The sequence below is a fragment of the Brumimicrobium oceani genome (genome assembly GCF_003143775.1).
Classification (GTDB): domain Bacteria; phylum Bacteroidota; class Bacteroidia; order Flavobacteriales_D; family Crocinitomicaceae; genus Brumimicrobium; species Brumimicrobium oceani.
Map to the genome: position 1 here is coordinate 115,343 of NZ_QFRJ01000008.1, position 57,671 is coordinate 173,013.

Consider the following 57,671-nt stretch of genomic DNA (forward strand, 5'->3'; position numbering starts at 1 on the left):
TGTAGTACTTCCAGATTTTCAAGGCATAACTAATGGAAATGCTGTAAATTTAGATGGGGTAAATGATTATATTAATGCGCCTCTTCCTGCTATATTCAATAATATTGGGACAAATGATTTCACTATTGAAATGTGGGTGAATAGAGCAGCTGGTTCTTCTACAAGGAGAATGTTTTTTGCACAATTAGATTTGAATAATTTTACAAGTATAATGTTATCCTCGTCAGGTGAACTTTTTGTATATGTAATAGATAACGGCAATGTCTATAGCGTAAATTCTCAAAATAATATCCCGATAAATCAATGGACACATTTGGCTTTTAGGTGGAACGCAAGTTTAAATAAAATTACTGTTCTAATCAATGGTATTGAATTATTAAGTACGATTTCTGGAGGAACAAGTAGTTTTGGAAATGATAATACTATGACTATTGGTGCTAAAACGGATGGTTCACAGGTTTTTAAGGGTGCAATAGATGAGGTGCGTATCTGGAATGAAGAAAGAAGTACGGCGGCTATTGTCGCTTCTATGAATTCATGCGTTTCTGAAACAGTTCCAAATTTGGTTGCGTATTATCGTTTGGATGAAATTCCTGGAAGCACAACAGTAAATGATGAAACAGGAAACGGTTATTCAGGTGATTTAATGAATAGTAATACAAGTACTGCTTGGAATGAAGGAACTATTTCTTGTGATGGATATGCAACTAACGATTTCACAAATACAAATAATGCTTCTGGAGTTTATCCAATCGGAAATACTACAGTAACATGGACAGCAACTAATGCTTTAGGAGATTCAGTTACGTGTACACAAGATGTAACAGTGGTAGATAATGAGAATCCAACCATTACATGTCCTGCTGACATTACTATCAATACAGATGCAGGATTATGTACTTCTACATCTCCAATTGGAACAGCAACTGGAACAGATAATTGCGCAACGCCTACAATTACAAACAATGCGCCTGCGAGTTTCCCTATTGGAAACACAACTGTCACTTGGACTTCAACTGATGCAGCGGGAAACTTTGTAACGTGTGATCAAATTGTAACAGTGGTAGATAATGAAAACCCAACAATTACGTGTCCCGCAGATATTACAATAAATACAGATGCAGGATTATGTACTTCATCGTCTCCAATCGGCACAGCAACAGGAACGGATAATTGCGCAACACCTACAATTACCAATAATGCACCTGCAAGTTTCCCTATTGGTAACACAACTGTCACTTGGACTTCAACAGATGCAGCTGGTAACTTTGTAATCTGTGATCAAATCGTAACGGTGGAAGATAATGAAAACCCAACGATTACGTGTCCTGCAGATCTTACCATTAATACAGACGCTGGTTTATGTACTTCAACTTCTCCAATTGGAACAGCAACAGGAACGGATAATTGCGCAACACCTACAATTACCAATAATGCACCTGCGAGTTTCCCTATTGGAAACACAACCGTCACTTGGACTTCAACAGATGCATCGGGGAACTTTGTAACCTGTGATCAAATCGTAATGGTGGTGGATAATGAAAATCCAACGATTAGTTGTCCTGCAGATATTACAATAAATACAGATGCTGGTCTATGTACTTCTACATCTCCAATTGGCACAGCAACAGGAATGGATAATTGCGCAACACCTACAATTACCAATAATGCACCTGCAAGTTTCCCTATTGGTAACACAACTGTCACTTGGACTTCAACAGATGCAGCTGGTAACTTTGTAATCTGTGATCAAATCGTAACGGTGGAAGATAATGAAAACCCAACGATTACGTGTCCTTCAGATATTACTATCAATACAGATACGGGTTTATGTACTTCTACAACTTCTATCGGCACAGCAACAGGAACAGACAATTGCGGAACGCCTACAATTACCAACAATGCGCCTGTAAGTTTCCCAATCGGAAACACGACGGTGACTTGGACTTCAACAGATGCAGCGGGTAACTTTGTAACGTGTGATCAAATTGTAACAGTGGTAGATAATGAGAATCCAACAATCAGCTGCCCTGCTGACATCACTATTAACACAGATGCTGGTTTATGTACTTCTACATCTCCAATTGGGACAGCAACAGGAACGGATAATTGCGCAACACCTACAATTACCAATAATGCACCTGCGAGTTTCCCTATTGGAAACACAACCGTCACTTGGACTTCAACAGATGCAGCGGGTAACTTTGTAACTTGTGATCAAATCGTAACAGTTGTAGATAATGAAAATCCAACGATTACGTGTCCTTCAGATATTACTATCAATTCAGATGCAGGATTATGTACTTCTACATCTCCAATCGGCACAGCAACAGGAACCGATAATTGCGCAGCGCCTGCCATTACCAACAATGCGCCTGCAAGTTTTCCTATCGGAAATACAACTGTAACATGGACATCAACAGATGCTGCTGGTAACTTTGTAACGTGTGATCAAATCGTAACAGTTGTAGATAATGAAGATCCAACCATTACATGTCCTGCTAACATCACTATTAACACAGACGCTGGTTTATGTACTTCAACTTCTCCAATTGGAACAGCAACAGGGACGGATAATTGCGCAACACCTACAATTACCAACAATGCACCTGCAAGTTTCCCTATTGGTAACACAACTGTAACTTGGACATCAACAGACGCAGCGGGTAACTTTGTAACGTGTGATCAAATTGTAACAGTGGTAGATAATGAAAATCCAACCATTACATGTCCTGCTAACATCACTATTAACACAGACGCTGGTTTATGTACTTCTACATCTCCAATTGGGACAGCAACAGGAACGGATAATTGCGCAACACCTACAATTACCAATAATGCACCTGCGAGTTTCCCTATTGGAAACACAACCGTCACTTGGACATCAACAGATGCATCGGGTAACTTTGTAACGTGTGATCAAATCGTAACAGTTGTGGATAATGAAAATCCAACAATTAGTTGTCCTTCAGATATTACTATCAATACAGACGCTGGTTTATGTACTTCAACTTCTTCAATCGGCACAGCAACAGGAACAGATAATTGCGCAACACCTACAATTACCAACAATGCACCTGCAAGTTTCCCTATTGGTAACACAACTGTAACTTGGACATCAACAGACGCAGCGGGTAACTTTGTAACGTGTGATCAAATTGTAACAGTGGTAGATAATGAAAATCCAACCATTACATGTCCTGCTAACATCACTATTAACACAGACGCTGGTTTATGTACTTCTACATCTCCAATTGGGACAGCAACAGGAACGGATAATTGCGCAACACCTACAATTACCAATAATGCACCTGCGAGTTTCCCTATTGGAAACACAACCGTCACTTGGACATCAACAGATGCATCGGGTAACTTTGTAACGTGTGATCAAATCGTAACAGTTGTGGATAATGAAAATCCAACAATTAGTTGTCCTTCAGATATTACTATCAATACAGACGCTGGTTTATGTACTTCAACTTCTTCAATCGGCACAGCAACAGGAACAGATAATTGCGCAGCCCCTACAATTACCAACAATGCTCCTGCAAGTTTTCCTATTGGAAATACAACTGTAACATGGACATCAACAGATGGAGTTGGGAATTTTGTTACATGCACACAAGTAGTAACAGTTGTAGATAATGAAGATCCAACGATTAGTTGTCCGGGAAACATCATCGCTTATGCGGATGACAATTGCGATTTCATATTGGCAGATTACACGGCACTAGCTACTTCTAGCGATAATTGCACCTCCTTACCAATAATCACACAAAGTCCAATTGCAGGAAGTGTTTTGAATGGAGCAGGAATTCATGTTATCACATTAACTGCTACGGATGATTATGGAAATACTAGCGATTGTACATTTGAAGTAAATCTTATCGATACTATTTCTCCAATTGTAAACTGTCTTTCAAATCAAACGGAAATTTTAGATGAATTCTGTCAGTTTATTATGCCCGATTACAGTTTAATGACTGATTTATCAGATAATTGTTCAGATGAAATTTACGTTACCCAATTCCCAGAAGCAGGAACTGTTTACGATGGAGTTCAAAACTTACCTATCACTTTAACATTTGAGGATATTTCAGGAAATATCACAACATGCAATTTCGAAATAGAAGTAATTACAGATGGGATAAATCCTGGGTGTTTAGAGGATATATTTATTACAACTCTATTGACTCCAAATGGAGACGGAAGAAATGACACATGGATTGTTCGAGAATTGGATTTCATAAAAGATTGTACAGTCCAGATTTTTAACAGATGGGGTCAAAAAGTATATGAAACAGTTAATTATCAGAATGATTGGGGCGGTGAATATAAAGGTGAACAGTTGCCAGATGGGGCATATGTTTATGTGATTATCTGTAATGACGAAATCAAATATTCAGGTCCATTAACGATAATGAGTTCATCAAATTAATAATGAGTTACAATAGAAAAAATATGAAAACCATTACACTCACAGTCTTATTTGTACTTATTTCAATGTCATTTGTAAATGCTCAACAAATTTCCTTAAACAGTTTGTACAATATAAACAGATATCATGTTAACTCAGCCTATGCAGGGTTTGATGATGGAGTTTCCTCTTATTTAAGTCATCGAGCACAATGGGTTGGAATTCAATCTGCACCTTCTACAAGTTTTTTAAGTGTACAATCGAGTGTGCTGGAAAACGTTGGAATAGGAGGAATGATCATGTATGATAATACAGATTTAACCAATACTTTTTCAGGAGTTGGAACTTATGCTTACCGCATAAAATTAGGAGAAGAACATAACCTGAGATTTGGTTTATCTGCTGGTATTTATCAAACCACCCTTACACCAAGTGATGCTATTGTAGATGATCAATCGGATGAAGTTTTTGCAAATGGAAATTATTCTCAGCTTTCTTTTAAGAATGATGTTGGATTATATTATAACTATAGAAAATTAGAATTTGGATTTTCAATTCCACAGGTTTTTGAAACTGCAAAAATTGGTGAAATGGTTGTTAATCGTGCAAATGTTGAAATGAAAAGGCATATTGTTGCCTATTTAGGATATGAATTGCCAATTGGAACGAAATTGGACTTCCAGCCTTCTGTTCTTTATAGAGGTTTTGCAGCGAATAACAATCAATTTGATATTAATGCTCAAGTAACTTATGATAATCTAATTTCTATTGGAGCGGGATACAGAACAGATGTTGGTTTTATAGGACGATTTGGTTTAGAAATAAATGATTTATTTGAAATCGGCTATGCTTATGAATTTGGTGGAGCAAAATTACGTGCTTTCACAAGTGGAACGCATGAAGTTATGTTGGGGATTAAGTTCGGTGCAAAAGGTAAACGAAAAAGGGTAGAAACTCCATCTCCAAATAAGCAAGAAACAAATGCCATTGAATCAGAAAAGAGTTCAACTATTGAAAAAAAGGATACTGTTCAAGCGCCTGTTGTAAAAGATGAACCAATTATTGATGAAATAGATGTTGCAGAAGAACCGGTGCTCATTGAGGAGTCGATTGAAAAAGAAAGTTCGATTGATTTAAGTGTATTTGACTTTAAATTAAAATTTCCTTTAAATGCTACTGATTTAGATCCTTCCTTTGAAGATGAATTAGATAAAATTGTCGAAGTAATGCTCGAAAATCCTGAGTTAAACGTTACAGTTATTGGGCACTCATGTGATTTAGGAAGTATTCAAGTGAAAAAGAATATTGCTATTAAAAGAGCTACTATGGTTAAAGCTTACGTAGTGAAAAAGGGAGTAGAAGAAAATAGAGTTACAACAAAAGGAGAGGGTGATGCTCAACCAATTGTTCCAAACACCTCTGAAGAAAATAGAGCCAAAAATAGAAGGGTAGAATTTGTGGTGGATGAAGCACATAAGTAACTTTAATGTCCTTTTAAATTCAGTTGTTTTTTCAAGTTTCGATTCTATACGAAATTTATGCAGCAATAAATTTATGCTTTCTCACAAGATTAAATCTGTTTTAACAAAATAAACATCGTTAATTATTCGATAATCTTTCAATAATCTAATTATCGTTTATTGCAATTATCATTGTGTTCTAAAGGAATTTTATGGCATTTGTAGGGACGTTTTTGAAGAATACAACACGAGTAGGTTATAACTATGGTGTGAAAAGAAAAGCGAATAACATTGAACAATCTGTGGTTTTGACTGATCTTTTAAACAAAGCAAAGAAAACTAAATTTGGGGTAGATTACGATTTTAATAGATTGTTACAAGATGAAGATATATGTGATGCATTTCGAAAAAATGTTCCAATTTTCACCTATGAAACGTTTTATAACCCTTATATTATTGAGCAGCTTGAAGGAGGGACTAATATCGCTTGGCCAAGTAAAATCAATAACTTTGCACTTTCTTCAGGCACAACTACAGGTACTTCGAAAAGAATACCAGTGTCGGATCAAATGCTCAAACAATTTCAAAAAACTACCTTGGAACAATTAGTCCAACTTCACGAGTTAGATTTGCCTTCAAGTTTTTTTCAATCGACAGTTTTGACGGTAGGAGGGTCTACTAAGTTGAAGGAAATAAATAATTACTTTGAGGGAGATTTAAGCGGAATTTTACAAAAGAATAAACGTTTTCTGTATCGCTTGTTTTCAAAACCAGGAAGCAAAATTTCTCAAATGACCGATTGGAATTCAAAATTGGATGAGATTGTGAAAAACGCTAAAAAATGGGATGTTGGTGTTGTTGCTGGTGCTCCTTCTTGGGTTTTAATACTATTGGAAAGAATCGTTAAAACCTATAAAGTAGATAATATTCATCAAATATGGCCAAATTTTAGAATATTCCTTCACGGAGGAGTGTTTTTGGAAACCTATGAACATAGGATTAAGGCACTTTGTTCAAATAGTGTGTTCTTTAAAAATACTTATTTAGCGAGTGAGGGATTCTTCGCATATCAGAAAAGCCCAGCAAATAGTAGTATGACCCTTTTGACAAGTCATGGGGTTTATTACGAATTTATTGATGAAAAGTACTTTGGGCTTTTAAGAGCAGATGGAGATTTAAGTCAGTTCCCTACATATATGCTGAATGAGCTAAAGGAAAATGTAAGTTACGGTTTAGTGATTACTACTTCCTCTGGGCTTTGGAGATATTTTATGGGGGATATCATCAAATTTACCGATCTCGAAAAATTAGAATTAAAGATAGTTGGTCGTGTTAAACACACATTAAATATTGTTGGTGAACACCTTTCATTGGAAAACATGAATAAAGCAGTGCAAAGAACGAATGAAAAATTTAATATCTCATCTGAAGAGTATTGTGTTTTACCTGCAAAAAAAGACGATAGACATTGTTGGTATATAGGGTCTGATCACACTGTTGATGTTCAAAAATATTCCGTTTATCTCAACCAAATGCTTGAGGAAATAAATGACGATTATAAATCCGTACGAAAGTATTTATTGAAGGCACCTAGGGTAAAAATGATTCCGGTAGAAAGGTTTTATGAATATATGCAGTTAAAAGGCAAATTAGGAGCGCAGCATAAATTCCCAAGAGTTTTGAATAAAGTCCAAGCCTTAGAATGGGAGTCTTTTTTAATTCGAAAAATATAGTATTTCTCTATATAGGCACATCTACAATGTAAATGTTACTTTTAGGGTTGAAAATGATGTGGTCAATTTTAGAGTGAAAATTGAGTTCTAATTGTCTCCAAATTCAGCTGAAAATATGGTAAATCAACTATTTACATTTCTGTTTGTTCTAACAACGATTACCTCGATTGCTCAGGATTCTTTAAAATTACAAACTGTTGATCAATTCGGTGAAGCCGTATTTTTATCTTTTCAATCCTCAGATTTGGAGATGTTTGAATCTCTCTTAATGACTGATTCGAAATTCGAATTTATACTAAAAAAGATAGACGCCTCAGATAGTTTGAAACAGATTTTTAGAGCGCAAAGTAAAGGTGCTGTTTTGCATTTAAGTAGTCACTCTAAGGAAAACTTTAATGATATTTTATCGAGTGCTGACAAAATCAATTTTGATTGGGGAAAGGCTCAAATAGATGAAATTATTGAGGAGTCCAAAGTCAAGAATGGTATAGAACAATCCGACATTACTATTCGAATTAAATCAGGAGGAGATTCTTATGAAATGTTTCTCAGAGCTTGTCTAAAAAGCGATACTTGGTGTGTTGCAAATAAAGTTCGCCTACTCAAATTATAAAGCAGAATTCTTCTTTTTTTTCATGATAGAACTTTTCTTAACTTCGAAAACTATTTTGAGCCTCAGTTCTTAATTGAGCTTTAGAATGTTTTAAGAAAATAATTTCAACCAAGTATATTATGGAATTTAACAACAAGAAGTTAGAGAAAACATCAAAACTCATTAATTACCTCATTGCAATAGTGCTTTGTGGATTCTTAATTTCACTTTCTGGAAAATTGATTGATGATGTTGATGAATGGGAAGAGAGGCCAAATGTCGAAGAATTCCAGAACCATGATTTTTTAGAAGATAAAGAGGCTGAACTTCTAAAAATCGATGCTCAGATAGAAATAAAAGATCAAAAACGTTCAAGTATTCAAAACACCCTTAGGATCGTTAATGGCAATTATGCGAATGCTAAAAAATCATTTGATAATTGGTTAAAAGCAAGGAAAACGGTTGGTTCCCCAAATGAAGATAAAGAGGTTTTATCGCGTGCGAAGGAACTTGATGAATTTTACAAGACACAACAAGAATGGAAAATTGAGTTGAACAAAATTTCAAGTGAAATACAAACTCTATCCAACCAGAAAAACACGATTTATGAAAAAATAAATAAGGAAGAAAATCGAGCTTATAATGAACAGCAAAATGCAATTAGGACTTATGATTTAAAAGTTTTTCTCATCCGTTTATTGTTTATTCTGCCTATCCTTTTATTAGGAATATTATTCATTGTTAAATTCAGAAAACACAAATACTGGCCTTTATTTTTAGGATTTGTGCTCTTTTCGTTCTACGCTTTCTTTTTTGGACTAGTTCCTTACCTACCAAGCTATGGCGGATATATTCGTTATACCGTAGGAATAATTCTAAGTGTACTTTTTGGGATTTATGTCATAAATAAAATTAGAGCATTCATTGAGAGTAAAAAGAAAGAATTAGAGGTTTCAACAACAGAAAGAGCCAAAAAAGTTCAAATAGAAACAGCTGAAAAAGCGCTTGATGACCATATGTGCCCTTCCTGTGGTAAGGATTTTATTATAAAGAAGTGGGACAAATCTGCAGGGAAAAAAGATAAAACTTCGACGTATGGAATTGTAACTGATTTTTGTCGCTTTTGTGGTCTTGAATTATTCAAAAAATGTAATAAATGTGGTGAGGAAAATTTCGCTCATTTGCCATATTGCTCATGTTGTGGTGATAAAATGACTGATAGTAACTCAGAATAGGGTGTGAAGTCAAAACGCACTTAGCAAATTCAGGATTTCACAATTTAGTGACTAAATATTTTCACAAAAAACAACCCTAATACCTCGCCATACTATTAAAAACCACCTCCATTTTCTTTACCAATTGATAATTACTCAAGTCGTCATTATTTACTATTATCGCAAAAGCAATTTTTTTCCCACTACTACTGTCAACGTATCCAGCATAAGATTTAATGCGATTCATTGTTCCACTTTTTGCTTTTAACTTTCCTTGTGCTGCTTGTCCACGACAAACACTTCTTAATGTTCCGCTTAAACCAGCAACGGGTAAAGTCTCTTCGTAGGCTGTAAAGTTTTCGGATTTATGCATGTATTTCAATAATTTCACAAAATGCTCTGCACTAAAAGCATTCGTTCGGGACAATCCACTTCCGTCAGTTTGCATCATTTTTACACCTAATCTCGATTCCCAATAATTATTGACAAATTCAGCGCTTTTGTCCGTACTTTCTATTCCTGCTTTTTCAAAGGCAACTAAGCTCAAAAGTTGTTCGGCAAAAAAGTTTACACTTCTCATATTAGTCCAATAAGCAATATCAGAAACGGATTTTCCTTCATGCTCAAGTAGAATATCAAAATCACTATAGTTTAGTTCAACGTTTTCTTTTTTTTGCATCAAGGACCTCAAACCTTCCGCTGGATTTTCAATTGAAATGTCCTCCAGAATTAACGCCTTTTCGAATACCTGTGCAAGAAGTAATTCCGGATCAGGAATGCTTGCTTTTACTTCGAAATTTGACTTACTTCTCGGAATACTGCCAACAGCAAATCTTTGATACGAAAAGGGCGTTCCATAAATATACGCTTTGTCACTACTGGAGCTATGTGTAGTTACTTGATTTAAAAGTTGATAGTTTTTTATGGTTGGTGTCATCGAATCCAATTTGGTTGGACTATTCAAACTGGAAGGAGTGGAAAAATGCAATCTTGTCATATTATCAAACAGAGCGCATGCACTCGCTCCAGCTCCGTAGTAATTTCCCATGTCAGACCAAGACCAACCATTCGGTGCGCCATCATATCCAAAAGCAGAACCGTCGGCCAAAATTTTCCCATCGATTTTTTTAACTCCTTTTTCTTTCAATGCATTTATCCAATCTGCTAGGAATTTGCCCTGCTCCTCTTCTTCATAAAAGTACTTGCTTCCCAAGCTGGCGTCTCCAAATCCGCGAATAATTACATCGCCATTTAAAACTCCTGCGCTGTCTACCTTTCCTGTTAGATACAATTTTGTTTTAGGCTTAAAATCTTTTCCTAAAATTTCAAAAGCGGTAGCCGTTGTAAATAATTTCACTGTTGAAGCTGGAATAATCGCAGTTTTATGGTTGAAATGAGCAATAATACTATCGTTTTCTAAATCAAAAGCCATAAAACTAATACCAGCATTTTGGAGTGCAGAATGATCAGAAAATTGGTCAATGGCCGTTTGTACAACATTGTTTTGTTGTTGAGCAACAGATAAATTGATAAAAATTAAGCAGAAAATCCAAACAAAAGTTATCTTCATGGCGAGATTTTAATTTTTTATAAAAATCGATAAAATATTATGTGTGGCATAGTTGGATTGAAAAAATTTTCCGAACCCCCTAAAGATAGTGATATAAATGGTGTGAAAAATGCACTTTTAAGTCAAAAACATCGTGGACCAGATAATACCTCTTTAGAAGTTATGGGGAATTCTATTATGGGGCACAACCGATTGGCAATTATAGATTTAAACGAGAGGTCTAACCAGCCCTTTTATGACAAATCCGAACGTTATTCTATCGTTTTTAACGGAGAAATTTACAATTATCCGGAATTAAAGAATGATTTATTAAAAAAGGAATACATTTTTGAAACTTCTTCTGATACTGAGGTTTTGTTATACCACATTATAGAAAATGGCGTTGCTGGAATAAACGATTTACAAGGCTGTTTTGCTTTCGCGTTTTATGATCAGCTAGAAGATGAAATGCTTTTGGTGCGCGATCACATGGGAATAAATCCTTTGTTGTTTTCAATTCAGGAAGATGCGATTTTATTTGCTTCTGAATTAACAGCTTTCAAATACATGTTGAAAGAAACAAGCATCAATCAATCTGCCCTAAACGCATATTTTCAATTTACCTATGTGCCAGCACCAGACACGATGATTGAAGGGGTGCATAAATTATTGCCAGGACATTATTTGAAAATCAAAGGCGGAAGCGTAGACGTTTTAGAATATTACTCTGTAAGAAATGCCGAAAAAGTTGATATGCCTTATGAAAAGGCGGTGTTGGAAGTAAAGCGAAGAATTGAAAATGCGGTAATTAAAAGATTGAATGCAGATGTTCCCATTGGTGCATTTTTGAGCGGTGGAGTAGATAGTTCAATTGTTTCTCGCATGACAACCGATTTTAAAACTTCTGTCAATACTTTTTCTATTGGGTTTGTTGGAAATGACTTTTTCGATGAATCTCAATACGCTAAAAATGTAGCAGAACATATTGGGTCTTCCCATTTTCCAATTCAGCTAGAAAAAGAAAGTATTGTGGAGTCATTTCATGAAGTTTTGGCTGCTTACGATGAGCCTTTTGCCGACTCAAGCGCAGTGGCAATGTATTTTCTTTCACGTGAAGCTAAAAAACAAGTTACAGTTTGCTTGTCTGGAGATGGTGCAGATGAACTTTTCGCAGGATACAACAAACACAAAGCCTACATTCGCAGTAAAAAGCCAGGTATTTTATTGAAAGTAGCCTCAAAAGTAGCAGGTCAAATGTCGGGAGGAAATAGAAGAGGGAAAATTTCAAATCGCATTCGACAGATGAAAAAGTTTGGTGATTTGTTACAACAAAAATGGCCAGATTCTTATTGGATGCTCGCTCAGTTTATTTCTAAAAATCGAAGAGATAATTTACTTTTAAATAGTTCGCCATATAAAAGTAAAATAAAACCAGGGGAAGATAATTTACAGAGTTTTCTAATGACAGATCAACAATTTATTTTGCCCAACGACATGTTGAAAAAAGTAGATCTAATGAGCATGAATCACTCCGTAGAAGTGAGAACACCGTTTTTGGATAGAGAAGTTGTAGATTTTGTGAATGGCTTGCCCGACGAGTACAAATATGCCAATGGAGTTGGAAAACGCATTTTAAGAGACGCTTTTCGAGATGTTTTGCCTGATGAGGTGTTTTCTCGCTCCAAAAAAGGCTTTGAAATACCTTTACAAGATTGGATTGAAAGCGTTTGGGGAAATGTTGTTAACGAATCTTGGTTTTCAAAAGAATACATAGAAAATCAAAATGTGTTTTCCATTGATGGTGTAACCCAATTGAAACTTGATTTTGAAAAAGGCGAAGAAGAGGAAGCTACAGTTACAATGTGGGCATTTATAGTATTTCAAAATTGGTTTGAAAGATGGATGGAAAAATAGGCAAGAAAATAAAAGTAGTAAGGATAATTAACCGCTTCAATATTGGAGGCCCAACTTTTAATGCCACTTTTTTAACGAAATTTCTAGGAGATGAATTTGAAACCACTTTAATTGGTGGTGTTCCTGACGAAGGAGAAAAGGATTCACATCATATACTAGAACAATATGGAATAACGCCAATTATAATTCCAGAAATCCAACGGAGTTTAAATCCCAAAACTGATTTTAAAGCTTACCAAAAAATTAAACGACTACTTGAGGAAATTCAACCAGATATTGTCCATACCCATGCATCAAAGGCCGGATTTGTGGGAAGGGCAGCAGCTATTTCTTTAAAGATTCCTGTAATTCTTCATACTTTTCATGGTCACGTTTTTCATTCTTATTTCGGAAATGCGAAAACACAAATGTTTAAGCAAATCGAACGTTATTTGGCGAAAAAATCTACAGGAATAATTGCCATTAGTAAACTCCAAAAAGAAGAATTAAGTGAGGTTCATAAAATTGCTCCTGCAGAAAAAATAAAGGTCATTCCCTTGGGCTTCGACCTAGCGAAATTCTCTGAAAATAAAGTAACCAACCGTGCACTTATTCGAAGGGAATATAATTTACAGCCAGATGAAGTTGCCATTGCCATTGTTGGCCGATTGGCTCCAGTAAAAGATCATGATTATTTTTTAAATGTGATTGAAAATTTACTCAGTCAAACCAAACAAAAAATTCGTGTTTTTGTCGTTGGAGACGGAAGTAAAAAAGCACATATTGAAGAAAGAGTAGCAGAAATTCATCAAAAATATCCCAATACAATTGTGATGACTTCGTGGATTTTAGACATCGCAACCTTCAATCAAGGAATGGATATTATGTGTTTAACCTCTAAAAATGAAGGAACGCCGGTGAGTATAATTGAGGCACAAGCTTCGGGTATTCCTGTGATTTCGACAGATGTTGGAGGTGTCCGCGATATTCTTGAGGATGGAGAAGCCGGCTTTGTGATTAAAAGAAGGGATATTGAAACTTATACTGAGAAACTGCGTTTATTGGTTGAGGATTCATCCTTGCGAGAAAAGTTTTCTATTTTTGGGCAAGAAAACGTGAAGTATAAGTATAGTTATCATCGATTGGTAGACGATACAAGAAAATATTATAAATCACTATTAAAATAAATGAAGTTTTTAAAGTCGTTCGTTATCTCTGTAATGTTTTTGTCTCTTGTTGCATCCTGTAATGTGAACAGCCACGTTATGTTTAAAACTTCGGATGCAGAAGTGATAACAGATAACATTCCAATTGCTCCAGATGACGCCTATCGACTAGCGCCTGACGATAAAATTTCTTTTTCGCTTTACGTAGAAGATGGGAAAAAAGTAATTGATATGTCGGCAGGAATTGGAGCCAATGCAGGGAGTCAACAACTCAACTCGGTAGCGCTACAATATCTCGTTCGTCAAGATGGAACAGTTGAGATTCCTATGCTTGGTTTGGTCCAAGTTGGCGGTATGTCCATAATTGAGGTACAGGAAAAATTGAAAAAGCTTTATTCTGCAAATTATATCGATCCTTTTATACAGGTTCAAGTGATCAATAGGAGGGTAATTGTTTTTCCCGGAACAGGAGGAGATGCAAAGGTGATTTCGATAGTCAATGACAACACAACACTCATGGAGGCGTTAGCTTTGGCAGGTGGTATTACTGAACGTGGAAAGGCCAATGTGGTTAAAGTAATGCGGCAAACTACTGCGGGCCGAAAAATTTATCAAATTGATTTGAGTACATTAGAAGGATTGAAATATGCAGACATGATTGTTCAATCGAATGATTATATTTACGTGGAACCAACAAAACAATTGTCACGTGAATTCTTGAAAGAAGTAACACCAATCGTATCACTGATTTCTTCTGCGTTATTGGTGTTTTCAGTATTTACAACTGTCAAATAATGATAAATCAGAGAGGGAAAATATTTGTCAATACTACTTTTGATTTAAAAGTATTGAAGATTGTTATCAAACGAAATTGGTATTGGTGTGCGCTTATTTCTATTCTTTTGGTTGTCTCTGCTTTTATCTATGTGCGGTATACAAAGCCCGTTTATGAATCCAGTATGTTAATTCAATTAAACAGCGAGAATCAAGGGGCTGATGTTTTGGATTTTAAGGATATACGGAAAGAGGGAACGATTGCAAAGGAAATCGAATTACTGCGCTCGCAATTACTTTTTGAAAAGGCTGTTGCAGATCTTCCGTTAACCGTTTCCTTGTATGCTAAAGGAGAATTTTTAACAGAAACTTTATATAAGCAGGGCGTGGTAAGAATCATGCCTTTAATAATTAAGGATTCATCGTTGTTTGGAACTCCTATTTTCTTATCCTCAATGGAGGATAAAATAATCATGAACTTTAAATTTAATGGTGGTAATTACAACTATAAGTTTGCACCTAACTCATTGCTAAAAACCCCTTTCTTTGACATGCGGGTGATTGTCGATAATTGGAGTCAGTTTGTGCTTAATTCAACAAGCAATAAACTCTATTTTGAATTGAATGATAAGTCCACAATGTCGCGACGTTTAAGACCTGGACTTACCGTTACGCCCGTTGATGCGAACGCGAGAACTGTTCAAATTAGCTTTAGAAGTCATAGTCCGCTGCTTGCCAAAGAAATGATTCAATCTTTAACGGCTAACTTTTTTAAATATGACGAAAATATCAAAAAAGAAAGTGCGGATAATGTATTAGAGTTTATAGCGGTTCAGTTAGATTCGCTCACTCGCGAATTGAAAATGGCGAAAGACAGCATAATGGTCTACCAAAGAATGGAGAACATCACCAATCCTGAACAAATAGCTGCCAATACCTCACAAAAAATAGAGAAACTAAGAACAGAAATACGACAAGGTATGGAAGAGCTTAGGGTTTTGAATTCTGTTCAGGATAAATTAGAAGGAAACCCAAACAGTCTGGATGTCTACCGTTTAATTCCTGTGATTATAGGTAAGTCTTATGAATCAAGTTTAAACAGTCAAATTCAAGAACTCTACAATCTCATTGAAGAAAAGGAAGATTTGCTTTATCAAGTCACTCCCCAAAATGAAAACATCAAGAAATTGGAGATGAGAATTCAAATTCGAAAGGAAAATATTGATGAGGTGATAGACTTACTCTCGCAAAGAATAGAGGAGAAGTTAGCGATTATACGAGAAGATTTGGAGGAGTTTGAAGACAGCTACTTTCAGCTTCCTGAGAAACAAATGGAATTGTCTAGGCTGAATAATATCAAGGAATTAAATGAAAAATACTTCTCACTATTAACCGATAAGAAGGCGGTATATTCTATTTCTAATGCGGGTTATGCATCTGACAATAAGGTATTGAATGATGCATCGGCTTCAGGTTCACCAGTTTTTCCAAAAGTTGAGTTGATTTATGGAGTGAGCCTGTTTTTAGCCTTAAGTTTGTCTTTAGCTTTTTTATTCCTGAGGTATTTACTTTTCAATGAAATAAATCAATTGTCAGATTTAAAAGCAATTATACCGCGAAAAGTAGGTGTTTTAGGGTCTGTTCCGCAGAACAAAAACAAAGAAACTTACTCCCTGCTTGTCGTGGACAATAACCCACGTTCCATGATTAGTGAATCCTTCAGGGCTTTACGAACCAACTTGTCCTTCGTGAAAAATGACATTAGAACAATCACGGTTACATCAACGGTTTCTGGAGAAGGAAAAACATTTATTGTTTTAAATTTAGCTGGAATTATTGCGCTAACAGGTAAAAAAGTATTGGTTGTAGACCTTGATATGAGGAGACCAACTGTTCACCATGGTTTAGAGGCGACCAACGAGAAAGGAATGAGTAATCTATTGGCAAGGCTTTGCCATAAAGAAGAGGTTATTCAGCAAACGAGAATCCAAAATCTTAATTTTATTTCTGCGGGTCCTATTCCTCCCAATCCATCAGAACTACTTTTGGGTAGTCGATTGGATGAATTAATTGTTGAGTTTAAGAAGGAATATGATGTGGTAATATTCGATAATCCACCAATCGGTTTGGTCTCTGATGGGGTGCGCTTACTTACAAAGGTAGATGTTCCAATTTATGTTTTCAGATCTAATTATTCAAAAAGAAACTACGCTGATAAACTCCATGAAATATCAGCAATAGAAGAAATGAAGAATATTAATGTTGTACTGAATGCTGTAGACGCAAAGAAGAGCCTTTATGGATATGGATACGGTAATTACTACAACGAAGACTAGCGCATATTATACCAACCCATAAATAGTACATTTTGAAAATAATTGAAACGGGAATAAGAGATTTAATTGTAATTGAGGCAAATGTCTTTGGTGACGAAAGAGGATATTTCTATGAATCTTTCAATGAAAAAGTTTGGAAAGAAAAAGTCGGGAAGTTGCCCAACTTTGTGCAGGATAATGAATCAATGTCAAATAAGGGAGTGCTGCGTGGTTTGCACTTTCAACAACCGCCATTTTCACAAGGGAAACTAGTTCGTGTAGTGCAAGGGAGTGTGCTAGACGTAGCGGTAGACTTGCGAAAAGATTCCGAAACTTATGGTCAGCATTTTAAAATTAAGCTTTCTGGGGAGAATAAAAAACAACTTTTTGTGCCTGAAGGATTTGCTCATGGATTCTTAACCCTAGAAAATAACACCATTTTTAGCTACAAATGCACCAACTTCTACAACAAGGAAAGTGAAGGAGGTTTGCTATGGAATGATGACGATTTAGGAATAGATTGGGGGATTAATAAGCCAGTTTTGTCTGAAAAAGACAAATTTTATAAAAGTTTTAGTACTTTTGTGACACCTTTCGTCTAAATCAGAATTACTTAACAGAATGAAACTAAGTCTTATCACCGAGTACGCAGTATATTTAATTGGAGCATTTTTGTTTTCCTTTATCATTAATAAACTTGTTTTGAGGTTCGCAAAAAGCCTGGGAATAAGAAATAAAAATGATGTGGTCGTTAGGTGGAGTAACACCTCAAAACCATCTTTGGGAGGAATAAGTCTTTATTTCACCTTCATTGTGAGTGCTGTTTCTTATGCAGTGGTCACATCAAACAATAATATTTTTGATAATACAGAGTTTATTGGACTCATTTCTGCTGCAACATTGGCTTTTGGTATTGGAGTTGCAGATGATGCTTACAACACCAAGCCCTTGCTGAAGCTACTTGGACAGATCTTGTGTGGTGTTATTTTCGTTTATTCCAACAATGCAATTGATATTTTTCACCTCCCAATGGTTGATGGATTCATTACAGTTTTGTGGGTAGTTGCTGTGATGAATAGCTTGAATATGCTAGACAATATGGACGGTATTACAGGAACAGTTTCATTATTTATATTACTCACATGTTTTGGTGTATTTGGATTTTTAAATGATCCAGGAAATGTTCTTTGGTCAGTGCTCATTATTTCTCAAATTGGCGCTTTGATTGGCTTTCTTAGTTACAATATACATCCAGCAAAGATGTTCATGGGCGATACCGGAAGTCAATTTATTGCTCTTTTTGTCAGTTTTTTTGGTATAAAAGCACTCTGGAATTTACCTGCTAGCTTTGAGCTGCCTTCTTGGTCTGCTGTTTTTCTTATTCTGGCTGCATTTACCCCAGCGGTTGCAGATACCCTAACAGTAGTAATCAATAGAACGAAAAGAGGGGTTTCAGTTATGCTCGGTGGAAAAGACCACACCACTCACCACATGGTTTATAAAGGGTATTCTGAATTGAAAGTCTGGGTGATATTTCTATCAATTAGCATCATTTCTACGCTAGTTGCTTTCCTTATCGGATATTTCATTAGTGTTGGATATGTTATTCCTTCAATCGCAGGATTAGTCTTATTTCTCGCAGTATTCATTCCTCTTTATAGAAATACAGTTAAATACAAAGAACCAGTAAAAGGGGAGTAGATTTCTGCCTTTTCCCAGCTTGGTTCGAGTATAACTTTACTGTTGAAATTAGCATTTGTTAGAGATTTATAGGCACTAATCTTAAGTCTGTTAACAAGTGTTTATTTATCTTGGCTGCTTAAGTTTTGGTTAGGTTTAAATTGTCATAGAATCATTACTTTTGCACTAAAATTTCAATTCAACATGAGAAAGATTTTTCTTCTTGCATCAATCATGATTTTGTTCTTACTTTCTTGTAACAAGGAACCAAAAACACCTAGTGAAAAACCAGAGTTTGTCCAAGCGCAAATAGAAAATCACTTTGTTGTTCCTGAGGTTCCTAATTCAATATTTTTTGCGGGAGATTCTATATCATTTAAAGATTTGGACATAAAAGAACGAATGGACAATGAATTAGTGATCAATAATTTTTGGCATTCCAATACAATTATGATGATGAAACGCTCCAATCGTTGGCTTCCAATGATGAAAGAGATATTTAAAGAGGAAGGAGTTCCCACGGACTTGGTTTATATTTCTATTATCGAAAGTGGATTGCAAAATGTTACAAGTCCAAGTGGTGCAAAAGGATTTTGGCAATTTATGGAGCCAACTGCAAAAGAATATGGATTAATTGTTAACCATCAAATGGATGAGCGTTATCATGTTGAAAAAAGCACAAGAGCAGCTTGTCAGTACCTTAAAAATGCGCATAAAAAATTTAATTCTTGGATTTTGGCTGCTGCTTCCTATAATTTAGGAATGTATGGAATAAGCAGTAATCTTGAAAGACAAAAAGTGGATAACTTCTTTGATTTGTCGCTAAATCCTGAAACAGCGCGCTATATTTTTAGAATCTTGGCAGTGAAAATGGTGTTTGAAAATCCAGAAAAATATGGTTTCTACATCGACAAGGAAAGTTTATATCCAGAATATGTTACCAAAGATATTGTGATTGATACCTCAATTCCCAACCTTTATGAATGGTCTGTTCAACAGGGAATTTCCATTAAAATATTGCGCAAACTCAACCCGTGGATCAGAGGAAAAGATTTTGTTGTGAAAGAAGGTGAGGTTTTTACTTTTAAAATTCCAAAAAACAACGAACAACTTGGACTGTTCAAAGGTTAAACCTAAAGCGGTATTTCGCTTTGCGGATTCTTAAGGAATAAAAGTATAAATCCAAATTTTAAGCGGAATCATTAATAATTACGAGAGCATTAAATATGAATGAACAAATAGAAATTCTTGGAGCAAAAGAGCACAATCTAAAAAATATAGATTTAGTCATTCCGAGAGATAAGTTGGTTGTTTTTACCGGTTTAAGTGGTAGCGGAAAATCTTCTTTGGCTTTTGATACCATTTTTGCTGAGGGACAGCGCCGATACATAGAAACATTTTCTGCCTATGCAAGACAGTTTTTATCGGGGATGGACAGGCCTAATGTGGATAAAATAGATGGGCTTTCTCCAGTGATTTCTATTGAACAAAAAACAGTTTCAAAAAACCCAAGGTCTACCGTAGGAACCATTACAGAAGTATACGATTTTATGCGTTTACTTTTCGCCAGAATAGGAACAGCTTACTCTTTCATTTCTGGAGAGGAAATGGTGAAATATTCCGACGATCAGATTGTATCCTTAATTATTGATGATTTTGAAGGAGAAAAAGTAGTGTTCTTAGCGCCTTTAGTGAAAGGAAGAAAAGGTCATTACAGAGAGCTTTTCGAAAGAATGCTAAAAAAGGGTTTTACCAAAGTGAGGGTGGATGGACAACTCATTGATATGACACCAGGCATGAAGGTTGACCGTTACAAAGTGCATGATATTGAGTTGGTTGTTGATCGGGTGAAAGTAGATCGAAAGGATGAGAAAAGGATAAAAAAGGCGGTGGAAACCAGTATGGAAATTGGTGATAAATCGATGATGCTGATGAAGTATGATGCCAAAGAAGTAAGGCATTTCAGTCGAACTTTAATGTGTCCTTCTTCTGGAATAAGTTATCCAGATCCTGAACCTAATTTATTTTCCTTTAATTCACCTTATGGTGCTTGTCAAACTTGCAATGGTTTAGGTGAAATTTCTGTAATTGATTTAGATAAAATTATTCCAGACAAGAAATTATCGATTAAAAAAGGTGGTTTAGCACCATTAGGAACCTATAAAAGAACTTGGATTTTTGAAGAATTAGAAAGATTTCTTACAGATGAAGGTTTTACTCTAAATACGGCACTCGAAGAAATTCCAGATGATGTATTAACCGCAATTCTTTACGGACGAGAAGCCACAAGAAATAGTCAAGGAAAAAACGTTGCTTCTTTCGAAGGAATTATTGATTTTTTGACTAGGCATATCGAAGAGAAAACCTCGGCGAAAATTACCCGCTGGGCGCAATCCTTCATGAATAAAAAGAGGTGCCCTACTTGTGAAGGTTCAAGACTTAAAAAAGAAGCCCATTACTTCGAAATTGAAGGGCAGCACATTGGTCAGCTGGTTGAAATGGATATAGATGAATTAGCGCATTTCTTTGAAAAATTACCAAAGAAATTAAGTAAATCGGAAATGACCATTGGTAAGGAAATTTTAAAGGAAATCAATGATAGGCTTTCATTCATTTTATCTGTTGGATTAAATTATTTAACATTAAATCGCTCGGCTAGGACGCTTTCTGGGGGAGAAGGTCAACGTATTCGCTTGGCTACTCAAATTGGCTCGGAATTGATGAATGTACTTTATGTTCTAGATGAACCAAGTATTGGGTTGCACCAAAGAGACAACACAAGATTAATAGAGTCTTTGAAACATTTACGAGATTCAGGAAATTCGGTAATTGTGGTAGAACACGACCGCGAAATGATTGAAGCAGCAGACTTTATTGTGGATATTGGCCCTGGCGCTGGAGTACATGGAGGAGAGATTGTGAACGCTTGTTCTTGGGATGAATTGATGAAAAGTGACTCGCTCAGTGCCCAATATTTATCCAACAAAAAGAAAATTGAAAACCCCGAAAAACGAAGAAAAGGAAACGGTAAAAAATTGGTGCTTAAAGGTGCCACAGGAAATAATCTAAAGAATGTGGATTTAAAAATTCCATTGGGAACTTTTACCTGTGTTACCGGTGTTTCTGGAAGTGGAAAATCCTCTTTGGTGAATCACACCTTGTATCCAATTTTAAATGCACATATTTATAACGGAGTAAAAGACCCTTTGCCTTTCAAGAAGATTGAGGGAATAGAACACTTGGATAAGGTAATTGAGATAAACCAAGACCCTATTGGAAGAACACCAAGGTCCAACCCAGCGACTTATACTAAGGTTTTTGATGAGATCAGAACCTTGTTTGCTGGTTTGCCAGAAGCGCAAATTCGCGGATACAAGCCAGGACGTTTTTCATTTAATGTAAAAGGTGGAAGATGTGAAACTTGCAAGGGTGGAGGGCTAAAACAGATTGAAATGAATTTCTTACCCGATGTTTATGTGGAGTGTGAAACTTGTGGCGGAAAAAGATACAACAGAGAAACACTGGAGGTGCGTTACAAAGGAAAATCAATTTATGATGTTTTAGACATGACCATCGAAAAAGCGACAGTGTTTTTCGAGCCTATTCCAAAGATTCATCGTATATTGTCTACTTTGCTTTCCGTAGGGTTGGGATATATCAAACTCGGTCAACCCTCAACAACAGTTTCCGGAGGAGAAGCACAGCGAATAAAACTATCCACCGAACTTTCTAAAAAAAGTACAGGAAAAACAATTTACATTTTGGATGAGCCTTCAACAGGGTTACATTTTGAAGACATCAGAATGTTATTGGATGTATTGAATCGCTTGGTGGATGAAGGAAATACGGTGTTGGTCATCGAGCACAATTTAGACATTGTGAAAGTAGCAGATTACATTGTTGATGTTGGGCCTGAGGGAGGAAAAGAAGGCGGTAAAATTGTGGGAGAAGGAACCCCAGAGCAACTGGTGAAGAAAAGCAAAGATTCAATCACCGCAAAATATTTAAAAACAGAATTAGAAAGATAATAAATGAATGATATGAGTCATAAACCAGGAAAAGATTGGAATGAGATAAAGTCAAACGACAGTTGGGCAATTTTTAAAATAATGGCAGAATTTGTTCAAGGCTACGAAAAAATGGCACGAATAGGACCCAGTGTATCTGTATTTGGATCGGCGAGAACACAGGCGCACAATGAATACTATCAAAAAGCGGTGAACATTTCTAAAATGTTAGGCGAACGCGGTTATGGTGTGATTACTGGAGGAGGCCCTGGAATTATGGAGGCTGGAAATAAAGGTGCTCAAGAAGGTGGCGGACAATCTATTGGATTAAATATCGATTTGCCATTCGAGCAAAGTGGAAATCAATACATCGATCAAGATTCAAACTTGAAATTTGATTATTTCTTTGTTAGAAAAGTTGTTTTTGTAAAATATTCTCAGGCTTTTGTTGTCTTGCCAGGTGGTTTTGGAACAATGGACGAGTTGTTTGAAGCATTGACATTAATTCAGACCAAGAAAATAGAAAGAAAACCAATCGTCTTTTTAGGTACAGCATATTGGCAAGGATTGATCGATTGGATTAAAAACACGATGCTCGCAGAAGGTAACATTTCTGAAGGAGATTTAGATCTTTTTAAAGTGTGCGATGATGAGGAAGAAGCGGTGAAATACATAGACGATTTCTTTAAAACACATTCTTTGAAACCGAATTTCTAGTTTAGACGCTATAGGTTCAGCAGAATTAGATCATTAAGGGTTTATGCCCCTAGTCCAATGTCAGCCTTCGTAAATTTCTATTTCAACAAATTGGAATAGAAATTTGTGAAGGATTTTGTCAGTTCACCGGTTATTCACATTGTTGATGGATTTGATATATCTACTGGTAAAGTATAGTGTAGGCGTTAAATCCAAAAATTCAGCTCAAAAACCAGACAGGCTTAACTTATTCTAACATTTGCACGTTGAAATTGGTGCGACCTTTGCAAAACAGTAGAAAACAAGATTAAGGATTAAAGAAGAATTTTAAAATATCAGATATGAAGTTTAGAAGTGTATTGCCATTTGTTGCCGGTTTAGCAATTTTACAAGCCTGTTCAACACCAAAGAATGAAATAATGTGGGTTGGCGGATTCCAAACAGAATGTGACGCTGGTGCAGGAAAATCGAAATGTTTAAAAGTCTATAATGGTGAAGATCTTGAAAATCAAAAGTGGGAAAATATGTTCGCCAGTATTGAAGGGTTTGAATATGAAGCAGGCTACATGAAGAAAATTGAAGTGAATAAAGTAGCCCTGGATGCCGAAAAGGTACCTGCGGATGCTTCTTCAATTCAATACAAAATGGTTAAGGAATTGGAAAAGAAAGCGGATCCAAGAGTTCAGTTGAATGGAGATTGGGTGTTGACTTCAATAAATGGTGGAAATATCAACAGAATGATTGTTTTACCTACAATGAAAATCGAACTGAATACAATGTCTATTTCTGGAAACGGAGGATGTAATTTGTACTCAACACAAATCAGCGAATTAACAACACAGAATATTAAACTGGCAAGTGCACTAGGGACTTTGATGGCTTGCGCAAACGAAAACATTGAAGAGGAATATCAAGAAGCGCTTTCTAAAGTAGAAAAATATACATTGAAGGGTGAAGAATTGGAATTTCAGAATAAGGAAGGAAAAGTTATCTTGACCTACATTCGAGTTGATGAATCTCAAGCCAATCCTGCATTGGGAGGATCTTGGAAAAACATTTCTATTCTTGGAGAAGAGCTAACCGAGGGACAGAAAAATCCAGAAATCATTTTCGATTTAGATAAATTAATGATTGCTGGGACTGATGGATGCAATAATTTCAATGGTCCTATTGAAAATGCATCAAGTACTGAGCTGAAATTTGGTGCAATTGCAGGTACTAAAATGATGTGTCCAGAGATGGATATTCCAGATTCATTTCTATTGAATTTGAGTAGAGCTGTAACCTACAGCATTGATGGCGCTCACTTAGTTTTGTTTGACAAAGGCGGAAAAGAGTTATTAGTATTCAAGAAATAAAACCGAATATTTTAATCAGATTAAGGCGAATCCAACTGTTGGGTTCGCTTTTTTATTCTAATGCTTTGATTTCTATTTGGTTGTGGTAATTTTTTAACGCTGTGCTCAAATTGTTTCTTCACAGAATAGTAAATGAAGTCTAAAATAGCTATATTGGGGAATAGGTTTTGAGTATTCTATTTTCAGCAGCCTGTGAACAAAATTTATCTCCCCTACTTTTTAAATTCAAATAGTTGGAAAATAAAGGAATTTATCCCAACAATTTGTTTTAATCTTGCAATTCGAAATAATAATAAAAATGAAATTAAAGTTTAAACATTCTCTTTTAGTTATGCTATCCTTACTAAGTTTTGGATATGCAAATGCACAATCTCAAATCATCAAATTAGACAGTGAAAATGGTTCGTTCAAAAACTTTCCTATTTTGCCAGATAATGAAGTCTTTGCAATTGAAGGAGAAATTGATAAATCAATAAAATTGGTCGAAATAGCGATCAGCGAAGAGAAATCTGGGAAAGATCCCGTTCTGTATAGTTGGAACAGATCTTTGAATAATAATTCAGAAAGTTTTTCTGTGATTATCACTCAGCCTTTAAAAGCTGGTGCAACTTATGATTTTACCATCACCACTTTTAAATCTTTAGAAACAGAGGCCAAAAAGAAAATCTTAGGAAATATTTTGATCAGAAGTCATCACTTAATTCAAAGTGAAGTGATACTGAAGAAAAATGAAATTAGAGTAAACGACACCAAAGGATTAATTAAAGGATTAAATGAAATTGCTCATCAAGGAATAGCGCTTCAAAGATCAAGAAATGGAATTGAATTCAATGGATTATCAGGTTTAGTGGAAAGTGAGATTAAGAAATTAAATAAATTGAAAATCAAAAACCTGATGCGCAAGCGAAAGACAATAGAGAAAGATTCAATTTCAGTTGCTGCACTAAATAAGAAAATTGATTATTTAACGGAATTGATTCTAACGGAAATTAAACCATTCATTTCTTCTGAGTTGGTGGAGCAATACCGAAAATACGTAATTACTGAAGTGAAAACGAGAAAAGGAAACTTTACTTTACCAATTAATGGAGGGCTTTACGCTTGGAATCTGAATTCGAACATTAATAATGTAAGTTTTTCAAATACAGGCTTAACACCTGGAGTAGGGTTCACACTTCCTTTTAAAAGGTCTTTTAGTGTTAAAGGAAAATCGATCAGCTCATTAGGACTTTCTTTGGGTGTTTTAACCAATAAACTGGAAGATGGAAATGGAGATCGTTATGGAACACCTACAATAAATCTTCCTGTTTACGGTGCACTTGGAGTAAATATATTTAGAGTAATTAGGGTGAATGCCGGTGTTTTAATGGTGAGTAATCTTGATAACCCAACAAACAAATTAAAGTTCTTGCCAACATTTGGTATTGCTTTAGAATTAGACGCATGGATTGGAGTAAGAAAATAGGAATAACAATACTTTCTGTATTAATTTTAGCATCATGTTCTTCTAGGAAAAATTACGGTTCTGTATATTTTGCTAGAGGTGACGTTTTCAGCGATTCGTCAATTTATGACGGCACAACTGTGGGCGATTATATGGCTTTTTCAGATTCAATCAATGAATATGTTGGAAGCGTAATTCTTGATGATATTAATAAAGGCGATACAGATTATGCTCAAGAATCACTGGGTGCACTTATGGATTCCATAGTAGCAGTCGATTTTGTTTCAGCCGACACTTTGGAGTTTGATGTGGAAATCGAAATTGATACAGTTATTACCAAAGATGTTGTTCTTTCTGATTCTAATACAGTTCTTTTAGAAGAAACAGAAAATGATTCTATTCAAAATGAAACAATGCGCATTGCTGATTCTCTAATCGCTAATGAAATCATAATTTTACCTGATTCTGTTGTTGATATTCCCGCTTCCTATGACTCTTTGAATGTTGAGAAGTCTGCGGTGGTTAAGGACACAATTTTGAATATCGAATCAACAGATAGTTCATCAATAATTAAATCAGATTCTTTAACGAAAACCATTTCACCTTCTATTGAAGAGAGGGACGATCAAATTGATTCAACTTCAACGAAAATTATTTATACTGATACAATAGGCATCATCCGTGAAAAAGAAATTCAGAACAGCAATGATTCAAAAGAAATAGAGGGTAGGACAAGGGATAATAAAACTCCTAAAATCATTCCGGTAATAATTCCTACCAAACAAAAGGAAAAAGCCGATACATTAAAAAATAGTAAGATAGAATCTACAAAGACCATTGGGAAATCTGACGAGATAGAGATTATTGAAGTAGACGAAATCGAAAGCGTTAAATCAAAAGAAGATTCAATCCAAAATGTTCTAAACGAAGCAAAAGCACTAGAGGAATCTGATAGATTAGCTAAAGAAAAATCAAAAGCTGATTCAATTTCTAAAAGCAATGTTTTGTACTTAAAAGAACTAGATTCAATTAAGAAAATCAATGAAAGCTTGAGGAATGAATCTAAAACCAAACACTCAGCGATTGATACCTTAATTTACTCTGTCTTTTTTGCTTCAGGTGAAAAGGAGCTAAGTGAAGCAAACAAGAAAGTGCTTCAAGAATTAGTGAAGGATGCAGAAAACAAAAACTACGCTCTGCAATTATCGGGTTATGCCGATAAATCGGGTTCAGCAAGTTTTAACAAAATCCTAAGTGAACAAAGAGTAAAGAATGTCCTGAATTATTTAATCGCACAAGGATTAGACGATAGAAAAATTCATTTCCAGTCTTTCGGAGATAAATACTCACCGAATGCCAACGACCTAAACCGAAGAATCGTTTATTGTAGTTTGATTTTGATTAATTATTAAACGTCAATATTTATCTTGTAGTGTTCTGGTTATTATGGCGATAAAGGCTTTGTAATGATTGAAAGAAAATGATAAAAACCTCCATGTTCTTTAGGAACTGAACTTTACTTTCGGCCTCTTCAATTATTAATTATCATCTCCCCATCAAGTCAACTTCAAGTCAAGCCAAAATTCGTAATTAATTGATTCGTAATTCGTAATTATTTCCCAACCACCTGAACAAACCCAAGCTGTCGCGAGATTCCATCTCGTGACCTTGGTTTAAACTCTTTCTACTTCCTCACATCCATAAACCCTTGCTTCACCACCTCACATTCCGTTAATTCACAATCCACAAAATCCCCGTCTATCTTAAACGAAATCTTATAAAAATAAGTTCCATCATTAACAATTTCCCCACTCTTAGTTTCACCATTCCATAACTTATGTTCTCCTTTTGTTAAATCTCCCGCATTTTCAAAAACAAGATTTCCCCAGCGGTTTAATATACTCAACTTGTAACTCACAGGAAGATTCACTTTAACATTGAAATAATCATTTACACCATCATTGTTAGGCGTAAAAACATTAGGAAGAGAAGCAACCAAGCTATCAAAGATGAAAACCGTAAAAGAAACAGTATCTGCGCAAATACTATCTGTTTTCCATGCAATAAGTTCTATTTCATAAGTTCCTGATGTGTCTGTCCAAAAACCAGAAAATTGATTTCCTTGGTAATCTCCATTGAGCGACCAACTGTAGTCTGTGGCATTGACTGAATTGTTATGTAAATTAATCTGAATAGGAGCCGTACCACTTATTGGGTTGGTTGCAAAAGCTGCTTTGGTGTCTATTACTGGGACAACAGTAACAACTGTATCTGTGCTACACCCAAATTTATCAATATAAAAAAGCGTGTAATCACCAGCTGACAAACCATTAAAAGTATTCGCCGAATTAGCCGTTAAAGTATCTCCATTTTTATTCACAGCCCCAAATTGAACTACATTATTAGGTACATTCTGCATTTTTATTTTCCCTGTAGAAAAACTACATACCGAATTAAAAGTGGAACTTATAATTTCAGAAGGATGCGAAACACCAATGCTGATAGGTTTTACCACAGAACAACTGTCCGTATTCCATATACGCACGGTGTAAACTTGGCTGCTGTCCCCTGAAAATATGGGGTTGGGGCAATCTGTGCAGCTTAAATCGTTTATTGCAGAAGAGTCTGAGAGGGCTGACCATTCGTAGCTTTGTCCTCCTGTGGCTTGGAGTTGGAGGGTTTGGCCAAAGCAGATGGTGGTGTCTGGGGTGAGGGTGGAGGAGAAGGTGTCGCAGGGGGAGGTGTAAGCATTAATAAATATTAGATGAGTATTATTTGCTCCGGTATTTTGTGTTGGATATTTAACATGTTGAAGTTTCATAGAGTAATTTGTAGTATTAGAATTCAAATTAGTTGAAATGTCTGCTATGGCATCAGTTTCATTCATGGTATTGTTTGATACATCATCATCTAAACCATTGAATGTTTGATTTTCGTAATAAAAATGACCCTTGGCTCCACCACATGATCTTTGATTGTTTATTAAATCGCTACCGCCAATTATACCGAGTAAATTTCCATTTAAATTTACTGCTGTTCCGTCATTTAAAGTGTTACAAGACCTGTCACTAAAAATTGATAACCCCACTGGATTTGAGGTGTTTATTGGATTCATGCTCGTAAATTCATAGATATTTTGACCTGTATAATCTTGATTGTTTATCCATAGGTTAGTGGTTACAGTGTTCATGTTTGGATTATCATATTCTAAATAGATTATCGGAGAATACCAACCCCAATTAATACCTTCTGTAACACCAGGGACATAAATAGAAAAAGATCCTGTTGTGGTGATCCATGCTGAATTTGTTAAATCCCTAACAAATAATTTTCCTGGTGTAGCAGATGGATGTAGATGATTAACATTCATAATATAATTAGAGCTGTCAATTTCGATATTATTTCCATTTATTTTTACGTATTTTATTTTAGGAAATCCTGTTGAATACACAAATAATAAAAGCTTTCTAATGCTACTTCCTGAAGGAAAGTGTAAATGTAAGGAATCATATAGTGCGCCACCTGTTCCGCTAGATAATCCGCCAGCCGTAACCCCACCACTAAAAGCATCTTGATGGTAAATGCTTTGTGTGAAACCCAAATTTGAGCTTATACAAAGAATAAATATGAATTGTAGTAAGTAAATTTTTTTCATAATTCAAATGTAAGCTATTGCTGTTGTAAATGTCGATAATTAATAGAGAATTTTCAAACTAATTTTAAAATAAATGTTAATAAAATTTGTTTTATGTTTTTTTTTTTATGAAGTTAGCTTAATTATTACTATAAATATACACTAAAAACAAACATTATGAAAAGTATGAAATTTATTTTATCAAGCATGATTTTAGGGTTTGCTTTTATTTTAACAGCCCAAACCCCTTCTCAAAATAATATTTGGAGTATGACAGGTCAATATTATGATTCTGATGATGGGTATATATATTCCCTCCCCACCCAAAATCCAAACATCGGTTACGATGGTTTACCCGCCTCAAATGCCTCAAACGCCATGCAAGATGCAAACGGAGATTTGCTCTTCTTTATTGTAGATGGTGAGATTTATGATAAGGAAGGATATATGATTGGGAATTTATCTTGGATATCAAGTCCTACTAATGAAGTGAAGGGGACGTCCGAAATTGCCATTATTCCACAACCTGGTAATTGTAGCGTTTATTATATCGTTGCAGCAGGATCTCAAGATTTTTTGAATACAAACTATAACAGGAAGCCTTATTTGGCAAAACTGGATCTTAGCCAATACAGTGATATTAATGCCAGTCGAAAAGGTAAGCTGATTGAGTGTGTTTCTATTCAAAGTATTTTGCCAAGTAATGCAACGCCGATCGAAGGGCAGCCAATTAGACAGGCCAATGTTTATATTGCGGCATCTAAGTTAAGGAATGATAATTCTCGTTTAGTATTTATAACCACTCCGTATAGGTTGTATCGATTTAAAGTCGATAATAATGGTTTTCCCCAAGCTGTCGCGAGATTCCATCCCAAGCTGTCGCGAGATTCCATCTCGTGACCTTGGTTTAAACTCTTTCTACTTCCTCACATCCACAAACCCTTGCTTCACCACCTCACATTCCGTTAATTCACAATCCACAAAATCCCCGCCTATCTTAAACGAAATCTTATAAAAATAAGTTCCATCATTAACAATTTCCCCACTCTTAGTTTCACCATTCCATAACTTATGTTCTCCTTTTGTTAAATCTCCCGCATTTTCAAAAACAAGATTTCCCCAGCGGTTTAGAATACTCAACTTGTAACTCACAGGAAGATTCACTTTGACATTAAAAAAGTCATTTACACCATCATTGTTAGGTGTAAAAACATTAGGAAGAGAAGCAACCAAGCTATCAAAGATGAAAACCGTAAAAGAAACAGTATCTGCACAAATACTATCCGTTTTCCACGCAATAAGTTCTATATTGTATGTTCCTGAAGTATCTGCCCAAAACCCTGAAAAAGAATTGCCTTGGTATGCATCATTGATCCACCAACTGTAATCTGTAGCGTTTTGCGATTGATTGGTCAAATTAATATAGATAGGAGCAGTTCCTTTTTTAGGATAAGCGTTGAATTGGGCAACGGTATTAATAATGGGTTCAACGTAAATTAATGTATCATTACTACATCCATATTTATCAATATAAAAAACAGTGTAATTTCCAGCAGATAAACCTGTAAAATCATTTCCCGAAGTTGGATTTATCGTGTCTCCACTAGGATTTACTGCTCCTAACTGAACAGCTTTCTCTGGCAAGTCTTCTACCAAAATTTTTCCTGTTGAAAAACTACAAGTGGAACGGTACATTTTGGCATTTATGGGCTGTGGCTGACTTACATTAATATGCACTGATTTTACAACTGAACAGCTGTCCGTATTCCAAGTTCTAACGGTATAGGTTTGACTGCTATCTCCTGAGAATATAGGATTGGGGCAATCTGTGCAACTTAAATCGGTTAGAGCGGAAGGGTCTGTGAGGGCTGACCATTCGTATCCAGTAGATGTGGTTGTCGAAACCCCGCCTGTGGCTTGGAGTTGTAGAGTTTGGCCAAAGCAGATTGTGGTGTCTGGGGTGATTGTGGAGGTGAAGGTTTGGCAGGGGGAGGAGTAGGTGAGGAAGAAGGAGAGGTAATAATCATGTGCATTGGAGGAGTTGATGTTTTCCCATTTAAAACTCCAGTCTAAAGATGTTGAATTATTGGTGGTATATCCAGAAATGTTAGCTAAACCATCACTTCCTCCCATAATATTATCAGCAGTATCGTCATCTAATCCAAAAAGCTGATTGTATTGGTAATAAAAGTGACCTTTAACGCCTGCACAGTTATAGTTGATGTTAACGTTATCAGCCTCTGATAGTAAACCAATTTGATTATTGTTAATTTGGATATTGGATCCTGCATCACCAGGGCAAGCAATAATGTCAGAGTATAGTGAAAACCCAACTGGATGGAGGTTGTTGATAGGTAGAATGTTATCAATGTTATAAGAAGTGCTGACAGAAGTTAAGTCTTTGTTATTAATGAAAATAGAGGTTGCCGTTTTAGTAAGGACAGAATTTTCATAAACTATGTAGAGAAATGCTGAAGTAAATTTGGTTAGGTTTAAATTTTGCGAAACTGTAATGTTATAAATAAGTGTTGAAGGTGAAATGTCGCTTGTAATATCTTTCTGGTAAATCGTATTTTTACTGAAAAATGATGATGCGTAAAAGCTTGATATAGCATCATTATTATTGAATGAATATTTTGTTCCATTAATAGTGATATCATCTGAAACAATATTTTCACCAACACTAAAAGCAATAAGAATGGCCTTTTTTATAGTGCTTCCTGGCTCAATAAAAACATCGACTACACCTGTTCCAGCTCCACCTCCAGCTGAAAAACCTCCTCCTGTTACTCCACATTTACAAATATCTTGGTATAAAACCACTTGCCCTGTAATGAAACTGTGGCTGTTGATGAATAATAGTAGAAAAATTTTTGTAATAAGTTTCATAGATACTTTTTAATAACAAATATATAATTTGTTTTAGTGTTTTTTTTTTTTATGAAATTCGTGATTGATCACAAAACTATTTATTATGAAAATCAACAAATTTATTTTTTTGAGTATCATCTTAGGATTTTCCTGTGGACTGTTTGCTCAAACTCAAACACAAAATGGAGTATGGAGTTTGCCGGAATACTATTGGGAAAGTCAAAGTCCAATTCAACCCCTCCCCACCCAAAATCCAAACATCGGCTACGATGGTTTACCCGCCTCAAATGTCTCCAACGCCATGCAAGATGCAAACGGAGATTTACTATTTTTTATTGTAGATGATGAGATTTACGATAAGGAAGGTTACACCATCGGGATTTTTGATGCTGCACCAAATTATCCGCCATTTGAAGTAAAGGGTACATCTGAAATCTCGATAGTTCCTGTTCCTGGGAATTGCAGTCAGTTTTACATATTTTTGTCGGGACGCAAAAATTATACAGGTATGTTTTCAAAAAAACCAGCTGTGGCTTTGTTAGATATGTCACAGGTAAATACATTAGGCCTAAATCCAGGTAAAATGGGGAATTTATTGTATTGTAGAGATGTGCAAAGCGTGTTGCCGAGCAATGTACCAGATATCACGACTTTTGATGATAAACAGGGAGGTTCTTACTTTGCAGCATCAAAGGAATACGATGGTAAAAGATTTGTTTTTATTAGTGCAAGTGAAAGAATATACAGATTTATCATTGATATTAATGGTTTTCAATATGACGGTTTTATTCCAGTTACTTTCTTTACTGGTGATAAAACTTTGAGTTATAGAGGAGAGATGGAGTTAATAGAAGTAGATAATAATGATATTAAGTACAGGTTGGATTTTTCTTTTTATAAATCCAGTCAATGTCAAATTCATCACTCATAATTCATTTCGAACTTAGTTTAACTTAATTATTAAGTTCCACCTGACAATTCGTAATTAACTATTGAGTTTCCCTGCAATAAACCCCGTCGTCCAAGCAGCCTGAAAATTATACCCACCAGTTATTGCGTCAATATCTAAAACCTCTCCAGCGAAATACAATCCAGGAAGATGTTTGCTTTCCATTGTTTTCATGTTTACACTGTTTAAACTAACGCCTCCACAGGTCACAAATTCTTCCTTGAAAGTTGTTTTTCCGCTCACTTCGTAAACATCGTTTGCCAGCACTTCTATTAATTTATGAACTCCTTTTTTACCAATTTCATCCCATTTTTGAGTTAGCGGTAATTCAGCTTTTTCGAGTAAGAAAACCCATAATCTTGAAGGTAAATTATAGGGCCGCATGTTTTGCAATTGCTTTTGTCCATGTTCTGAAATAATAGCTTGAATTTCTTCCCTTACCACATCCTGATTCTGTTCATTCGTCCAATTCACTTGTAAATTAAATTGATAGTTTTTGTCAGCCAAAAGTCTCGCTCCAAAAGAAGAAAGTACCAAAACCGCTGGGCCACTCATTCCCCAGTGTGTAATGAGTAAAGGTCCATTTCCCACTAGTTTTTCCCCTTGAATTTTCGTAGTAGCATTTTCAACCGCAACGCCCATCAAAGATTTTACCTTTTCTTTGGGCATATTGAAAGTAAACAAACTCGGAACAGGAGATTTAATTTCGTGTCCCAATTTCTCTAACCATCTCAATCCATCTTTCTTTGGACTCCCGCCAGAGGCAACAATTACCTTATTGAAAAACAAACTGTTTACATCATCAAAAAACACATTAATTCCACCAACCGTTTTTTCTAATTGCTTAACAGTGGACTCCATTTTAATAGTAATGCCTAGCTTTTCAACCTCGCTCATCAAGCAGTCAACAATCGATTGAGAGTTATCTGAAACAGGAAAAACACGTTGATCTTCCTGAGCATAAAGTGGAACATCTCTCGAAGTAAACCATTCCAGCGTATGTTCATTACCGAATTCTTGGAATAATTTCTTAAGCTGCTTTCCACCACGCGGATAAGCTTTACTCAATTCGGAAATTGAAGTTTCAGCATTGGTAACATTGCATCTCCCACCTCCAGAAATTTTGACTTTAGCCAATAATTTCTTTGATTTTTCGATGATAATTACTGTGCTTTCAGGGTAATTCGTTTTTGCTTGAATGGCAGCGAAAAATCCTGCAGCACCACCCCCAATTATTCCAATTTTCATGATTGTTCCTTTGTTGCAAAGTTAGTAAACCAAGTTGAAATGAAGTTAACCATAATAGAATCTTCTGATTTACTAAAAGCCTTGCTCATATTGACTGTAAAGGTTTTTAACGGTTAATAAGCGATAAATAGAGAGGGTTCGAAATCTCCGAAAACCACACTTTTTAGAAAATGTCAAATTTTCTGAAACCTTGCTATTGTTGTCTATAAGCGTTTTTAACGGTTAATGAGCGATAATTCTAGAGGTTTCGAAATTCCTGAAAATCGCTTTTTTAGAAATCATTGAATTCTCTGAATGCCTTGCTATTGCTTTCTCTAAGTGTTTTTAACGGTTAATAACGTCTAAATACGAGGAAGATTTTCGAAATAACACAAAACCACCCTTTTATAAAGAATGGAAATCTCTGAATCCCTTGCTATTGTTGTCTATAAGTGTTTTTAACGGTTAATGAGCGATAATTCTAGAGGTTTCGAAATTCCTGAAAATCGCTTTTTTAGAAATCATTGAATTCTCTGAATATCTTGCTATTGCTTTCTCTAAGTGTTTTTAACGGTTAATAAGCGTTAATTCGGTTCTGGTTTTCGAAATAACTGAGATCTACACTTTTTAGAAAATATCGAATTTTCTGAAATCCTTGTTATTGTTGTCTCTATGTGTTTTTACGGTTAATAACGGCTATTTCGAGGAACATTTTCGAAATAAAGAGTTCCACACTTTTTGAGTAATGATAAAATCTCTAAAACTACAGTCGCTGTTGATTGTAAAGGTTTTTAACGGTTAATAAGCGATAAATAGAGCTATATTTTTCAAATAATAAAATCGGTACTTCATGCTTTCAATCCTTATAGAATATGGACTAACGGGACTAGCGAAATTAGTACAAATTCTGGGAGCTGTCTCTGGGGCTTAGCTTCATATTTCATTCCTTGATATGCGCTTTTCAACCCGCATGTTACATTCTTCACAAACTTTATGTGCTATGGTCGTAGATTAATACAATAATACGTAACTTTGCGGAAATTAAATTTGAAGCAAAATGATTTTAGGAATGTTTGGTCCTTGGCAAGTTGTTCTCGTTGTGGTAGTTGTCTTATTGCTCTTCGGAGGACGTAAGATTCCAGAACTTATGAAAGGTTTGGGGAAAGGAATGAAAGAATTCAAAGACGCTACCAAAAATGATGAAGATCAGGGTGGTGAAAATGAAAAAGAAAACAACAAGAAATAGGTTAAAATCCCTTATTCATGTACAAGACTTTTACTGATATAAAGGCTGCCCTAAATAAAGGACGGACAGTTCAAGATATTCTCCGAAATTACTTGGAGAATATTAAAGAACGCAAAGATTTAAACGCATTTTTGGAGGTTTTTGAAACTTCAGCTAAAGAACAAGCTTTGGTTGTTGATGAGAAAATTAAAAATGGAACCGCAGGTCGTTTGGCCGGAATGGTGATCGCAATAAAAGATAATCTGTGCTATAAAGGACACAAGGTTTCTGCTGCATCCAAAATACTAGAGGGTTTCGAATCAATCTACACGGCAACTTCGGTGCAACGCTTGTTGGATGAAGACGCTGTGATTATTGGACGCTTAAATTGCGACGAATTTGCAATGGGTGCCTCTAACGAAAATTCTGCTTTTGGTCCTGTAAGAAATGCACTCAACGAAGATTATGTCCCTGGGGGCTCTTCGGGAGGTACCGCAACAGCAGTCGCTGCAGAGTTGTGCACCGTTGCTTTAGGAAGCGATACGGGAGGGTCGATTCGTCAGCCTGCTTCTTTTACGGGAACAATAGGATTTAAGCCAAGCTATGGTAGAATTAGTCGCTATGGTTTAATTGCCTACGCTTCTTCTTTCGATCAAATTGGCCCTATAGCGCATGATGTGGAAGATATTGCTTTGGTCACGGAAATTATGGCCGGCGGAGATGAATATGACGGAACAGCTTCTACAAGAGAAGTGCCTTCATTGAAGCCCCAAGCATTAAAGAAAAAGCTGAAAATCGCTTACATAAAAGAGACGCTAGATACGGACGGAATTGATCCCGAGATCAAGGAAAGAATTGAACAATTGGTGAACTGTCTAAGAGCAGATGGCCATGAGTTAATTCCAGTTTCTTTCGCTTATCTTGAGCAAATGGTACCTACTTACTACGTTTTAACAACCGCAGAGGCTTCCTCAAACTTATCAAGGTTTGATGGTGTTCATTTTGGATATAGAAGTAGCGAGGCAAAAGGTGTCGAGGAAACCTATGTTAAATCTCGTACCGAAGGATTTGGTGAAGAGGTAAAACGTAGAATAATGGCAGGAACTTTTGTCCTTTCTCAAGGGTATTATGATGCTTATTATACGAAAGCGCAAAAAGTACGAAGATTAATCCAGGACCGCACCAATGAAATTCTTGCTCAAAATGACTTGATTTTATTGCCTACAACCCCTACAACAGCATTCGAATTAAATTCTGTTAAAGACCCAATTCAAATGTATTTGCAGGATATTTATACTGTTCAGGCCAATTTAGCAGGAAATCCAGCTATTTCTTTGCCCATTGGAAAACACAGTAATGGAATGCCTTTCGGTTTGCAATTAATTGGAAATCACTTTGGGGAAAAAGAATTACTCGATACTTCAGCTTACTTAATGGATTTTTGCTAAATGATAAAACACGTAAACAAATTAGTACTTCAAACTTTAGTTCTTTTTATAGGATTTATAGCCTTTGGACAAACAGATACCATCGTTCAAAAGGATACTTCGGAAGTAATAGAGTATGAACAGTTTTTACGTGTAGTGGAAAATACTTTAGAAGGGTATTACAAAGATTTTTCTTCAACAGATCAACAAACTGATTCTATCATTAAAGCACTGGGGTATGATGAAGAGGATGTTCCAGAATTTGAAGACTCAATTTATTGTCAGCGCATTGCCGCAATGAATGAAATGAGCCCTTTTCAATTGGAATGCAACAGAGATGTCGTACGTGTTTTAAAGTTTTTTGCGAAGAACAGAAGAGGTTTTACAAGCGTTGTTTTAGGAAGGTCAAAATTATACTTCACCCTTTATGAAGAGAAATTGGCCAAGCACAATATGCCGTTAGAATTAAAGTATTTATCGGTAATCGAAAGTGGTTTGCGTCCACAAGTGAAGTCTAGAGCAGGGGCATTAGGACTTTGGCAGTTCATGTATAGGACAGGGAAGTACTATGGTTTGGACCAAAATTCTTACATCGACGAAAGAATGGATCCTGAATTGGCCACAGAAGCTGCTTGTCTTTATTTAAAAAAATTATACGGTCTTTATAATGATTGGAACATGGCGCTTGCTGCTTATAACGCGGGTCCGGGAAATGTAAACAAAGCAATTCGTCGTTCTGGAGGTAAAATGACCTATTGGGAGATCCGCCCTTTCTTACCAAGAGAAACGCAAGGCTACGTCCCTAATTTTATTGCCATGTCCTACATGCTTACTTATCATGCAGAACACAATATTAAAGCCAGAGAAGCTAAGTTTCACGATTTTGAAACAGACACGGTTTGCTTAAGGGATGGTTTACACATGAATGTTATTGATTCATTGACGCAATGGTCAGTTGAAGATATTCAAGCTTTAAACCCTGTTTATAAAACAACATATATTCCTAAAACTACTCCACCACAATGCATTTCTATTCCAACTGAATACTTGGGGAGATGGATTGAAATGGAAGACAGTATTTATGCTCTAGATTCATTGATTTATGAGAGCATTGTAGAAGAGGAAGAAGTAAATCAAGAAGTAACGATTCATTATGTTCGAAGCGGTCAAACTTTGGGTCATATTGCAGGTCGCTATGGTGTGAAAGTGCGTGAGATAATGGAGTGGAATAATATGCGTTCAACTCGTTTATCGATTGGTCAGAGACTAACAATTTATTCAGACGGAGCTGCTCCAAAGCCAAAAGCAGCAGCAGCGAAAACAAATGAAAGGCCAAAAACACCAATTACAGGACCATCTCACACAATAAAATCTGGAGAAAGTTTGTGGACAATAGCGAAAGATAAGGGGATTTCAGTGGATGAATTGAAAAGATTGAATCCTGGAGTGAATTATAGAGATTTAAAGGTGGGACAAAAAATTCGTGTTAAATAAGATATCCCTTCCTGTTTTCTTGTTTTTTTAGCACAGTTATTGTATTTTCTCCTCTTCAAAAAACAATAAGAAAATGAAAAATTGGTGGTTCATACTGTTTCTAGGCTTTATTCTAACTTCATGTTTAGATGGCGATAATTCAGAAAAGAAATCTGAAACTCAATCTAAAGCTGAAATAGCGCAAGACTCTACCCAGAAGGGCGGACGAAAAATAATCAATGCAGGGTCAGTTTCTCAATATACAGGTAAGCCTGGAAGATTAATTGTTGTTGCCGAGCCTACTGAGTATATTCCAGAAATAGAAACGCTCTTTGATTCTATTTTCGCCGCACCTATGAGGCCATTTTATCCCCCAACTCCGTATTTTGAAGTTTATCAGCGTTCTCCTAAGGACTTTAGAAGATTGTCCACGCGATTGCGAAACGTGATTGAACTCAATATTGATGAAAAGATAGAAAAAGGTAATCCCACAATGCATATTTACGAAAACTATTACGCGAAAACACAATTATACACCAAGCTTCAAGCGCATGATATCAGTGATTTATATGATTTGTTGCTCAAAGAGGTGGATTATCTTTTTACAGTATATGATCGTCAGGAGTGGAAAAGAGAATATTACCGTCATCCTTCCAAAAAGAATGCGGCAACGAGGAATGAGCTAAAGTCTAAATTCGGCATTGATTTAACATTGCCTTCTAAGTTTAGCTATGAATCCATAAATGACGAATATGCCATCATTATGTTTCCAGATAGAACGCGTCAAATGGACATGGAGACCACGGGAGCATACAGCACTTCTAGAGCTAATTTTATTCAAAGTGGAGTCATGATTTGGCAGTATCCATACACAGATGAAAGGCAATTGTATCCAGACAATTTAATGATGATGCGAGATACCATTTTAAAGTACTATGCAAAGCATGAAATGGAAGGAGTGTACATGGGAACACAAGATCATCCTGCCGTTATTCCACAATATGAAAAACTAAAAGTGGGAGACATAACGGGGTATCAATTTAGAGGTTTATTTAAATTTACAGGAGCTGCGGAGCCTTCTGGAGGACGTTTTTGGAGTTACCACTTCAAACATCCCTACAGAGAAACAATTGTAGCTTTGAGCGGTTATCTTGACGCTCCACCAACTATGTCAGCAAGTTTTGATTTTAATCGAATTCGCGCGGTGATTTATTCTGTGAAGGCGGTGGATTAAGGAAATCATTCGTAGCTTTTCTTCATCTAAATCTCATTCTCCTACACTCTTGTGAGTGTTTGTAAAAGCGTAATGAAAATCGCCTGTAATACTGTGCTTGAAATTAACCACGAGCTGCCTGTAGAGGTCACGATGCAATCTTTTAAGTGATATTTTAATGCTAAAATAAAAGCTTTCAGATCAAAGTTTACAGGAGTTCGAAGTGTTGAATACTTTTTATTCAGATTGACAAATGTTTATGCCTAATCCCTAACAATTGGTCTTGATCCTATTTTAGGACACCAGTTTTAACAAACCAATGGATTTATGCACTTATTTCCGGTGGCCTAAAATTACTTTAAATTTAGGTCACCAAATAGGACACGAGATTTATGTATTCCCTTATGTTTATTACTTTTGTTTGTGTTTGTTAGATTTTAGTGTTTGGTCGAAAGTATTGGTTTTAGTGATATTTGGTGGTATATAACAAAAAAAGACCTCCAAATGGAGGTCTTTTTGTTGTCCTACTAGGGAGCGCCAAAAAACCTCAAACCCCTTATTTTACTTGCGTTTAGGAATGTTGTAAAATTCAGGTCACCACATAGGGCACGTGAAATATCGTGAATTATGTACTTAAATGAATGAACGTTATGATTATAAAGATAAACAATTTCGTATTCATACACTTATAATTAACACTAAAAATTATTTACCTATGACTTCTTTTACCTCACCACACTTCAACATCGCTTCACCATAATATGGATTCTTAATCTCAGACTCTAAACTCAACCAATCTGCACCGTTGTTGTTATTCACCATAGGACAATGTTCGATGTAAATGGCCTTGTCCATCGCTCCAAAAGTTTTCAGAATTAAAATCATTTCATCAGAGATTTGCTCAAAGAAAATCCTTAGTTTTTGAATGTCTTTTGTAGCTGCTGCGTTCTTTAACTGATTTTCTAATTGGTCACTTCGCTTCATCCAAAAGTTATGGGCATCGCCTTTGAAAATTTTCATGTCAATTTTATTTAAGATTGTAGTCATTTCTTTCGCACTTGAAATTCCAGCTTTGAAATCGTCATTTACGAGATTGTTTTTTAATTTGAAATAAGCTTCGAAAAGTGGAGACAAGGCATCTTTTTCCTTTTGACCGATGGACATTTCTTCCTTTGTCATAGTTTCAGAATGAGAAGCTCCTCCATGATTATGACCTGAAACAGGAACTCCTCCTTCTGGATTCATCATGCTTGGTTTGCCCGCCAATTGTGCAGCTGCGTCAATGCTAAAAGTTCCGTTTGTTGCAATTTCTTCACCGACTTCTAAACCTTCTTTAATGAGGTATCCGTCTCCCAATGAAGGTCCTAAAGTGACCATTTTCATCAAAAAGCTAACTTTATCAGAACTTGCGTTTTTCACGTAAACAACAGAACGTTCTCCTGTCCACATTACGGCAGATTTTGGAACGACAATCACCTCTTCGTTCACCTCCAGTTGACTTTCGATTATCCCTTGAACGAACATATCTGGCTTTAATCTTTGTCCATGATTTTTAAGAATAACTCTGGCCGAAGCAACTCGTGTATTAGAATTAATCACAGGATCGATAAAGGATATTTCTCCTTTGAATTTCTCGTTGGAAAGTGCACGAACGGTGAATTCTACTTTATCACCTTGTTTAATCCAAGGAATGTCGCTTTCGTAAACGTCGAACAGTACCCAAACCGTATTGATGTCAGCTATTTCATACAACGATTGTCCTTTTTGAATGTAATCCCCAAGGTTGATTCTCTTGTCGGTAACAACTCCAGAAACATCTGCTAGAATTGGGAATTGTTCTTGAATTTCTCCATTTGCAAGGATTTTATTGATTTGATTTTCTGTTAACTTCCAATTCTTTAGTTTTTCTTTAGCGGCACTAAATAAAGAAGGTTGGGATTCCTTTATTTTAAGCGCTTCAAACAACTCTTCTTGTGCTGCAACTAATTCCGGAGAATAGATGTAAGCCAAAACTTGTCCTTTTTGAATAGTTTCCCCAGTAAAGTTTACTGTCAGTTTTTCAATTCTCCCTGGAATGTGTGAGGATTGAGAATAAACATTGCGTTCATCTGTTTTCACTTTTCCGTTCATGCGCACTTCTTTGACTGGCTTCTGTTTCGAAACAATTGATGTTTGAACATTCGCCAATTGCATAGCCGTCGGGGACATTCGAATTTCTAAAGGATTTCCATCATCGTTAGAATCCGTGCTCAAAGGAATTAAATCCATTCCACATAAAGGACAAGCTCCGGGTTCATTTGCTCGAATTTGAGGATGCATTGAACACGTCCAAATGGTTTCTTCAGAATGATCGTGAGCTTCCGCTGAATTTGAGCTTTTATCTGCTGAACCAAAAATCATCCACCCCAATAATAAGCCTAAAACAAGAGTGGAAATTGCGATATATGTTGTTTTTCTATTTTTCATTTTATTCTGATTTTGCTGTTAAATAATCGAGTTTAGCTAAGGCCGTAAAGAAATCTTTAACCGCTGTAGCTTTTCCTATTTGATAATTAATTAAATCTTGTTGCATGCGCAGTATTTCTTCAAAATCATCGCCCGAATTGCTGTATTCCACTTCGAGCAGATGAATAACTTGTTTGGTTCTTTCAATTTGTTGTTGATAAAGTAAAAACTTTTCCTTTGCACGATCCAATTCGTATCTTGTCATTTCATAATTGGAAATCAACTCATTTTCAAAGTCTTTTTTGTAAAATGAAATGGCTTCTTGTTTTAAATGCGCTTCTTTTTTCAAGGCTTTGTATCTATTTCTGTAAATAGGAAGAGAGATACTCACCATAGGCATTACCATGTTTTGAGCATCGGGCATAAATCCATAATCCAAACCTACACCGAAACTAGGTGCTCCTTCTTTATTGGCTAAGGTTTCCGAAGCTTGAGCGGACTGATATTCTAAATCCAAAGCTTTTAAACTGGGATGGTTTTCCAACAAGCTGTCTCTTCTATAATTCAAAGGGATTTCTGCCAATTGTATCGTTTCTTCAATTTCTATTGCGGCTGTATCTGATTTATTCAACAGCCTATTGAAACGCACCGTAAAAGGTTTGATCTTTTCTTCGAGCAACTTAATTTCTGTGGTGGTGCTTTCAATTTTGATATCCACCCGCAGCACATCGGCCATACTGTTTTTGCCAACCTTAAATCCCGTTGTGGCGAGTTGCTTATAACTTAACAACACCTTTTTATTCTCCTTTAGCAATTTGATTTCCTGATGCAATTCGTAAAGCGGATACCAAGCCGACTTTACCTCCATAAACAGTTGATTGCGTTCATTTATAAATTCCTGATAAAGTGCTTCGGATTGAAGTTCATATACACTGCCCGAGGTTTTTAACGTACCAAACCAAGGAATCGTTTGTCGAATGCCTAAGCCTGCTTTTTGATTTCCTGTATGAGGTGTACTTGGACTAACCAGATAGCTAAATGAAATACTTGGATTGGGCAAAGAATTGACTTGCGCAACTTTTTCCACACTCGCTTCAAAATCGGCATACTTCGCTTTAAGTAATGGATTGTTTTCTGCAGCTTCCTCTAAATATTTATCCAGAGATTGCGAAAATCCTTCCCCACTTATTCCTATCAATAGGATCAATAAGATTTTTAAATATCGTTTCATTTCGATTCTTTTTTAAGTTTATGTTCTTCCTTCCAGTAGTATAATACAGGAACAATAAAATAAGTGATAGAAGCCAGCAACATTCCACCAAAAGCGGGAATCGCCATTGGAATCATGATGTCGGCTCCTCTTCCTGTTGAGGTGAGAATGGGCAACAAGGCAATAATGGTTGTGGCAGAAGTCATAATTGCAGGTTTAATTCTTCGCTGGCCTGCAATAACCACCGCTTCTTTTATTTCAGGTAAAGTAGTGGTTTTGTGTTTCTTAAAACTTTGGTCGAGGTAAGTTCCCATTAAAACACCATCGTCGGTAGCAATACCAAACAAGGCAATGAAACCAACCCAGACGGCGACACTCATATTGATGGTGTGCAATTGGAATAGATCTCGCATGTTCATACTAAAGAAATTAAAGTCCAAGAACCACTCCTGACCATAAAACCAAAGAATGATGAATCCACCGCTAAATGCCATGGCAATTCCTGTAAAAATCATCAAGGAAGTACTCACTGACTTAAATTGGAAATATAGAATTAGGAAAATCACCACGAGTACCAGTGGAACAATGATCGCCAAACGTTCTTCAGCCCTCACTTGATTTTCATAATTTCCAGAGAATTCATAATTCACTCCGCTTGGAACGATTAATTCACCATTATCGATTTTGTCTTTAATAAAACGCTGTGCATCTTCCACAACATCTACTTCCGCAGCGCCATCTTTTTTGTCGAAGAGTACAAAACCTACGAGAAAGGTATTTTCACTTTTTATCATTTGTGGACCTCGAACATATTCAATATCCACCAATTCAATCAATGGAACTTGAACTCCCGTTGGAGTGGGTACAAATACTTTCTCCAGCTGACTAGGATCATCGCGGAGTTCTCGTGGATAGCGTACACGCACAGGAAATCTTTTACGTCCTTCTACAGTTGACGTAATTTCCATTCCACCAACAGCCGTTTCCAAGGTTTGTTGCACATCTTCAATATTCAATCCATACCTGGAAATAGCATCTCTATCAATATCGAAATGTAAATAAGGTTTACCTACAATTCTGTCCGCAAATACAGCTTCTTTCTTTACGGTGGGTACTTCCTTTAAAATTGATTCTAACTCCATTCCGAAATCTTCAATTGTTTCGAGATCCGGACCAAAAACTTTGATTCCCATTGGTGCTCTCATTCCCGTTTGAAGCATCACTAATCGTGTTTCAATCGGTTGAAGTTTTGGTGCAGAAGTTACTCCTGGAATATTTGTCACTTTAATTATTTCATCCCAAATATCATCTGGAGAACGAATACTTTTTCTCCAATTTCGGAAATAATGTCCTGAATCATCTAAGATTAAATCTTCTTTTTGGATGTTTTTATTGACTGCTTCTTCACCTGAAAGCGTGTCGCCGTTTTTGAGAATGTAATTGTTATCACGATCAACTTTAAAACGTTCACGGTGACCTTTCTTGTTGAGCACGTATTCCGATTTATAATTGATTACATTCTCATACATTGAAATTGGAGCAGGATCTAAGGCAGACTCAACCCTTCCCATTTTCCCCACTGACAATTCAACTTCTGGAATATTAGCCAAAAGCATATCCAATTGTTGAATTACTTGTTTGTTTTGCTCAATTCCTGCATGAGGCATCGAGGTCGGCATCAGTAAAAAACTTCCTTCATCCAACGATGGCATAAATTCTTTTCCAAGACCAGGCATAGAATGAGAAAGTCCAGTCCAAACAGAAGTCGTTCTGATATTTACGCCCAACTTATCAAATCCTGTGGCTACAAATCCGAATATGGAATTAAATCCAAGCCATGCTGTAGAACCAAATAAGATCACAAATGCAGGAATCATTAAGAATTTCTTTTTATTATTTAAACACCAATTCAGTAAATTGATATAGTATTTTTCTAATAAATAGAATCCACCCAAAATGAGACTTACTATAATTCCAACAAACAAAAAGTTCATTAGAGTAGATTTACTAGCTCCCAATGGCATCCAGTATTCTGCCAATAACCAAACCACAGAAATTACAGTAATAACGATCGGCAGGTTTTTGATGAAAAAGTTTTGTTTTCCGCTGTATTCTTTGATGAACCACGCAATCCCAAACGCCAGTAAGGTCAATCCACCCCAAATACTAATCCAGATAGCGGCAATTATTCCACCAACTACTAAAAGTAAATTCACAATAATTCCTTTGGTATTTTTCTTGATTTTAATTTTGAAAACCAAATGTGCCAAGGTTGGAAGGATGATTAATACCACAATTAAAGAAGCCAATAATGCAAAAGTCTTGGTAAATGCCAATGGTCGGAACAGTTTTCCTTCTGCGGCTTCCATTGTAAATACTGGAATAAAACTCACAATTGTGGTGGCAACAGCGGTTAGAATAGCCGAACTTACTTCAGCAACTCCATTATAAACCGTATCAATCAACTTCTGACTCTTGGGTGATTCTTTAATGTGTTTTATAATGTTTTCGGAGAGAATAATCCCCAAATCGACCATGGTTCCAATCGCAATTGCAATTCCAGAAAGCGCAACAATGTTGGCATCAATATGAAAATAGCGCATCGCTATAAATACCATCAAAATGGCAATTGGAAGTAAGCTAGAAATCAAAATCGAAGCTTGCAAATTGAGCACCATCACTACAACTACTAGAATCACAATCAGCAACTCTAGTGATAAAGCTTCCTCCAGCGTACCAATGGTTTCGTTGATGAGCTCTGTTCTGTCGTAAAAAGGCACAATAGTCAATTGACTTTCTGTTCCATCGGCTAAGGTTTTCTTGGGTAATCCACTGGCAATTTCATCTGCTTTATCTTTAATATTATTGATGACTTGTAAAGGATTAGCTCCGTATCTTGCCACAGCAACACCACCTACAACTTCAGCACCGTCTTTATCTAATAATCCACGTCGGGTAGAAGGTCCCAAGTTTACCACCGCAATGTCTTTGATTCTAATGGGAACATTGTCATTTACCGTAACCACAGCTTTTTCGATATCCTCGATACTTTCCACATATCCAAGACCTCTTACCAAGTACTCCGCTTTATTGATTTCAATGGTTTTGGCTCCAATATCTCGATTTGATTTCTTTACAGCATTCATCACATCATAAAGTGGGATATCATAAGTTTTCAAGGCATCGGGATCTACATCGATTTGATATTCTTGAACATAACCTCCAATGGAAGCCACTTCAGAAACTCCTTCCACCGCATTAAGGTTGTATTTCACAAAGAAATCCTGAACTGTTCTGACTTCATGTAAATCCCAACCGCCAGTTGGATTCCCATCTTTGTCACGTCCTTCTAGTGTGTACCAATATACTTGACCCAAAGCTGTAGCGTCAGGTCCCAAAGCAGGTTGAACATCGTCGGGAAGTAAGTTTGAAGGTAGCGAATTTAACTTCTCAAGAATTCTCGATCTTGACCAATAGAACTCAACATCTTCATCGAAAATGATGTAAATACTACTGAATCCGAAAATAGAAGAACTACGAATTGACTTAACTCCTGGTATTCCGAGAAGAGAAGTCGTTAACGGATATGTGATTTGATCCTCAATATCTTGAGGTGATCTTCCCATCCATTCGGTAAAAACTATTTGTTGATTTTCTCCAATATCTGGAATAGCATCAACTGCTACTGGGTCTGAAGGTAAAAAACCTGTTTCCCAATTAAACGGAGAAGTAACCAATCCCCATCCTATAAATAAAGCCAGTATTAAAATAGTAACCAGCTTGTTTTCAATAAAATATCTAATAATTCTATTCAACATAACATACAATTAAAATGAATAATAAATTCATTGAGGAATACGAAAGTATCCTCTGACTTCATTCTCAATGAATGAAATAAAAATTGTATGTTTTTCTAGATTATAAATACTTGATGCAAGACAGAAATATCCTGATCAATAAAGGGAGGCCGATAGGTTTCGAAAGTAGGTTTCTCTTCTTGTAAGAAAAGGTAATTACTAACAAAAGAATAAGCAAAAGCTACAGCAAACTTAAATTCTATGTGCGTATTTGCAGAAACTTGAGCTTTGTTGTAATCAATTTCAGCAGAAATAGAATGATATTCATTTTCACAGCAACCTTTCTTTCCGATAACTTCTTTGTGTTCATCATTTTCACATGAATCCATTTCCATTGAAGTCATTCCACAACTCAAATCTGAATGTGATAGACTGATTGTTGATTCCACTGCTTCACCACTACAATAATGCGTAATGTAAGTTAGTCCCGAATTTAAAACGAGGATAACTAGCATTAAGAATATGGATAAAATTCTTTTTAACATAACTGTGAATTGAGGCAAAGTTATACAAAAATTACTGATGTGGAGTCATTAAATTGTTATTTAACTTTAATTACGGTTAAAACTCATTTTTAAATATTTTATTTATTGAGCTTTGTAAAAACTGAAGAAATGTATTACATTTAGTGAGGTATGATACTTGAAAAAGAGTTGTTTAGCTACGAAATTCAAGGAGCTGACTTAATAAAATTAAAATACAATGGGAATAAAATCAGGACCAAAAAGAATCGCTAAAACGACTGGGAAACCAGACAGGAGACAAAGAGATAATAAGGATACTAAAGGGAATACTCCGTCATTAAAGCCACATAAACATAAGAAAGGGGATTAATTCTGTTTCTCCAACCTTTCAATCATCTTCTTCATTTCCTTAATTTCTTTTTCCTGAGCTTTGATAATACCATTAGCTAATTCTTTAACTTCTGGATCACTAATATCAGCATTTTTACTTGTCAAAATAGCAATAGAATGGTGAGGTATCATTGCGCGCATCCAACGGACATCTTCTACAGGTATTTGTTGTCGCACTAAAAATGTAGAAACAGACATTAAGATTAAACTCCCAACTATAATAGCAGTGTTCTTACCTTTATTGGTGTACATTTTTCGCATAAATAGGAACATGATAATTGCCATTCCTCCAATTCCTATGAGTGTCATGTACATCCTTGTCCAACTAAAGTAAACATGACTGAATTCATAAGTGTTAAAATACATTGTGATGTACATTGAAATTGCAGAGCAAATCAACATGAGAATAAACTTGGTATAATTTGACTTTTTCATATGTTAATTTTTAAGATCTAAATTTTATCCAAAAAATAATTGATTTAACTCGTTTTCGCAAATTAACTAAACCAACTATTTAGTTAAAAGTTCTAAAACAACACTTCCTCCACCTCATCAAAGTCCAAACCTAAATACTCAGCGCATTCTTTTATGGAAACATATTGGTGTGATTTTTTAAGGTAATGTTCCTTCATTTTTTTGATGAGTTTACGTGAGTATCGTTCAGACTTTCCAGTGATGATCATCACGTCTTTAGTATGTAGAACGATTCGTTTCATTTTTCTTGTTGTTTTTTAGTGCTTTTTGACTTTTCGCATACTTTATCCATACATTATGTATATACCTGTTATGCCTTTGAGGTATCTAAGAGAATTGAGGTTCTCCTTTGTTTTACAAAATTATAGTAATTGGGAGGATATAAAAAGAGCAAAAACACAGCAAAACAGCACAAAGATTATTGAACGGAAGTGAATTGTATTAAATTCCTGTTGCTTGATTTAGATTAGATGTATCAATTTCATGTCGCGACGAAATATGAGGAACGCTGAGAAAGTCTCAGCCGGATATTGTCAAATTAAAATTGAGTAATCATGGCAAAGCAAAAAGGAATAATCAAGCTAACGGGTAAGATTGGGGATTTGTCCTTCTACAAGTCGAAAGACGGGTATTTGGCACGTGAAAAAGGCGGTGTTGATGGAGAAAGAATCAAAAATGATCCTGCTTTTGCAAGAACCCGAGAGAACGGAAGTGAATTTGGGTTGGCAGCCAATGCAGGAAAGACATTGAGAGATGCTTTTCGTCCAATGATGATGCGCGCAGCTGATAATCGAGTGACTTCAAGACTAACGAAAGTGATGTCTTCCATTCGAAAATTGGATACGACAAGTGGACGTGGAAACCGTTCAGTTGGGGTGGCAATTCAAAATCAAGGAGCCAAAGACATGTTGAAAGGATTCAATTTCAATGTTCGTTCGAAGCTGAATACAATTTTGTATAGACCCTTAAGTCTAGATCCTGGAACAGGAGAAATCCAAATTGTAGATTTAGTGCCAACAAACCATATTGTTGCACCAGCAAATTCAACACATGTATCTTTTACAGCTGCATGGGCAAATGTTGATTTTGTGAATGGAACCTATGAATTAGCACTTTCAGCTCCTTCGAATTTACCACTGGACAGTACGCAATCGACAGTGGCAGTTACACCTGCATCTGCACCGACAGCAACAGGTACAGCGGTATATATCTTACTTTTAGAATTTTTCCAAGAAATCAATGGTACGCAATACAGTTTAAACAATGGTGGCTACAATGCCATGAACATTGTGGACGTAGTATAATTTTCAATAGATAGCAAAACATTCAATTGTTTGGATGAAGTAGTTATATCTAATGAAAAGCGAAAAATGAAAAGTGAAAAAAATCTAAGGATTATGGAAAAAAGAAAGCAAGATGCATTGGCTTCATTGGCCAAAAGATGCACAAATGAAACTCCTCCATTTTTCAAGAAGCTGCGAACAGCAGGATTGGTATTGGCAGCAATCGGAACATCGATTGTTGCTGCACCAATTGCGCTTCCAGCAATTGCGGTAACAATAGGCGGGTATTTAATACTTGGCGGAACTGTTATCACAGCAGTGAGTCAAACTGCAGTAAATGAGATTGACTTTGAGGAGTAAAACCGAATTAGCATGGAGCTAATTTGAAGAAAATTATCAAATCAGTTCTTCAGCAAATAAACTGGAGGACACAAAATTTAAAATTATGTCAGAGACAGTAAATGTAAAAGATGAGTTGATCGTAGAGCTTAAGAAAAAGAAAAGGCCAAAATTTAAGGCTGGGTCAGAGCTGGCAGGCTCCGTAAACCGAATGGCTGTAGATTGGGACAATGAATTGGATGAAGATGAAAATTCAGAAACTCTAACGGTTTCAATTCACTTGACCTCCGAGCCGGGTGAAGATTAAACTTTAGTAGTTTTAAAACAAGGTTTAAGCCACCAAGCAGTAATGCCTGGTGGCTATTGTTTTTCATAAAATAAAACGTAATAAAATGGAACATACAAATGATAATACAACGTTGATAGGAACACTATCAGGAACTATTTTGAGTATTATAGCCACCTTTGATTTACAAGATATTGTAAGACAATAATTCTGGCCGCAGTGGGTGCAACGGTTAGTTTTTTGGTGAGTAGAGGGTTGAAGTGGATTTGGGGGAAGTGGAGGAAGTAGTTGAAAGTATAGGGAAATTTTATATATTGCAGGAAATAACCACCACCAAATGGTATACAAAGCTAACAAACAGTTGTTGAGTTTGAAGTCTGATGGTAGGGCTATAAGTAAGTTAGCGGTCAGCTTATAGAACGACACCGAACAAAAGAAAGTCTTGACAAAATGAAAACATTTATAGAAACAGAACGACTAATTTTAAGAGAATTAGAATATACAGACGAAAATGACCTTTTTGAAATGGATTCTGACCCAGAAGTTCATTTGTTTATCGAAAACAATCCTGTGAAATCAATTGACGAAATAACAAAAGCCATTGAAATGCTTAAAAAGCAATACAAGGAAAATGGAATTGCTCGTTGGGCTGTTGTTGACAAATTGACAAACGAATGTGTTGGTTGGTCGGGACTAAAATACTTTAACCAGCCATTAAACAATCACAATGATTTTTACGAACTTGGATACAGATTTAAGAAAAAACATTGGGGAAAAGGTTTTGCGACTGAATCTTCAATCGCAATATTAGACTATGGATTTAAGAACTTAAACATTGACAAAGTTTTTGCAATAACAGACCCTAAAAACGTAAATTCAAAAAATGTTTTGACTAAATTGGGTTTTGACTTTAAAGAAATTTTCGATTATCAAGGAGACTTAACAGACTGGTTTGAATTAGAAAAAACAACTTGGGAGAACAAAAAGCCGAACCGCTAACAAGGTATTGGCGTAATGGCGGGTGAAGTGCTTCGATTGAACATTTGTGCAAGGTTCAAGTTTTGTGCTTCGATTGAACTTTTGTGCTAAAATTCCGCCACTACGCCAATACCCGAAACGTTAGCGGTCAGGCAATAAAATGACCCGAGAAACAAATCGGGTTATTTTTAAAATATTGTATTTTAGCATTTGCTTAAATAAACAAGTTGACTATTTTTGTGTTTATGGAAAACAATTCTTGCATAAGACAACAAGCGGACATTAAACAAATCAACCGTTGTAAAGACCGAGTTGCAGAACTCAACGGCTCGTTTGACTACTTATCGAACGGACTTGAATTGGCGGGTAACAACGTCAGACTGAAAATCCTGTTCCTGCTTTATGAAGAGAAACAACTTTGCGTTTGCGACCTGAGTGATGTTCTTGGAATGACCATTTCGGCAGTTTCTCAACACCTGCGAAAACTCAAAGACCGAAAACTCATTGAAACAGAAAGGCAAGCACAGACCATTTTCTATTCGCTGACAAACGAATACAAAAACTTGCTTGAACCGTTTTTCATAATACTTGACGAAAACAAAATTTTGGAGACAATATGAAAAAGGACAATAAACTAATCGGAGCAGGAATTTTAACGGCATTCGCTGCTTCTCTATGCTGTATTACACCAGTTTTGGCACTAATTGCAGGAACAAGCGGACTTGCTGCCTCTTTTTCGTGGCTTGAACCTTTCCGACCGTATTTAATTGGTTTGACAATTTTGGTTCTTGGTTTTGCTTGGTATCAAAAACTAAAACCGAAAAAGGAAATAGACTGTGATTGTGAAACTGATGAAAAGCCAAAATTCATTCAGAGTAAAAAGTTTTTAGGAATTGTTACAGCATTCGCAATTGTAATGCTTGCCTTTCCTTACTATGCACATATTTTCTACCCTAAGACAGAAAAACAAGTAATAGTAGTTGACAAATCAAATTTACAGACCGTTGAGTTTACTATCAGCGGAATGACTTGTGCAGGATGCGAAGAACACGTAAACCACGAAGTGAACAAACTTTCAGGAATAATCAAATCAACTGCTTCATACGAGAATGGAAACGCAATCGTTGAATTTGACAACTCAAAAACTAACATAGCCGAAATCGAAACAGCAATTAACGGAACAGGATATTCAGTAAGAGACAAAAAGGAAAAATAAAATGGAAATAAAATTGCAATCAACAATCACTTGCCCCAACTGCGGACACAAAAAAGAAGAAACAATGCCGACAGATGCTTGCCAATACTTTTACGAGTGCGAAAACTGCAAAACTGTATTGAAACCACAACAAGGAGACTGCTGTGTTTATTGCAGTTATGGGAGCGAGAAATGTCCACCAATTCAACAAGACGAGAAATGTTGCTGACCGAAGAAAAAAAGCCCGAACCGCTAACAATGTATATACAAAATAGGCGAAACAGTAGTAATATCAAGGCTTTCGGCTCGTGTCAAACTTGGTGCTTACCCGAAAGTTTAGTGCTTCGAAATCGCCTACTTGCCATATAAGAATCGTTACCCACAAGCTAAAAAGCCAACCGTACAAACAGCACATTTGGTTTTTTTGCAAACACGAAAGCCAACGCTGAAAAAACCAAAAGAGCTGTTTACAGCCAACGTACAGAAAACAGAAAAATGCAGACAGAAGAAGAAATACTGAAAATAAAAAAAGTGAAGAACACTGCGGTTCGGACGGTAGTATTACGCCACCTTTTGGCTCAAGAAAAAGCACAATCGCTAAAAGACATTGAAAACGCATTGGCATACACGGACAGAAGTTCCATTTTTCGGACTTTAAAAACATTTGAAGAAAACAAAGTAATTCACAGTATTGAAGACGGTTCGGGAATGACTAAATATGCTGTATGTGCTGAGGGTTGCAACTGCGAGCCAAAGGATTTACATTATCATTTTTATTGCACCAATTGTAGCAAAACGTTCTGTCTAGTTGACCTTCCTATCCCGCATATTAAATTACCGGAAAACTTCAAACTGCATCAAGCCAATATGGTCGTGAAAGGCTTGTGCGACAAATGCAACAAGTAATGTTTGCAATCGAGTTGCGCTAATACCTAAATATCTTTGCACTATTCTTTACAAAAAAAAAGTAGGCAAATGATAAGAACCATTTTAGCATTAATTTTTTCAATCTTTTCAATTATTTCTTTTGCTCAGACGAGTGAAATCAAAATCTCTGTTCTTGATGCAGAAAATGACGAGTCGTTAATTGGAGCAACTGTTTATTTTGAAGAATTGAGAAAAGGGGCAGTTACAAATCTTGATGGAATTGCATCTTTCACCGAAATTCCAAGTGGAAGGTACCAAATTAGAATATCCTATTTAGGCTTTCAGACAATCGAAACAACAATTGAAACTACTTCCGAAAAAACTTTTGAATTTAAATTAGAGTATGGAGGTGGAGATTTAGATGAAGTCGTAATTCAATCATCTCGCAGCACAAGAACAGTTAAAAAGATTCCAACACGCATTGAGTTTATTGGAGCGGAAGAATTAGGCGAAAAAGCAGCAATGAACCCGACCAATATTTCTATGGTTTTGCGAGAAAGCACAGGAATACAAATGCAACAAACCTCATTGAGTAGTGGAAATACAAATATCAGAATTCAAGGACTTGACGGTCGTTATACACAACTTTTAAGAGACGGATTTCCATTGTACAGTGGTTTTTCAAGTGGCTTGAGCATCCTACAAATCCCACCATTAGACCTAAGACAATTTGAAATTATCAAAGGAAGTGCATCTACCATTTATGGTGGCGGTGCAATTGCAGGATTGGTAAATATGGTTTCAAAAACACCAGATGAAGAACCCGAATTGGAAATTATGCTGACCCAAACACAAGCTTTGGGAAGTACAGGGAATATTTTCTACAGCAAACGCAATAAAAGATTTGGAGTGACACTTTATGGTTCAGGTCATTACCAAAAACAGTTTGACCCTGACAATGACGAGTTTAGTAATATTCCGTTAACAAAATCTATTTCGCTTAACCCAAAACTATTTTATTATCCGTCTGACAAAACCACATTTTGGCTTGGAATAAACGGCACGTATGATGACAGAACAGGTGGCGATATGACCGTTATCGAAAATGGGCAAAGTGGTATTCATCAATTCTCAGAAACGAATATCTCAAAACGCCTAAGTAGTCAGGCGGTTTATACAACTGAGTTTAATTCAAACAGTTCTTTAAATATTAAAAATAGTGTAGCCTTTTTTGATAGGAATTTAAGCTTGCCCAACTACGCTTTCAAAGGGACTCAAACTAACACATTTACAGAAGCATCCTACAATAAGGAAACAGCCAAGAGTAATTGGATTTTTGGTACAAACCTATACACTACCCAGTTTGATGAAGATGATTCAAGTCCCATTCAAAGAGACCAAACAGACATTACTTATGGCTTGTTTGCAAACAATATTTACGACCTTTCAGAACAATGGATTTTAGAAACAGGATTAAGAGCGGACTATGCACAAGATTGGGGCTTTTTCCCTTTGCCAAGAGTATCATTACTCTTTAAACCTGCAAATGGCTTTTCCAGTAGAATTGGCGGTGGTTTAGGTTATAAAATACCCGACATATTTACCGAAGAAGCGGCATTTAATAATTACAGAAACGTACTGCCTATTGATAAGAATAATCTTGAAGCAGAACGTTCTTATGGAGCAAATTTTGATATGAATTATACTACGATTCTATTCGATAAAATTTCTTTTTCAATCAACCAACTGTTCTACGTTACGGCAATCCAAAATGGACTATTGCTAAATAGCACCAACAATGGAAATCTACAATTTGAAAATGCAAAAGCTTCTATCCTAAGTAAAGGGACTGAAACAAATCTAAAATTTACTTACAAAGACTTTAGATGGTTCTTAAACTATGCCTTCATTGACACACGACTAAGCTATTTACCAGAAAACCCGCAGAAGCCACTAACGGCAAGACACAATGCAGGAAGCATACTGATGTACGAATCAGAGAAATGGCGCATCGGTTACGAGACTTTTTACACAGGAAAGCAAGTTTTATCCAATGGAGAGGAAACCAGAGACTTTATTACTATGGGTTTCTTGGTTATGCGAAACTTTAAATGGGTAACAACATATTTGAACTTTGAAAATTTCACTAACATACGTCAAACCAATTTTTCACCGTTAGTTTTTCCACCACAGGATAGCCCAACATTAACAGAAATCTATGCACCTACTGACGGTTTTATATTCAGTGTAGGAGTAATTATTAAACCAATTGGTAACAAAGACGAAGATTAAATGGAAAAAACACTATTTATAATTCCCAAGATGGACTGTCCATCCGAAGAAAATCTAATTCGAATGAATTTGGACGGAATTTCAAGTATTGCAAATTTGGATTTTGACATCCCGAACCGAAAACTAACCATATTTCATAACGGACAAATAGAAGAAATTGAAAAATCCATTATTGACCTAAAATTAGGTGGAAAGAGAATATCAACAGTACAAACAGACCAAACCGATTTTAATGAGAACGCAAGTCAAAAAAAACTGCTTTGGATTGTTCTTGCAATCAATTTTGCCTTTTTCGTTATCGAAATGACAACAGGCTTGATTTCTAAATCTATGGGACTTGTGGCAGATAGTTTGGATATGCTCGCTGACAGTTTCGTTTACGGAATCAGTTTATTTGCCGTTGGTGGTACGCTGACAAAGAAAAAACGGATTGCAAAACTTGCTGGATATTTTCAAATAACACTTGCGATTATCGGATTTGTAGAAGTTCTAAGAAGATTTTTCGGAGACGAGAAACTTCCCGATTTTTCAACAATGATTATCGTTTCGATTTTTGCACTTATTGCGAACGGAATTTGTCTTTACATTTTGCAAAAGTCAAAAAGCAAAGAAGAAGCACATATGAAAGCAAGTATGATTTTTACATCAAATGACGTGATTATCAATTTAGGAGTAATAATTGCAGGGATTTTAGTGAATTGGTTAAGTTCTAATACACCCGATTTGATTATAGGAACAGTCGTTTTTGTATTGGTAATCCAGGGTGCTTTTAGAATATTGAAATTGAGTAAATAAGCATGATTGCTTGTGAAATTTGATTATTACAACTTTAATTTGATTTTTTTTGTCTAAACATTATGATTTTAAGCCAATTAGTTGCTTTTAAAATGTTTAGTATTAACCTAATTTATAAGATATGCCAGTAAAACATAATCCAACAGGAGAGGTCCATAAAGGACAAAAAGGAGGTACAACAGGTTGTGGTGTGAATACTTCATTACATTCTGATCATTGGAGTAATTCAAGTGGAACAATTACATGTGATAAAAACGGATGTAAAAATTAGATTGCCATCCACAAACTTCTAGAATTAAAATGTTATAACACCCACAACGGATCCATTTTTGTTTTCCGTTGTGGGTGTTTTGTTTTAATAAGCTTAAGAAATTAACCTCTCACAAAACTGATAAAGCCGTATAAATTTACTTCTTTCTGTTCCAGGTTCTGTTTCATTGATCTTCCGTTTAATTTTTTTCCATTTCTGCAGGGATTTC

Annotated in this window: 45 protein-coding genes (1 of these 45 cut by a window edge); 35 read left to right on the forward strand and 10 right to left on the reverse strand. The window is 35.9% G+C overall.

Translation table 11 applies throughout. The features are described 5' to 3' along the window. From DIT68_RS11005 to DIT68_RS11025, 5 genes are all read left to right on the forward strand, one after another. Positions 1–4,438: the 3' portion of an HYR domain-containing protein gene (locus DIT68_RS11005; protein ID WP_109359859.1), read on the forward strand. Its footprint begins 872 nt before the window's first position; only the last 4,438 of its 5,310 coding nucleotides appear in the window; the start codon falls outside the window, past its left edge; the stop codon is at positions 4,436–4,438. A gap of 23 nt (positions 4,439–4,461) precedes the next feature. Continuing rightward, positions 4,462–5,898 (forward strand): PorP/SprF family type IX secretion system membrane protein, encoded by a 1,437-nt coding sequence (locus DIT68_RS11010; protein WP_158276172.1) that lies wholly within the window; start codon positions 4,462–4,464, stop codon positions 5,896–5,898. 191 nt (positions 5,899–6,089) lie between these two features. After that, positions 6,090–7,610 carry a GH3 family domain-containing protein gene (locus DIT68_RS11015; RefSeq protein WP_109359861.1) on the forward strand — a complete coding sequence of 507 codons (1,521 nt, stop codon included), beginning with the start codon at positions 6,090–6,092 and terminating at the stop codon, positions 7,608–7,610. A 115-nt stretch (positions 7,611–7,725) separates the two neighbouring features. After that, positions 7,726–8,223 (forward strand): hypothetical protein, encoded by a 498-nt coding sequence (locus tag DIT68_RS11020; protein ID WP_146194195.1) that lies wholly within the window; start codon positions 7,726–7,728, stop codon positions 8,221–8,223. A 119-nt stretch (positions 8,224–8,342) separates the two neighbouring features. Then, positions 8,343–9,437 carry a Rad50 family protein gene (locus tag DIT68_RS11025; RefSeq protein ID WP_109359863.1) on the forward strand — a complete coding sequence of 365 codons (1,095 nt, stop codon included), beginning with the start codon at positions 8,343–8,345 and terminating at the stop codon, positions 9,435–9,437. A gap of 76 nt (positions 9,438–9,513) precedes the next feature. Here the strand turns inward: DIT68_RS11025 and dacB are convergent, their stop codons facing one another. Then, positions 9,514–10,986 (reverse strand): D-alanyl-D-alanine carboxypeptidase/D-alanyl-D-alanine endopeptidase, encoded by a 1,473-nt coding sequence (gene dacB, locus DIT68_RS11030; protein WP_109359864.1) that lies wholly within the window; start codon positions 10,984–10,986, stop codon positions 9,514–9,516. A gap of 39 nt (positions 10,987–11,025) precedes the next feature. Between dacB and asnB the strand changes: the two genes are divergently transcribed. From asnB to DIT68_RS11090, 12 genes are all read left to right on the forward strand, one after another. Next, a complete protein-coding gene (asnB, locus tag DIT68_RS11035) occupies positions 11,026–12,879 on the forward strand; it encodes an asparagine synthase (glutamine-hydrolyzing) (protein ID WP_109359865.1) in 1,854 nt (617 codons plus the stop codon). Next, a complete protein-coding gene (locus tag DIT68_RS11040; protein ID WP_109359866.1) occupies positions 12,864–14,045 on the forward strand; it encodes a glycosyltransferase in 1,182 nt (393 codons plus the stop codon). Before asnB ends, DIT68_RS11040 begins: the two co-directional genes overlap by 16 nt. Further along, positions 14,046–14,819: a polysaccharide biosynthesis/export family protein gene (locus DIT68_RS11045; RefSeq protein ID WP_109359867.1), complete on the forward strand. Its 774-nt coding sequence runs from the start codon at positions 14,046–14,048 to the stop codon at positions 14,817–14,819. Then, entirely contained in the window at positions 14,819–17,134 is a 2,316-nt protein-coding gene (locus tag DIT68_RS11050) for a polysaccharide biosynthesis tyrosine autokinase (RefSeq protein ID WP_109359868.1), read from the forward strand. Before DIT68_RS11045 ends, DIT68_RS11050 begins: the two co-directional genes overlap by 1 nt. 32 nt (positions 17,135–17,166) lie before the next feature. Beyond that, a complete protein-coding gene (rfbC, locus tag DIT68_RS11055) occupies positions 17,167–17,715 on the forward strand; it encodes a dTDP-4-dehydrorhamnose 3,5-epimerase (RefSeq protein ID WP_146194196.1) in 549 nt (182 codons plus the stop codon). A gap of 19 nt (positions 17,716–17,734) precedes the next feature. After that, positions 17,735–18,814 carry a glycosyltransferase family 4 protein gene (locus tag DIT68_RS11060; protein ID WP_109359870.1) on the forward strand — a complete coding sequence of 360 codons (1,080 nt, stop codon included), beginning with the start codon at positions 17,735–17,737 and terminating at the stop codon, positions 18,812–18,814. Positions 18,815–18,997: 183 nt separating this feature from the next. After that, the gene (locus DIT68_RS11065) at positions 18,998–19,924 is read left to right on the forward strand and encodes a lytic transglycosylase domain-containing protein (protein ID WP_109359871.1); all 927 of its coding nucleotides are present in this window, start codon (positions 18,998–19,000) and stop codon (positions 19,922–19,924) included. Positions 19,925–20,019: 95 nt separating this feature from the next. Next, positions 20,020–22,821: an excinuclease ABC subunit UvrA gene (gene uvrA, locus DIT68_RS11070; protein ID WP_109359872.1), complete on the forward strand. Its 2,802-nt coding sequence runs from the start codon at positions 20,020–20,022 to the stop codon at positions 22,819–22,821. Between the two features lie 12 nt (positions 22,822–22,833). After that, entirely contained in the window at positions 22,834–23,517 is a 684-nt protein-coding gene (locus DIT68_RS11075; RefSeq protein ID WP_109359908.1) for an LOG family protein, read from the forward strand. 320 nt (positions 23,518–23,837) lie between these two features. Further along, complete coding sequence (locus DIT68_RS11080) at positions 23,838–24,854, forward strand: META domain-containing protein (protein WP_109359873.1); 1,017 nt, start codon at positions 23,838–23,840, stop codon at positions 24,852–24,854. A 331-nt stretch (positions 24,855–25,185) separates the two neighbouring features. Next, positions 25,186–26,319, forward strand: coding sequence for a hypothetical protein (locus tag DIT68_RS11085; RefSeq protein WP_146194197.1), 1,134 nt, complete (start codon positions 25,186–25,188; stop codon positions 26,317–26,319). Beyond that, positions 26,298–27,710 (forward strand): OmpA family protein, encoded by a 1,413-nt coding sequence (locus DIT68_RS11090; RefSeq protein WP_109359875.1) that lies wholly within the window; start codon positions 26,298–26,300, stop codon positions 27,708–27,710. Before DIT68_RS11085 ends, DIT68_RS11090 begins: the two co-directional genes overlap by 22 nt. Before the next feature lie 272 nt (positions 27,711–27,982). Here the strand turns inward: DIT68_RS11090 and DIT68_RS11095 are convergent, their stop codons facing one another. Then, on the reverse strand, positions 27,983–29,953 hold the full coding sequence (locus tag DIT68_RS11095) for a T9SS type B sorting domain-containing protein (RefSeq protein ID WP_109359876.1): 1,971 nt from the start codon (positions 29,951–29,953) through the stop codon (positions 27,983–27,985). A gap of 156 nt (positions 29,954–30,109) precedes the next feature. Between DIT68_RS11095 and DIT68_RS11100 the strand changes: the two genes are divergently transcribed. Further along, the gene (locus tag DIT68_RS11100) at positions 30,110–30,832 is read left to right on the forward strand and encodes a hypothetical protein (RefSeq protein ID WP_146194198.1); all 723 of its coding nucleotides are present in this window, start codon (positions 30,110–30,112) and stop codon (positions 30,830–30,832) included. A gap of 18 nt (positions 30,833–30,850) precedes the next feature. Here the strand turns inward: DIT68_RS11100 and DIT68_RS11105 are convergent, their stop codons facing one another. Further along, positions 30,851–32,821: a T9SS type B sorting domain-containing protein gene (locus tag DIT68_RS11105; RefSeq protein WP_109359878.1), complete on the reverse strand. Its 1,971-nt coding sequence runs from the start codon at positions 32,819–32,821 to the stop codon at positions 30,851–30,853. Between the two features lie 85 nt (positions 32,822–32,906). Here DIT68_RS11105 and DIT68_RS11110 point away from each other — a divergent pair, with 85 nt between their 5' ends. After that, complete coding sequence (locus tag DIT68_RS11110) at positions 32,907–33,734, forward strand: hypothetical protein (RefSeq protein WP_109359879.1); 828 nt, start codon at positions 32,907–32,909, stop codon at positions 33,732–33,734. Positions 33,735–33,788: 54 nt separating this feature from the next. Here the strand turns inward: DIT68_RS11110 and DIT68_RS11115 are convergent, their stop codons facing one another. Next, positions 33,789–35,000: a BaiN/RdsA family NAD(P)/FAD-dependent oxidoreductase gene (locus DIT68_RS11115; RefSeq protein ID WP_109359880.1), complete on the reverse strand. Its 1,212-nt coding sequence runs from the start codon at positions 34,998–35,000 to the stop codon at positions 33,789–33,791. A 1,036-nt stretch (positions 35,001–36,036) separates the two neighbouring features. Between DIT68_RS11115 and tatA the strand changes: the two genes are divergently transcribed. The 4 genes from tatA (at position 36,037) to DIT68_RS11135 (ending at position 40,338) form a co-directional block, all read left to right on the forward strand. Next, on the forward strand, positions 36,037–36,225 hold the full coding sequence (tatA, locus tag DIT68_RS11120; protein ID WP_109359881.1) for a twin-arginine translocase TatA/TatE family subunit: 189 nt from the start codon (positions 36,037–36,039) through the stop codon (positions 36,223–36,225). A gap of 17 nt (positions 36,226–36,242) precedes the next feature. Continuing rightward, positions 36,243–37,652 carry an Asp-tRNA(Asn)/Glu-tRNA(Gln) amidotransferase subunit GatA gene (gene gatA, locus DIT68_RS11125; protein WP_109359882.1) on the forward strand — a complete coding sequence of 470 codons (1,410 nt, stop codon included), beginning with the start codon at positions 36,243–36,245 and terminating at the stop codon, positions 37,650–37,652. After that, entirely contained in the window at positions 37,653–39,125 is a 1,473-nt protein-coding gene (locus tag DIT68_RS11130; protein ID WP_109359883.1) for a lytic transglycosylase domain-containing protein, read from the forward strand. 73 nt (positions 39,126–39,198) lie between these two features. Next, complete coding sequence (locus DIT68_RS11135; protein ID WP_109359884.1) at positions 39,199–40,338, forward strand: DUF4837 family protein; 1,140 nt, start codon at positions 39,199–39,201, stop codon at positions 40,336–40,338. 684 nt (positions 40,339–41,022) lie between these two features. Here DIT68_RS11135 and DIT68_RS11145 read toward each other — a convergent pair. From DIT68_RS11145 to DIT68_RS11160, 4 genes are all read right to left on the reverse strand, one after another. Then, positions 41,023–42,783 (reverse strand): efflux RND transporter periplasmic adaptor subunit, encoded by a 1,761-nt coding sequence (locus DIT68_RS11145; protein ID WP_109359885.1) that lies wholly within the window; start codon positions 42,781–42,783, stop codon positions 41,023–41,025. Position 42,784: 1 nt separating this feature from the next. Continuing rightward, positions 42,785–43,993 carry a TolC family protein gene (locus DIT68_RS11150; RefSeq protein ID WP_109359886.1) on the reverse strand — a complete coding sequence of 403 codons (1,209 nt, stop codon included), beginning with the start codon at positions 43,991–43,993 and terminating at the stop codon, positions 42,785–42,787. After that, positions 43,990–47,790 (reverse strand): efflux RND transporter permease subunit, encoded by a 3,801-nt coding sequence (locus tag DIT68_RS11155; protein WP_109359887.1) that lies wholly within the window; start codon positions 47,788–47,790, stop codon positions 43,990–43,992. The genes DIT68_RS11150 and DIT68_RS11155 overlap by 4 nt, the downstream gene beginning before the upstream one ends. Positions 47,791–47,885: 95 nt before the next feature. Beyond that, positions 47,886–48,314, reverse strand: a complete 429-nt coding sequence (locus tag DIT68_RS11160) for an HYC_CC_PP family protein (protein WP_109359888.1) — start codon at positions 48,312–48,314, stop codon at positions 47,886–47,888. A 217-nt stretch (positions 48,315–48,531) separates the two neighbouring features. Between DIT68_RS11160 and DIT68_RS16630 the strand changes: the two genes are divergently transcribed. Next, positions 48,532–48,663, forward strand: a complete 132-nt coding sequence (locus DIT68_RS16630; protein WP_255411171.1) for a hypothetical protein — start codon at positions 48,532–48,534, stop codon at positions 48,661–48,663. Here DIT68_RS16630 and DIT68_RS11165 read toward each other — a convergent pair. Both DIT68_RS11165 and DIT68_RS11170 read right to left on the reverse strand, forming a co-directional pair. Continuing rightward, positions 48,660–49,118, reverse strand: a complete 459-nt coding sequence (locus DIT68_RS11165) for a DUF305 domain-containing protein (protein ID WP_199223418.1) — start codon at positions 49,116–49,118, stop codon at positions 48,660–48,662. The two genes, DIT68_RS16630 and DIT68_RS11165, sit on opposite strands and share 4 nt — an antisense overlap. Positions 49,119–49,210: 92 nt before the next feature. Further along, positions 49,211–49,399 (reverse strand): hypothetical protein, encoded by a 189-nt coding sequence (locus DIT68_RS11170; RefSeq protein WP_109359890.1) that lies wholly within the window; start codon positions 49,397–49,399, stop codon positions 49,211–49,213. A 312-nt stretch (positions 49,400–49,711) separates the two neighbouring features. On the opposite strand from DIT68_RS11170, the gene DIT68_RS11175 reads away from it, so the two are divergent. From DIT68_RS11175 to DIT68_RS16445, 11 genes are all read left to right on the forward strand, one after another. Then, positions 49,712–50,461, forward strand: a complete 750-nt coding sequence (locus tag DIT68_RS11175; RefSeq protein ID WP_109359891.1) for a hypothetical protein — start codon at positions 49,712–49,714, stop codon at positions 50,459–50,461. A 93-nt stretch (positions 50,462–50,554) separates the two neighbouring features. Further along, positions 50,555–50,800, forward strand: coding sequence for a hypothetical protein (locus DIT68_RS11180; protein WP_109359909.1), 246 nt, complete (start codon positions 50,555–50,557; stop codon positions 50,798–50,800). 85 nt (positions 50,801–50,885) lie between these two features. Further along, complete coding sequence (locus tag DIT68_RS11185; RefSeq protein ID WP_109359892.1) at positions 50,886–51,086, forward strand: hypothetical protein; 201 nt, start codon at positions 50,886–50,888, stop codon at positions 51,084–51,086. A 429-nt stretch (positions 51,087–51,515) separates the two neighbouring features. Beyond that, complete coding sequence (locus DIT68_RS11195; RefSeq protein ID WP_109359893.1) at positions 51,516–52,064, forward strand: GNAT family N-acetyltransferase; 549 nt, start codon at positions 51,516–51,518, stop codon at positions 52,062–52,064. A gap of 224 nt (positions 52,065–52,288) precedes the next feature. Then, entirely contained in the window at positions 52,289–52,663 is a 375-nt protein-coding gene (locus DIT68_RS11200; protein ID WP_008992945.1) for an ArsR/SmtB family transcription factor, read from the forward strand. Next, positions 52,660–53,259, forward strand: coding sequence for a mercuric transport protein MerTP (gene merTP / locus DIT68_RS11205; RefSeq protein WP_008992944.1), 600 nt, complete (start codon positions 52,660–52,662; stop codon positions 53,257–53,259). The genes DIT68_RS11200 and merTP overlap by 4 nt, the downstream gene beginning before the upstream one ends. A 1-nt stretch (position 53,260) precedes the next feature. Then, positions 53,261–53,467 (forward strand): GDCCVxC domain-containing (seleno)protein, encoded by a 207-nt coding sequence (locus DIT68_RS16570; RefSeq protein ID WP_008992943.1) that lies wholly within the window; start codon positions 53,261–53,263, stop codon positions 53,465–53,467. A gap of 266 nt (positions 53,468–53,733) precedes the next feature. After that, a complete protein-coding gene (locus DIT68_RS11215) occupies positions 53,734–54,144 on the forward strand; it encodes a Fur family transcriptional regulator (RefSeq protein WP_109359894.1) in 411 nt (136 codons plus the stop codon). Positions 54,145–54,213: 69 nt separating this feature from the next. After that, positions 54,214–56,397, forward strand: a complete 2,184-nt coding sequence (locus DIT68_RS11220) for a TonB-dependent receptor (protein WP_109359895.1) — start codon at positions 54,214–54,216, stop codon at positions 56,395–56,397. Further along, positions 56,398–57,192 carry a cation transporter gene (locus DIT68_RS11225; protein WP_109359896.1) on the forward strand — a complete coding sequence of 265 codons (795 nt, stop codon included), beginning with the start codon at positions 56,398–56,400 and terminating at the stop codon, positions 57,190–57,192. 121 nt (positions 57,193–57,313) lie between these two features. Beyond that, positions 57,314–57,463, forward strand: coding sequence for a hypothetical protein (locus DIT68_RS16445; RefSeq protein WP_165779332.1), 150 nt, complete (start codon positions 57,314–57,316; stop codon positions 57,461–57,463). The last annotated feature ends 208 nt before the right edge of the window (positions 57,464–57,671 follow it).

What these genes read in the sequence shown, in the direction of transcription:
- DIT68_RS11040 (WP_109359866.1), top strand. Translation starts at nt 12,864, where the DNA reads ATGGATGGAAAAATAGGCAAGAAAATAAAAGTAGTAAGGATAATTAAC.
- DIT68_RS11050 (WP_109359868.1), top strand. Translation starts at nt 14,819, where the DNA reads ATGATAAATCAGAGAGGGAAAATATTTGTCAATACTACTTTTGATTTA.
- DIT68_RS11045 (WP_109359867.1), top strand. Translation starts at nt 14,046, where the DNA reads ATGAAGTTTTTAAAGTCGTTCGTTATCTCTGTAATGTTTTTGTCTCTT.
- merTP (WP_008992944.1), top strand. Translation starts at nt 52,660, where the DNA reads ATGAAAAAGGACAATAAACTAATCGGAGCAGGAATTTTAACGGCATTC.
- DIT68_RS11145 (WP_109359885.1), bottom strand. Translation starts at nt 42,783, where the DNA reads ATGAAAAATAGAAAAACAACATATATCGCAATTTCCACTCTTGTTTTA.
- DIT68_RS16570 (WP_008992943.1), top strand. Translation starts at nt 53,261, where the DNA reads ATGGAAATAAAATTGCAATCAACAATCACTTGCCCCAACTGCGGACAC.
- uvrA (WP_109359872.1), top strand. Translation starts at nt 20,020, where the DNA reads ATGAATGAACAAATAGAAATTCTTGGAGCAAAAGAGCACAATCTAAAA.
- DIT68_RS11090 (WP_109359875.1), top strand. Translation starts at nt 26,298, where the DNA reads ATGGATTGGAGTAAGAAAATAGGAATAACAATACTTTCTGTATTAATT.
- DIT68_RS11015 (WP_109359861.1), top strand. Translation starts at nt 6,090, where the DNA reads ATGGCATTTGTAGGGACGTTTTTGAAGAATACAACACGAGTAGGTTAT.
- DIT68_RS11165 (WP_199223418.1), bottom strand. Translation starts at nt 49,118, where the DNA reads ATGAAAAAGTCAAATTATACCAAGTTTATTCTCATGTTGATTTGCTCT.
- DIT68_RS11100 (WP_146194198.1), top strand. Translation starts at nt 30,110, where the DNA reads ATGAAAAGTATGAAATTTATTTTATCAAGCATGATTTTAGGGTTTGCT.
- DIT68_RS11200 (WP_008992945.1), top strand. Translation starts at nt 52,289, where the DNA reads ATGGAAAACAATTCTTGCATAAGACAACAAGCGGACATTAAACAAATC.
- asnB (WP_109359865.1), top strand. Translation starts at nt 11,026, where the DNA reads ATGTGTGGCATAGTTGGATTGAAAAAATTTTCCGAACCCCCTAAAGAT.
- DIT68_RS11115 (WP_109359880.1), bottom strand. Translation starts at nt 35,000, where the DNA reads ATGAAAATTGGAATAATTGGGGGTGGTGCTGCAGGATTTTTCGCTGCC.
- DIT68_RS16630 (WP_255411171.1), top strand. Translation starts at nt 48,532, where the DNA reads ATGGGAATAAAATCAGGACCAAAAAGAATCGCTAAAACGACTGGGAAA.
- DIT68_RS11095 (WP_109359876.1), bottom strand. Translation starts at nt 29,953, where the DNA reads ATGAAAAAAATTTACTTACTACAATTCATATTTATTCTTTGTATAAGC.
- DIT68_RS11220 (WP_109359895.1), top strand. Translation starts at nt 54,214, where the DNA reads ATGATAAGAACCATTTTAGCATTAATTTTTTCAATCTTTTCAATTATT.
- DIT68_RS11130 (WP_109359883.1), top strand. Translation starts at nt 37,653, where the DNA reads ATGATAAAACACGTAAACAAATTAGTACTTCAAACTTTAGTTCTTTTT.
- DIT68_RS11150 (WP_109359886.1), bottom strand. Translation starts at nt 43,993, where the DNA reads ATGAAACGATATTTAAAAATCTTATTGATCCTATTGATAGGAATAAGT.
- DIT68_RS11155 (WP_109359887.1), bottom strand. Translation starts at nt 47,790, where the DNA reads ATGTTGAATAGAATTATTAGATATTTTATTGAAAACAAGCTGGTTACT.
- DIT68_RS11215 (WP_109359894.1), top strand. Translation starts at nt 53,734, where the DNA reads ATGCAGACAGAAGAAGAAATACTGAAAATAAAAAAAGTGAAGAACACT.
- DIT68_RS11080 (WP_109359873.1), top strand. Translation starts at nt 23,838, where the DNA reads ATGAAGTTTAGAAGTGTATTGCCATTTGTTGCCGGTTTAGCAATTTTA.
- DIT68_RS11180 (WP_109359909.1), top strand. Translation starts at nt 50,555, where the DNA reads ATGGAAAAAAGAAAGCAAGATGCATTGGCTTCATTGGCCAAAAGATGC.
- DIT68_RS11175 (WP_109359891.1), top strand. Translation starts at nt 49,712, where the DNA reads ATGGCAAAGCAAAAAGGAATAATCAAGCTAACGGGTAAGATTGGGGAT.
- tatA (WP_109359881.1), top strand. Translation starts at nt 36,037, where the DNA reads ATGATTTTAGGAATGTTTGGTCCTTGGCAAGTTGTTCTCGTTGTGGTA.
- DIT68_RS16445 (WP_165779332.1), top strand. Translation starts at nt 57,314, where the DNA reads ATGCCAGTAAAACATAATCCAACAGGAGAGGTCCATAAAGGACAAAAA.
- DIT68_RS11020 (WP_146194195.1), top strand. Translation starts at nt 7,726, where the DNA reads ATGGTAAATCAACTATTTACATTTCTGTTTGTTCTAACAACGATTACC.
- DIT68_RS11105 (WP_109359878.1), bottom strand. Translation starts at nt 32,821, where the DNA reads ATGAAACTTATTACAAAAATTTTTCTACTATTATTCATCAACAGCCAC.
- dacB (WP_109359864.1), bottom strand. Translation starts at nt 10,986, where the DNA reads ATGAAGATAACTTTTGTTTGGATTTTCTGCTTAATTTTTATCAATTTA.
- DIT68_RS11225 (WP_109359896.1), top strand. Translation starts at nt 56,398, where the DNA reads ATGGAAAAAACACTATTTATAATTCCCAAGATGGACTGTCCATCCGAA.
- DIT68_RS11135 (WP_109359884.1), top strand. Translation starts at nt 39,199, where the DNA reads ATGAAAAATTGGTGGTTCATACTGTTTCTAGGCTTTATTCTAACTTCA.
- DIT68_RS11010 (WP_158276172.1), top strand. Translation starts at nt 4,462, where the DNA reads ATGAAAACCATTACACTCACAGTCTTATTTGTACTTATTTCAATGTCA.
- DIT68_RS11060 (WP_109359870.1), top strand. Translation starts at nt 17,735, where the DNA reads ATGAAACTAAGTCTTATCACCGAGTACGCAGTATATTTAATTGGAGCA.
- DIT68_RS11025 (WP_109359863.1), top strand. Translation starts at nt 8,343, where the DNA reads ATGGAATTTAACAACAAGAAGTTAGAGAAAACATCAAAACTCATTAAT.
- DIT68_RS11085 (WP_146194197.1), top strand. Translation starts at nt 25,186, where the DNA reads ATGCTATCCTTACTAAGTTTTGGATATGCAAATGCACAATCTCAAATC.
- DIT68_RS11075 (WP_109359908.1), top strand. Translation starts at nt 22,834, where the DNA reads ATGAGTCATAAACCAGGAAAAGATTGGAATGAGATAAAGTCAAACGAC.
- DIT68_RS11160 (WP_109359888.1), bottom strand. Translation starts at nt 48,314, where the DNA reads ATGTTAAAAAGAATTTTATCCATATTCTTAATGCTAGTTATCCTCGTT.
- DIT68_RS11065 (WP_109359871.1), top strand. Translation starts at nt 18,998, where the DNA reads ATGAGAAAGATTTTTCTTCTTGCATCAATCATGATTTTGTTCTTACTT.
- DIT68_RS11195 (WP_109359893.1), top strand. Translation starts at nt 51,516, where the DNA reads ATGAAAACATTTATAGAAACAGAACGACTAATTTTAAGAGAATTAGAA.
- DIT68_RS11110 (WP_109359879.1), top strand. Translation starts at nt 32,907, where the DNA reads ATGAAAATCAACAAATTTATTTTTTTGAGTATCATCTTAGGATTTTCC.
- gatA (WP_109359882.1), top strand. Translation starts at nt 36,243, where the DNA reads ATGTACAAGACTTTTACTGATATAAAGGCTGCCCTAAATAAAGGACGG.
- DIT68_RS11185 (WP_109359892.1), top strand. Translation starts at nt 50,886, where the DNA reads ATGTCAGAGACAGTAAATGTAAAAGATGAGTTGATCGTAGAGCTTAAG.
- DIT68_RS11170 (WP_109359890.1), bottom strand. Translation starts at nt 49,399, where the DNA reads ATGAAACGAATCGTTCTACATACTAAAGACGTGATGATCATCACTGGA.